The 57,671-nt window shown below is 47.1% G+C and carries 54 protein-coding genes, 7 tRNA genes and 2 pseudogenes (2 of these 63 running past the window's edge); 42 read left to right on the top strand and 21 right to left on the bottom strand.

Translation table 11 applies throughout. From position 1 onward, the window contains the following. A protein-coding gene (locus tag ELR70_RS20040) for a Zn-dependent hydrolase (protein WP_054015465.1) crosses the window boundary here: on the bottom strand, positions 1–498 show its 5' end (the start). 1,191 nt of this gene lie to the left of the window's left edge; the window shows 498 of its 1,689 coding nt (coding positions 1–498); it begins with the start codon at positions 496–498; its stop codon lies beyond the left edge, outside the window. 325 nt (positions 499–823) lie between these two features. Here ELR70_RS20040 and ELR70_RS20035 point away from each other — a divergent pair, with 325 nt between their 5' ends. Continuing rightward, the gene (locus tag ELR70_RS20035) at positions 824–1,663 is read left to right on the top strand and encodes an HDOD domain-containing protein (RefSeq protein ID WP_054015464.1); all 840 of its coding nucleotides are present in this window, start codon (positions 824–826) and stop codon (positions 1,661–1,663) included. Positions 1,664–1,708: 45 nt separating this feature from the next. Here ELR70_RS20035 and rdgC read toward each other — a convergent pair whose 3' ends face one another. Together rdgC and ELR70_RS20025 are read right to left on the bottom strand one after the other, a co-directional pair. Next, entirely contained in the window at positions 1,709–2,617 is a 909-nt protein-coding gene (gene rdgC, locus ELR70_RS20030) for a recombination-associated protein RdgC (RefSeq protein WP_054015463.1), read from the bottom strand. 104 nt (positions 2,618–2,721) lie between these two features. Continuing rightward, complete coding sequence (locus ELR70_RS20025; protein WP_054015462.1) at positions 2,722–4,482, bottom strand: HAMP domain-containing sensor histidine kinase; 1,761 nt, start codon at positions 4,480–4,482, stop codon at positions 2,722–2,724. Between the two features lie 217 nt (positions 4,483–4,699). Here ELR70_RS20025 and ELR70_RS20020 point away from each other — a divergent pair, with 217 nt between their 5' ends. The 16 genes and pseudogenes from ELR70_RS20020 (at position 4,700) to ELR70_RS19945 (ending at position 23,105) form a co-directional block, all read left to right on the top strand. Beyond that, the gene (locus ELR70_RS20020) at positions 4,700–5,065 is read left to right on the top strand and encodes a response regulator (protein ID WP_054015556.1); all 366 of its coding nucleotides are present in this window, start codon (positions 4,700–4,702) and stop codon (positions 5,063–5,065) included. A 336-nt stretch (positions 5,066–5,401) separates the two neighbouring features. Next, positions 5,402–7,819: a bifunctional aspartate kinase/homoserine dehydrogenase I gene (gene thrA, locus ELR70_RS20015; protein WP_054015461.1), complete on the top strand. Its 2,418-nt coding sequence runs from the start codon at positions 5,402–5,404 to the stop codon at positions 7,817–7,819. Positions 7,820–7,828: 9 nt separating this feature from the next. Further along, positions 7,829–8,767 carry a homoserine kinase gene (thrB, locus tag ELR70_RS20010; RefSeq protein ID WP_054015460.1) on the top strand — a complete coding sequence of 313 codons (939 nt, stop codon included), beginning with the start codon at positions 7,829–7,831 and terminating at the stop codon, positions 8,765–8,767. 1 nt (position 8,768) lies between these two features. After that, positions 8,769–10,055 (top strand): threonine synthase, encoded by a 1,287-nt coding sequence (gene thrC, locus ELR70_RS20005; RefSeq protein ID WP_054015459.1) that lies wholly within the window; start codon positions 8,769–8,771, stop codon positions 10,053–10,055. A 256-nt stretch (positions 10,056–10,311) separates the two neighbouring features. After that, a complete protein-coding gene (gene glyA / locus ELR70_RS20000) occupies positions 10,312–11,568 on the top strand; it encodes a serine hydroxymethyltransferase (protein WP_054015458.1) in 1,257 nt (418 codons plus the stop codon). Positions 11,569–11,735: 167 nt separating this feature from the next. Beyond that, the gene (gene nrdR / locus ELR70_RS19995; RefSeq protein WP_010382799.1) at positions 11,736–12,188 is read left to right on the top strand and encodes a transcriptional regulator NrdR; all 453 of its coding nucleotides are present in this window, start codon (positions 11,736–11,738) and stop codon (positions 12,186–12,188) included. Continuing rightward, the gene (gene ribD / locus ELR70_RS19990) at positions 12,185–13,300 is read left to right on the top strand and encodes a bifunctional diaminohydroxyphosphoribosylaminopyrimidine deaminase/5-amino-6-(5-phosphoribosylamino)uracil reductase RibD (protein WP_054015457.1); all 1,116 of its coding nucleotides are present in this window, start codon (positions 12,185–12,187) and stop codon (positions 13,298–13,300) included. The genes nrdR and ribD overlap by 4 nt, the downstream gene beginning before the upstream one ends. Positions 13,301–13,306: 6 nt before the next feature. Then, positions 13,307–13,963 carry a riboflavin synthase gene (locus ELR70_RS19985; protein WP_054015456.1) on the top strand — a complete coding sequence of 219 codons (657 nt, stop codon included), beginning with the start codon at positions 13,307–13,309 and terminating at the stop codon, positions 13,961–13,963. A 33-nt stretch (positions 13,964–13,996) separates the two neighbouring features. Beyond that, the gene (ribBA, locus tag ELR70_RS19980) at positions 13,997–15,109 is read left to right on the top strand and encodes a bifunctional 3,4-dihydroxy-2-butanone-4-phosphate synthase/GTP cyclohydrolase II (protein WP_054015455.1); all 1,113 of its coding nucleotides are present in this window, start codon (positions 13,997–13,999) and stop codon (positions 15,107–15,109) included. 116 nt (positions 15,110–15,225) lie between these two features. After that, positions 15,226–15,690, top strand: coding sequence for a 6,7-dimethyl-8-ribityllumazine synthase (gene ribE / locus ELR70_RS19975; RefSeq protein WP_054015454.1), 465 nt, complete (start codon positions 15,226–15,228; stop codon positions 15,688–15,690). 11 nt (positions 15,691–15,701) lie between these two features. Next, complete coding sequence (nusB, locus tag ELR70_RS19970) at positions 15,702–16,112, top strand: transcription antitermination factor NusB (RefSeq protein ID WP_010382792.1); 411 nt, start codon at positions 15,702–15,704, stop codon at positions 16,110–16,112. Between the two features lie 44 nt (positions 16,113–16,156). After that, positions 16,157–17,116 carry a thiamine-phosphate kinase gene (gene thiL / locus ELR70_RS19965; RefSeq protein ID WP_054015453.1) on the top strand — a complete coding sequence of 320 codons (960 nt, stop codon included), beginning with the start codon at positions 16,157–16,159 and terminating at the stop codon, positions 17,114–17,116. Positions 17,117–17,128: 12 nt separating this feature from the next. Beyond that, positions 17,129–17,613: pseudogene (locus ELR70_RS19960) on the top strand (phosphatidylglycerophosphatase A). A gap of 28 nt (positions 17,614–17,641) precedes the next feature. Continuing rightward, entirely contained in the window at positions 17,642–20,719 is a 3,078-nt protein-coding gene (locus tag ELR70_RS19955; protein ID WP_054015451.1) for a ligand-binding sensor domain-containing diguanylate cyclase, read from the top strand. A 200-nt stretch (positions 20,720–20,919) separates the two neighbouring features. Continuing rightward, positions 20,920–21,225, top strand: coding sequence for an H-NS histone family protein (locus tag ELR70_RS19950; protein WP_054015450.1), 306 nt, complete (start codon positions 20,920–20,922; stop codon positions 21,223–21,225). Positions 21,226–21,369: 144 nt separating this feature from the next. Beyond that, positions 21,370–23,105: pseudogene (locus ELR70_RS19945) on the top strand (DEAD/DEAH box helicase). A 42-nt stretch (positions 23,106–23,147) separates the two neighbouring features. Here ELR70_RS19945 and ELR70_RS19940 read toward each other — a convergent pair. Beyond that, the gene (locus ELR70_RS19940) at positions 23,148–23,474 is read right to left on the bottom strand and encodes a ribonuclease E inhibitor RraB (protein WP_054015448.1); all 327 of its coding nucleotides are present in this window, start codon (positions 23,472–23,474) and stop codon (positions 23,148–23,150) included. A 182-nt stretch (positions 23,475–23,656) separates the two neighbouring features. Here ELR70_RS19940 and ELR70_RS19935 point away from each other — a divergent pair, with 182 nt between their 5' ends. From ELR70_RS19935 to ELR70_RS25540, 6 genes are read left to right on the top strand one after another with little or no spacing between them, the layout of a single operon-like run. Further along, the gene (locus tag ELR70_RS19935; RefSeq protein ID WP_128064690.1) at positions 23,657–24,679 is read left to right on the top strand and encodes a POTRA domain-containing protein; all 1,023 of its coding nucleotides are present in this window, start codon (positions 23,657–23,659) and stop codon (positions 24,677–24,679) included. A gap of 35 nt (positions 24,680–24,714) precedes the next feature. Beyond that, entirely contained in the window at positions 24,715–25,392 is a 678-nt protein-coding gene (locus ELR70_RS19930) for a BamA/TamA family outer membrane protein (protein WP_128064689.1), read from the top strand. Further along, entirely contained in the window at positions 25,392–29,108 is a 3,717-nt protein-coding gene (locus tag ELR70_RS19925) for a translocation/assembly module TamB domain-containing protein (protein WP_054015446.1), read from the top strand. The genes ELR70_RS19930 and ELR70_RS19925 overlap by 1 nt, the downstream gene beginning before the upstream one ends. Beyond that, positions 29,108–30,046 carry a hypothetical protein gene (locus ELR70_RS19920; RefSeq protein WP_054015445.1) on the top strand — a complete coding sequence of 313 codons (939 nt, stop codon included), beginning with the start codon at positions 29,108–29,110 and terminating at the stop codon, positions 30,044–30,046. Before ELR70_RS19925 ends, ELR70_RS19920 begins: the two co-directional genes overlap by 1 nt. Next, entirely contained in the window at positions 29,997–30,431 is a 435-nt protein-coding gene (locus ELR70_RS25545; RefSeq protein ID WP_241566332.1) for a peptidylprolyl isomerase, read from the top strand. Before ELR70_RS19920 ends, ELR70_RS25545 begins: the two co-directional genes overlap by 50 nt. A gap of 11 nt (positions 30,432–30,442) precedes the next feature. Beyond that, entirely contained in the window at positions 30,443–30,862 is a 420-nt protein-coding gene (locus tag ELR70_RS25540) for a peptidylprolyl isomerase (RefSeq protein WP_241566331.1), read from the top strand. Here the strand turns inward: ELR70_RS25540 and queF are convergent. Further along, complete coding sequence (queF, locus tag ELR70_RS19910) at positions 30,849–31,694, bottom strand: NADPH-dependent 7-cyano-7-deazaguanine reductase QueF (protein WP_054015443.1); 846 nt, start codon at positions 31,692–31,694, stop codon at positions 30,849–30,851. The genes ELR70_RS25540 and queF overlap by 14 nt on opposite strands. Before the next feature lie 61 nt (positions 31,695–31,755). Here queF and syd point away from each other — a divergent pair, with 61 nt between their 5' ends. Then, positions 31,756–32,301, top strand: coding sequence for a SecY-interacting protein (syd, locus tag ELR70_RS19905; RefSeq protein WP_054015442.1), 546 nt, complete (start codon positions 31,756–31,758; stop codon positions 32,299–32,301). A gap of 49 nt (positions 32,302–32,350) precedes the next feature. Here syd and ELR70_RS19900 read toward each other — a convergent pair whose 3' ends face one another. The 3 genes from ELR70_RS19900 to ELR70_RS19890 form a co-directional block, all read right to left on the bottom strand. Then, the gene (locus ELR70_RS19900; RefSeq protein ID WP_054015441.1) at positions 32,351–33,124 is read right to left on the bottom strand and encodes a Zn-ribbon-containing protein; all 774 of its coding nucleotides are present in this window, start codon (positions 33,122–33,124) and stop codon (positions 32,351–32,353) included. A 1-nt stretch (position 33,125) separates the two neighbouring features. After that, positions 33,126–33,398: a hypothetical protein gene (locus ELR70_RS19895; protein ID WP_054015440.1), complete on the bottom strand. Its 273-nt coding sequence runs from the start codon at positions 33,396–33,398 to the stop codon at positions 33,126–33,128. A gap of 185 nt (positions 33,399–33,583) precedes the next feature. Next, on the bottom strand, positions 33,584–33,811 hold the full coding sequence (locus ELR70_RS19890) for a DUF2789 domain-containing protein (protein ID WP_054015439.1): 228 nt from the start codon (positions 33,809–33,811) through the stop codon (positions 33,584–33,586). 105 nt (positions 33,812–33,916) lie between these two features. On the opposite strand from ELR70_RS19890, the gene ELR70_RS19885 reads away from it, so the two are divergent. Continuing rightward, on the top strand, positions 33,917–34,573 hold the full coding sequence (locus ELR70_RS19885) for a GNAT family N-acetyltransferase (RefSeq protein WP_054015438.1): 657 nt from the start codon (positions 33,917–33,919) through the stop codon (positions 34,571–34,573). A 1,280-nt stretch (positions 34,574–35,853) separates the two neighbouring features. Here ELR70_RS19885 and ELR70_RS19880 read toward each other — a convergent pair. Both ELR70_RS19880 and ELR70_RS19875 read right to left on the bottom strand, forming a co-directional pair. Then, on the bottom strand, positions 35,854–36,156 hold the full coding sequence (locus tag ELR70_RS19880) for a DUF3301 domain-containing protein (RefSeq protein ID WP_054015437.1): 303 nt from the start codon (positions 36,154–36,156) through the stop codon (positions 35,854–35,856). Beyond that, entirely contained in the window at positions 36,153–37,184 is a 1,032-nt protein-coding gene (locus tag ELR70_RS19875) for a DUF3549 family protein (RefSeq protein WP_054015436.1), read from the bottom strand. The genes ELR70_RS19880 and ELR70_RS19875 overlap by 4 nt, the downstream gene beginning before the upstream one ends. A gap of 134 nt (positions 37,185–37,318) precedes the next feature. On the opposite strand from ELR70_RS19875, the gene ELR70_RS19870 reads away from it, so the two are divergent. Genes ELR70_RS19870 through ELR70_RS19860 form a run of 3 tightly spaced genes read left to right on the top strand, consistent with a single transcriptional unit; the run spans position 37,319 to position 38,815 of the window. Further along, on the top strand, positions 37,319–37,630 hold the full coding sequence (locus tag ELR70_RS19870; protein ID WP_054015435.1) for a YqcC family protein: 312 nt from the start codon (positions 37,319–37,321) through the stop codon (positions 37,628–37,630). A gap of 7 nt (positions 37,631–37,637) precedes the next feature. Next, positions 37,638–38,372, top strand: a complete 735-nt coding sequence (gene truC / locus ELR70_RS19865; protein WP_054015434.1) for a tRNA pseudouridine(65) synthase TruC — start codon at positions 37,638–37,640, stop codon at positions 38,370–38,372. Then, positions 38,372–38,815 (top strand): flavodoxin domain-containing protein, encoded by a 444-nt coding sequence (locus ELR70_RS19860; protein WP_054015433.1) that lies wholly within the window; start codon positions 38,372–38,374, stop codon positions 38,813–38,815. The genes truC and ELR70_RS19860 overlap by 1 nt, the downstream gene beginning before the upstream one ends. A gap of 57 nt (positions 38,816–38,872) precedes the next feature. On the opposite strand, the gene ELR70_RS19855 is transcribed toward ELR70_RS19860, so the two are convergent. Then, positions 38,873–40,435 carry a LysM peptidoglycan-binding domain-containing protein gene (locus ELR70_RS19855; protein WP_054015432.1) on the bottom strand — a complete coding sequence of 521 codons (1,563 nt, stop codon included), beginning with the start codon at positions 40,433–40,435 and terminating at the stop codon, positions 38,873–38,875. 103 nt (positions 40,436–40,538) lie between these two features. Next, a complete protein-coding gene (gene gloB / locus ELR70_RS19850; protein WP_054015431.1) occupies positions 40,539–41,318 on the bottom strand; it encodes a hydroxyacylglutathione hydrolase in 780 nt (259 codons plus the stop codon). Between the two features lie 51 nt (positions 41,319–41,369). On the opposite strand from gloB, the gene ELR70_RS19845 reads away from it, so the two are divergent. Then, positions 41,370–42,122 (top strand): methyltransferase domain-containing protein, encoded by a 753-nt coding sequence (locus ELR70_RS19845; RefSeq protein ID WP_054015430.1) that lies wholly within the window; start codon positions 41,370–41,372, stop codon positions 42,120–42,122. A 4-nt stretch (positions 42,123–42,126) separates the two neighbouring features. Here the strand turns inward: ELR70_RS19845 and rnhA are convergent, their stop codons facing one another. Further along, entirely contained in the window at positions 42,127–42,594 is a 468-nt protein-coding gene (gene rnhA / locus ELR70_RS19840; protein WP_054015429.1) for a ribonuclease HI, read from the bottom strand. Between the two features lie 69 nt (positions 42,595–42,663). Here rnhA and dnaQ point away from each other — a divergent pair, with 69 nt between their 5' ends. The 11 genes from dnaQ (at position 42,664) to ELR70_RS19785 (ending at position 47,593) form a co-directional block, all read left to right on the top strand. Next, entirely contained in the window at positions 42,664–43,374 is a 711-nt protein-coding gene (gene dnaQ / locus ELR70_RS19835) for a DNA polymerase III subunit epsilon (protein WP_054015428.1), read from the top strand. 87 nt (positions 43,375–43,461) lie between these two features. Further along, entirely contained in the window at positions 43,462–44,808 is a 1,347-nt protein-coding gene (locus ELR70_RS19830) for a TIGR03503 family protein (RefSeq protein WP_235577092.1), read from the top strand. A gap of 107 nt (positions 44,809–44,915) precedes the next feature. Further along, positions 44,916–44,992 (top strand) — tRNA-Asp (locus ELR70_RS19825). A gap of 28 nt (positions 44,993–45,020) precedes the next feature. Next, positions 45,021–45,097: transfer RNA gene (locus ELR70_RS19820), tRNA-Asp, on the top strand. Between the two features lie 27 nt (positions 45,098–45,124). After that, positions 45,125–45,201: transfer RNA gene (locus ELR70_RS19815), tRNA-Asp, on the top strand. 35 nt (positions 45,202–45,236) lie between these two features. Beyond that, a tRNA-Asp gene (locus ELR70_RS19810) sits at positions 45,237–45,313 on the top strand. A gap of 87 nt (positions 45,314–45,400) precedes the next feature. Further along, positions 45,401–45,477 (top strand) — tRNA-Asp (locus ELR70_RS19805). Positions 45,478–45,515: 38 nt separating this feature from the next. Continuing rightward, a tRNA-Asp gene (locus tag ELR70_RS19800) sits at positions 45,516–45,592 on the top strand. A 32-nt stretch (positions 45,593–45,624) separates the two neighbouring features. Then, positions 45,625–45,701 (top strand) — tRNA-Asp (locus tag ELR70_RS19795). Between the two features lie 285 nt (positions 45,702–45,986). Then, positions 45,987–46,673: a hypothetical protein gene (locus ELR70_RS19790; protein WP_235577091.1), complete on the top strand. Its 687-nt coding sequence runs from the start codon at positions 45,987–45,989 to the stop codon at positions 46,671–46,673. Next, a complete protein-coding gene (locus ELR70_RS19785) occupies positions 46,670–47,593 on the top strand; it encodes a hypothetical protein (RefSeq protein WP_128064687.1) in 924 nt (307 codons plus the stop codon). The genes ELR70_RS19790 and ELR70_RS19785 overlap by 4 nt, the downstream gene beginning before the upstream one ends. Positions 47,594–47,833: 240 nt before the next feature. Here ELR70_RS19785 and ELR70_RS19780 read toward each other — a convergent pair whose 3' ends face one another. From ELR70_RS19780 to ELR70_RS19770, 3 genes are all read right to left on the bottom strand, one after another. After that, positions 47,834–48,148 (bottom strand): hypothetical protein, encoded by a 315-nt coding sequence (locus ELR70_RS19780; protein ID WP_054015425.1) that lies wholly within the window; start codon positions 48,146–48,148, stop codon positions 47,834–47,836. A 302-nt stretch (positions 48,149–48,450) separates the two neighbouring features. After that, positions 48,451–49,005, bottom strand: coding sequence for a helix-turn-helix transcriptional regulator (locus ELR70_RS19775; protein WP_054015424.1), 555 nt, complete (start codon positions 49,003–49,005; stop codon positions 48,451–48,453). 384 nt (positions 49,006–49,389) lie between these two features. Continuing rightward, positions 49,390–49,725: a DUF3703 domain-containing protein gene (locus tag ELR70_RS19770; RefSeq protein WP_054015423.1), complete on the bottom strand. Its 336-nt coding sequence runs from the start codon at positions 49,723–49,725 to the stop codon at positions 49,390–49,392. A gap of 405 nt (positions 49,726–50,130) precedes the next feature. Between ELR70_RS19770 and ELR70_RS19765 the strand changes: the two genes are divergently transcribed. Further along, complete coding sequence (locus ELR70_RS19765) at positions 50,131–51,708, top strand: serine hydrolase domain-containing protein (RefSeq protein ID WP_054015422.1); 1,578 nt, start codon at positions 50,131–50,133, stop codon at positions 51,706–51,708. A 202-nt stretch (positions 51,709–51,910) separates the two neighbouring features. Here the strand turns inward: ELR70_RS19765 and ELR70_RS19760 are convergent, their stop codons facing one another. After that, the gene (locus ELR70_RS19760) at positions 51,911–52,225 is read right to left on the bottom strand and encodes a DUF6172 family protein (protein ID WP_054015421.1); all 315 of its coding nucleotides are present in this window, start codon (positions 52,223–52,225) and stop codon (positions 51,911–51,913) included. Between the two features lie 351 nt (positions 52,226–52,576). Between ELR70_RS19760 and ELR70_RS19755 the strand changes: the two genes are divergently transcribed. Next, a complete protein-coding gene (locus ELR70_RS19755) occupies positions 52,577–54,016 on the top strand; it encodes an FAD-binding oxidoreductase (protein WP_235577090.1) in 1,440 nt (479 codons plus the stop codon). 274 nt (positions 54,017–54,290) lie between these two features. Here ELR70_RS19755 and ELR70_RS19750 read toward each other — a convergent pair whose 3' ends face one another. The 4 genes from ELR70_RS19750 to ELR70_RS19735 form a co-directional block, all read right to left on the bottom strand. Then, positions 54,291–54,794: an RNA methyltransferase gene (locus ELR70_RS19750; protein ID WP_054015420.1), complete on the bottom strand. Its 504-nt coding sequence runs from the start codon at positions 54,792–54,794 to the stop codon at positions 54,291–54,293. A gap of 673 nt (positions 54,795–55,467) precedes the next feature. After that, positions 55,468–55,776 carry a hypothetical protein gene (locus tag ELR70_RS19745; RefSeq protein WP_054015418.1) on the bottom strand — a complete coding sequence of 103 codons (309 nt, stop codon included), beginning with the start codon at positions 55,774–55,776 and terminating at the stop codon, positions 55,468–55,470. 166 nt (positions 55,777–55,942) lie between these two features. Then, positions 55,943–56,683: a hypothetical protein gene (locus tag ELR70_RS19740; RefSeq protein ID WP_128064686.1), complete on the bottom strand. Its 741-nt coding sequence runs from the start codon at positions 56,681–56,683 to the stop codon at positions 55,943–55,945. A gap of 388 nt (positions 56,684–57,071) precedes the next feature. Then, positions 57,072–57,671, bottom strand: the 3' portion of a protein-coding gene (locus ELR70_RS19735; protein ID WP_054015416.1) for an ion transporter. 201 nt of this gene lie beyond the right edge of the window; only the last 600 of its 801 coding nucleotides appear in the window; its start codon lies beyond the right edge, outside the window; the stop codon is at positions 57,072–57,074.

Below are 57,671 nucleotides of genomic sequence, written 5' to 3'. Positions count from 1 at the left end.
GTACAAGCCGGCCTTATCTTTCACATCAGCCTGATTAAGCTCGTCTTTACTAATATCGCTTGGGTAAAATTGGGCACCTGGCGCTTTATCTTCAAAACCCTTCAGGAAGACTTTGTCGCCATTGAGGCGATCCCAGGGACCATAGTTAATGTCGGCAAACTGGCGTACTTTCGGGTCTTTGATGTTTGCCAGAAACTCGGCTTTGTTCATACCGAAGGCTTGCTGCCAGAATAAGTCGTCCATGATTTTAGAGGCTTCGATCAGCAGGCCCAGCATTTTTTTCTGGTTGTCATTGAGGTGTGAAAGATCGCTATTGAGCGTTACTTCGGTATAAATATCCAGTCGTGAAGGCGACAAGTCTTTCAGCTGATATCCGGTATTTGAGTTATTTGCCTGTGGCTGAGCCTCGTTATTTGACGGTTTTTGTGGCTCAGAACAAGCACTGAGCATAACGCCACAAGCCAGCATAATGGCTGTGGATAACATTGCGCGTTTCATCATTTTTCCTTCATTGAGGGTATATTTCGGACTATACGGCACCACAACATAAGAGCATAAGTGGCGCATAGATTGTCCGTATTATTATGTCAGGCGTATACATTACATGAATTCAGCACAACTTGCTGCCCTCAAAATACAAACAGAGGGAATATTTTATCTCAGGTGAATCGTTGGATATGTGCCGCATGTCACGAATAATTTTTATACTTTCCTTAACTTACTCTTTAAGTTAGACAATACTAATAACATGAACAGCACATTGCCCGGCGCAAAAGGCAGATGCTGCGCACCAGAGGCCAATAAATTCGAGGATTGAACCAATATGTCTACTGAAAATGCCTTGTTGACGATTCTGATTGATAAAATAAATAACGATACCCTGGTTTTGCCTACCCTGCCCGAAATTGCCGTTCGGGTCCGTCAGGCTGCGGATGACCCGGAAGTTAATCTTATGCAAATGGCAGAGGTGATCTCTCATGATCCGGCGCTGGCTGCACGTATGATTAAAGTTGCGAACAGTGCATTTTTGGGTCGTACCGTGAAAGTGAATACGCTCAATCAGGCGGTCACTCGCATCGGTCTGCGTCAGGTAAAAAATGTGGCAACGGCTATGGCGATGGAGCAGTTGTTTGTTTCGCAGAACAAACTGATCAAAACCTATATGGATAAAGCCTGGCAAAAAACCCTAAAAGTGGCCTGTCAGGCGATCACCACAATGGATTTTTATCTGCGGGTTAATAAACATACATCACTTAACAAAGACACCATCACGCTGGCTTCTTTAGTCTTTAACATTGGGGTATTACCTATCCTGACAGAAGCAGAGCATCACCCGGAAGTCTTTGCGAATCCAAGCTTTCTGGCTCATGCAATTCAAAAGCTCGGTGGCCGAATTGGTGGCGCCATTATGCGTGAGTGGGGCTTCACAGAAGAGTTTGTCGAAGTGGCAGAAAGTTGGGCGAATCCAAACTATAAACCAGGGCATGTATGCTATGTGGACTTTATTCGAGTTGGCGCGATTGTTGAGGGGATACTGCAGGTATCTGATAAAGCGGCGGCACTACATGTGTATGAGGAAAAAGGGGTGCTGGGCTCAGTCGACATGTTTTATGATGATGAATATCAGGACATGCTGAATGACATTAAAGCGGCGTTTTCATAGCCGCTTTAGTGAGCAGAGCAGGAGGCTGTCGCATCCTGCCTTCATTTACAGGTCTTCCTGATCACCCAGGCCCTGGGATAACTCTTCCAGCAGCTCTTTGATTTCTTCAGACACCAAAATAAAGTCGGCGTCTAATTTGACCGCCATATCTTCTTTGGGGATATCCGCATTTTGCTCTTTTAATGTATCGCTGAAGCTTAAGCGCTTGAGAGAGCCATCATTTTGCAAGGTAAATTGCACACGCTCGCGCCAGTCCAATCCCAGCTTTGTCACGCGCTTACCGTGTTCAAGGTGCAGCTTAATTTCATCACTTGCCAGGTCATGTTGTTTCAGTTTGACTTGTGCGCCATTGTCATCGGCTTCTTGCAACTCAGCGTCAGAACCAATAGCAAAGCCCTCAGGTACTTCAAACTGAGTCAGCCAGTCAGTCAGGAACAGATCCAGATCGTAATTGGCGAACGCCGGAACAATGGGCAGAGTACCCAGAGATTTACGTAGCAGAGCCGTCAGCTCTTCCGCCTTGTTAAAGCTGCCACTGTTGACGATTAACCAACCGTTTTTCTGGTCGATAAAGGCAAACTGCAAACTGGATTTTTTGAATGCCTGAGGTAACAGTGTTGCAGTGATGTTTTCTTTTATTTCGTCTTTCTCTTTTTTCTTGACCGGGCGATTCTCTTCTTGCTCGATCGACTCGATTTTCTCAGCGACCATTTCATTGATGACGGAAGCTGGCAGAACTTTTTCTTCTCGCTTTGCACAAACTAAAATACAGTGCTCAGAGAAATGGCTTAATGTCTGGCCATGTTTGCCCAGTGCTTTAGTCCAGCCAAAAGTGCTCATGTCCTGGCTACCGCACGGACGAAATACGTCGTGCTCCAGTGCCGCTTCAAAGTCTTCCTGAGCATAGGAGACGTCTTGTTTAAATCGGTAACAGATAAGATTGCTAAACCACATAGAACAGGTTCCGAAGAGTAAAATCGAACCGCATCATAGCAAACCGACACGCCCTCGGGCAAAGGCTCTTAACAGATAATTTGCCGCGTCGGGTTGCGTGGGTATTAACTGAACATCGCGACGCTCTTTTGTAGCTCTTTCGGGAAACGAATATAGTAGGTCAGGCCGCTGCCTTCTTCAGAATTGACCTCTATGTCTCCATTGAGCGTTTGCTTAACGAGGTTAAAGGTGATGTGAGTGCCTAAACCACTGCCGCCTTGTTCTCGCTTAGTAGTAAAGAAGGGGTCGAACAGTTTCTCCAGCTGTGCTTTGCTGACCCCTTTGCCATTGTCTTTGTAAACAATAAACACATCGTTGTTTTCTTCTCTGATCTCGATATCTATGGTGCCCTGAGCGATCCCTTCAAAGCCATGGATGAGTGAATTCATGATCAGATTAGTAAAAATCTGGCTGATTGCACCGGCCGGGAGGTGCAGAGTAAGCTCTTCCGGGCAATCAACGTTAACGATATGGGCGGTTTTCTTTAGTTTGGGGTGCAATGAGCGGATCACTTCACCCAGATACTGTTTGAAATTAATGGTTCGCACGGCTTCACTGGCCTGATCAACGGCGATTTGTTTAAAGCTGGCCACCAGCTCTGAGGCTCTGTCGAGGTTAGTCGTGAGCAGACTGGTACTTTGTTTAGCTTCATTAATAAACTCTTCGAGTGCTTTAGGAGACAAGGTTTTATCCCGGTAGGCAGACTCCAGGCGCTCTAATCGCTCCTGTAAGAATGACGTTGCGGTAACCCCAATGCCCACAGGCGTATTTATGTCGTGGGTAATACCAGCCACGAGACCACCGAGCGCAGCCATTTTTTCTGAGCCGACCAGTCGCTCTTGTGCCATATTGAGCTCATCAACGTACTTTTCTAATTCTTTTTGCTTGGTGAGTAACTCTTCTTCGGTTTGGCGCCTCAGATCAATTTCTTCTGTGAGTGTGAGCTTTTGCTTTTCCAGCTCGTACTTTTGTTGCTGTAGATCCATCATTGCCTGAGACAAGTTTGAGGTTTTGCGCGCCACTTCTTGCTCCAGCTGGATATTGTGTTGGTCCAGCTTTTCGTTACTGATCAAAAGCTCTTTCTGGGCTTGGTCTAATTTTTTTCGGTAATCAGCAATTCGGTCAATGAGTTTGTTAAAGGCCTCTTCCATGACCTTGAGTTCATTACGCTCTGTGGTATCTATATCTATTTTATGGCCATCGACATTGTCGATTTCAAAATCATCAATTTGCTCAGTCAGATCGGTCAGGGGTTCAGTGAGTAGCTTTCTGAATGCGAGTAAAAACAATATGATCAAAAAGGTGGTCTTGACCATGGCATTGCCGATCAGAAAATAAATGGAAATCATGATACGGCTGAATACCACTTCCCGGCTAGAAAACAAGGTAACGTCACCTACCTGTGTAGCACGTCCTGAGAACTCGAAAATCAGAGGAAAGGTGTAACCAAATAAACCCGAAGGAGTGTCTTCAATCAGTGCTTCCTCTTGCACCAATTGCTGACTGTACAATTCATGAATATTCAGCGAGCGGCCAAGTTGGGAAATAATTTCGCCACTGTCATCACGCACTATGATCCCCTCGATCATCGGGATCGCTAATAAGCCTTCTGCGGTCGTGACGGTTTGCTTGGTGTTGAGTTCCCATATAGCCCGTGTCAGACTGCGACTAAAGGTTTTTTGCAGCATGGTTAACTCGTTGCGAATATAGTCCTTGGTATTGACGTACTCAGCAACCACCTGTCCACAGGTAACGACGAAGGTAAGCAAAAAGTAAACCGACAATACGTTCGTGAGCAGCTTCTTTGACAGACTTTTTTGCAGCATGAAGTGTTCTTTGCTCCTAACAACGGGTTTGTGCGCGTTTAATACACTTAAAGTTAGCCAATAAAGTGCTAAAAATAAATATTAATCTCAATCTGATATCGCAAGGAATTTGTTCCTCTGCCACTTACTGGACGAGGATTATTATGTTATAAGTTTAATCACAACAATAACCTTTATCCCAGAACAGAACAATAAAGATTATTTGACAATTCACCCTATGAGCTACTCTGTATTAGTTTGTGACGATTCAGTCGTTGCCCGCAAACAAGTGATCCGCTGTCTAAGCGGTATGCTTGATGCCGATATTTGTCAGGCCACTAACGGACGCGAAGCACTCGATGTGCTGGCGACACGCCACATCGATTTAGTCTGTCTTGACCTGACCATGCCGGAAATGGATGGTATTGCGGTGCTGGAAGCCATTAAGCGGCAGGTGATAGAAACCTATGTGGTGGTTATTTCTGCTGATATTCAAGGTGAAATGAAGGCTCGGGTGGCTAAACTGGGTGCCCTGGAGTTCTTGGAAAAACCGGTTAAGCCAGACGCCTTACAGGCTACTCTTAGTCGGTTCGGGATCCGCTAATCCCTGCTCATTTGTAAACGAGTAACGTATTTGTTTACACCCACCTGTTCGCTTACTACATCAGTGAATGACCTGTTCCAACATAGATTTTGCATATATCTGCTCACAACTTGAGTTTTTTGCATAGTTTTTTACCCTGCAAATTAGATTTTTGTGCTTGACAGTTTGTTGGCTATTCAGGCAGTCTAAAGTCTATGAAAAAGATTATTAACACCACGACCATTATTACCACCACCATCCTTACGGGATAGTGGCATAGGTCGGTGCGTTTTAAAAAAGGCCTGTGCTCACTTCGAGCACAGGCCTTTTTTGTTTTTGGAATGAGGAAAAATAAACATGCAAGTATTGAAGTTTGGAGGGTCATCGCTGGCCGACTACGCCTGTCTGCAACGAGTACGGGAGCTGATCCTGAGTCAGGGTAAAAACGAGGCTTTAGTGGTTTTATCTGCGCCAGGCGGTGTGACTGACAAGTTGGTTGAGTTATGTGATTTGGCGCGTCAGGGGCAAGATTACGACGCACAGTGGCTTGCTCTGACAGAGCGTCTGGATGGACTGAAAGAGCAGGTAGAAGCTGAGTTTAATCCGGTGAGTCAGTGGCCGGACTTTGCTGCGCTGGCTGATAAACTGGCTGGTGTTAAACTGCTCAAGCAATGCCCGGATGCAGTTGAAGCATATGTGATTAGCTTTGGTGAGCGGGTCAGTGTTGCTTTGATGGTGGCCATGTTAGGCACAGACCAGGCCTGTTATCTTGAGGCAACAGATTGCATTGTAACCAATGAGGTCTACCTGGATGCTGAAGCCGTGCTGGATGATAGCCGAGCACGTTTTGCGGCGCAGCTCAAAGCGCGTCCTGCAAACTTCTATATTATGCCCGGTTTTACAGGCAGTAACAGTTCAGGAGAACTGACGACATTAGGGCGCAACGGTTCCGACTATTCAGCCGCAATTGCTGCCGCCTGTATTCAGGCGAGTGTCTGCCAAATCTGGACTGATGTAGATGGGGTATATAGTGCAGATCCGCGACTGATTAAAAAAGCCACCAAGGTAGATCGTTTGTCTTACAAAGAAGCCATGGAACTGTCTTATTTTGGTGCCAAAGTCCTGCATCCGAAAACGATTTTACCTTGTGCTAAGGCGGGCGTACCTTGTGAGATTAAAAATACTCATGCCCCCGAGTTACCTGGCTCAGTAATAGCGGCGCAAGGTGACGGTGATGAACCCGTTAAAGCTCTGTCCAGCTTAGATAGACTGGCTATGCTGACTGTCTCTGGTCCGGGCATGAAAGGTAAGGTGGGGATGGCGGCCAGAGTATTTTCGGCACTGGCCAAAGACAATGTCTCGATAGTGTTGATCACTCAGTCTTCCTGTGAGTTTAGCATCAGTTTTTGTGTGCATGAGCAGGATCTGTCATTGGCGTTACAGGCACTACAAAGTGCCTTTGAACTGGAGATGCAGGCGCAGCTGATTGAGCCTATTGAAGTACGACGCTCGTTGGCTATTGTTACCCTGGTGGGTGACAACATGAAGTCGCACAAAGGTCTGGCAGCGAAGTTCTTTGCCTCGCTGGCACAGGCTCAGGTGAATATTGTGGCGATTGCTCAGGATTCTACCGAAAGTGCTATTTCAGCCGTGATCCAGGGGGAGTTGTGTCAGGATGCAGTCAAAGTATGCCATGAGAACTTCTTTACTCACGTTCCGTCCATTGATGTGTTTCTGCTGGGTTGCGGCCTGGTGGGTAGTGAACTCATTGCACAACTGCAGCGTCAGCAAACCTGGCTTGCCGAGCGCAACATAAAACTGAACCTCTACGGCGTGGCCAATTCAAAGCACTGCTATCTGAACGAGCAGGGGGTGCCGTTTGATAGCTGGCAACAAGCTCTGGCAGGTGCTAAGCAAGGATTTGATCTGGGCAGTCTGGAAGCGTTTGTGCGCCGCAATCACTTGATCAACCCTGTGATAGTTGATTGCAGTTCTTCTCAGCAGCTGGCCGATCAATATCATGATTTTTTGGCGGCCGGGTTCCATGTTGTAGCGGCGAACAAAAAGGCTAACACCAGCGATTATGGTTACTATCAGGCATTGCAGCAGGTGGCACAGCAAAAGGGCCGACGCTTTTTATACGAGACGAATGTAGGGGCCGGTCTGCCGGTACTGGACAACCTGCAATTACTTTTTGGCGCGGGCGATGAGTTGCTGTCTTTCAGTGGCATTCTGTCGGGTTCATTGTCCTATATTTTCGGTGAACTGGAGGACGGTCTGAGTCTGTCCGAAGCCACAGCCAAAGCAAAACAAAGCGGTTTTACTGAGCCGGACCCACGAGATGACTTGTCAGGCACGGATGTGGCGCGCAAGCTTCTCATTATCGCTCGTGAGTCAGGGCTTGCACTGGAACTGTCAGACATCGATGTCGAGCCCGTGGTGCCTGTCGACTTCGCAGCAGGTAGCTCGGTTGATGAATTTATGACGAGATTACACGAGCTGGATGGTGCATTTGCGGATCGTATTGACAGTGCTGCCAGTGAAGGAAAAGTACTGCGTTATGTTGGCACGATTGAGGGGGGATGCTGTCGGGTTGGCATTGAGGCGGTCGATAAAGCACACGCTTTGTCAGATATTCGTGACGGAGAAAACGCCCTTGCAATACTGAGCCAGTATTATCAGCCAAAACCTTTTGTGATCCGGGGTTATGGTGCCGGGGCTGAAGTCACAGCAGCTGGCGTGTTTGCCGATATTTTAAAAACTCTGACGCGCTAGGAGGGAGTTATGAAACGATTTTTTGCACCAGCATCCATTGGTAACTTTTGTATCGGCTTCGACTCTTTGGGCGCTGCGATCGCACCGCTTGATGGGACTTTGCTGGGAGATGTGGTTAGCGCAGAAGCTGCTGAGCAAGACAGTTTCGAATGTGTCGGGCGCTATGCCGCCAAGCTCCCGGCGGCCGCTGAGGAAAATCTGGCTTATCAGTGCCTGGTGCACTTTAGAGCGCATGTAGCAGCAAATATGCCCGGTGTTAAATTGACATTAGAAAAGCGCTTACCGATAGGGTCAGGCCTGGGTTCCAGTGCCTGCTCTGTAGTAGCTACATTTGCAGCCCTTGATGCGTTTGCCCAGACTCGCTTGTCTCAAACCCAGATGATTGAGTTGATGGCCGATTTCGAGGGCAAGGTCAGCGGGGCACGTCACTACGATAATATTACCCCTTGTTATCTGGGTGGATTACAGTTAACTGCCGAGCTGGTACCTGACAGAGCTATGAGTTTGCCTTTTGATGAGCGCTGGCGACTGGTCGTGGCTTACCCGGGGTTTGCTTTAAACACGGCAGCGGCCAGAGCCGTTTTACCGCCGCAGCTGGCAACTCACAATGCGGTGGAGTTTGCTCAGCGTTTGAGTACCTTTACTCTGCTGATGGCACAGCACCGCTTTAATGACGCGCTCGCTTTGATGCGTGATGATATTGCCGAGCCACACCGGGCACCTTTAATTAAAGGGTATGCCGAAGCGAAATTGAGTTTGCCAGAGTTGGGTGCACTCACCGTGAGCATTTCAGGTGCCGGGCCAACCTTGTTTGCTTTGTGCGCAAATGAGCAGGATGCAAAGCGTTGTCAGTTATGGCTACAACAACATTATTTGAATGAACATGGCTTCAGCCATATTTGCCGATTGGACCCACAAGGTACTAGAGAAATAAAGGAAGGAGAGTAGGATGAAACTGGTTAACTTAAAAGACGATACTCAGGTAGTGTCCTTTGTCGAAGCGGTTAAAACCGGTCTGGGTCGAAATCAGGGGGTATTCTTCCCTACTGAACTTAAGCCCCTGGGTGACATCGATGGTTTACTGACGCAGCCATTTGCACAACGCAGCGCGGCCCTTCTGAAACACCTGATAGGGGATGAGTTACCCCTGGATTCATTGCAAAACATGTGCGAGCAGGCATTTGATTTTCCAGCTCGCTTAGTACAAGTTGAAGAAAATAAATATTGCCTGGAACTCTTTCACGGTCCAACGCTGGCGTTTAAGGATTTTGGTGGCCGGTTTATGGCACAGTGCATAGGTGCCTTCAGCCAGGGGGAGCGAGTGACTATTTTGACTGCAACCAGTGGTGATACCGGTGCAGCGGTGGCCCATGCTTTTTACCAAATGCCCAATGTTGACGTGGTGATCCTCTATCCACAGGGCAAAATTTCTCTGGCACAGCAAAAGCTATTCACTACGCTGGGTGATAATATTCATTGTTATGCCGTGGAGGGCAGCTTTGATGATTGTCAGGCATTGGTAAAACAAGCTTTTCTGGATGATGAATTTAAGCGGACTTTAGGTTTGAACTCAGCAAATTCAATCAATATTAGCCGTTTATTGGCGCAGGTTTGCTACTACTTTGAGGCATTTGCTCAGCTTACACCGACCCTGCGAGACAAGGTTCATGTCTCAGTGCCGAGCGGTAATTTCGGTAACGTGTGTGCTGCAATGATAGCCGCAGCTCTGGGTTTGCCTGTTAAGCGTCTGAGCGCAACGACCAATCAAAATGATACCGTACCCCGATATATTGCGTCTGGTCAGTGGCAGCCTAACGCGACTTTGGAGTCTATCTCCAACGCTATGGATGTGAGTAAACCTAATAATTGGCCTCGTGTTGAGTCCATGTTAGATCAGGGGTACTTTCCTAAATATGAGTTTTATTCACGTTCGGTGTCTGAGGAAAGAACACAGGAAGTGATGTGCCAGGTAGCAAAGGCGGGATATGTGACGGAACCTCATACAGCTATTGCTTATGAAGGACTCACGCTTGATGGCCAGCCCGATGAGACGGGAATTTTTCTTGCGACAGCACACCCTGCGAAATTTAGGGAGACAGTGGAAGCTGTGCTAGGTCAGGCGATTGAAATGCCAGAGGCGCTGGCGAGTGCCCTTGAGAAGCCTTGTCTTGCAGAGCCCCTGCAAGCCGATTACGGCGCTTTAAAAGATGCTGTGCTGGCGCGCCTCAAACAATAACCTATACTCAGTTCCCCAGTTTGGTGAGCTGGTATAGCCACCAAAGGGGAACTTTTATAGATTTCAATTTAAAATGTATCTATAGATTTTCATAAAAAATATAAATGTTTAAATAAGAAAATATCATCCCCTAAACACTGTGAAATAAATTCAATCCTTGATTAAATAGGCTCACGCCGAATTCATAGGCAAATGGCCGCAATTTGCGTACAATCAAGCCTTCAAAAACCAATCTTACGTGTACCTAGGAGACACCATGTTAGAACGTAACATGAATATTGCAGATTTTGACCCTGAACTATTTCAAGCGATCCAGTCGGAAACGACCCGTCAGGAAGAGCACATTGAGCTTATCGCGTCTGAAAACTACTGTAGCCCGCGCGTACTAGAGGCTCAGGGATCGCAGTTAACAAACAAATATGCTGAAGGTTATCCGGGTAAGCGTTATTACGGTGGCTGTGAACACGTTGATGTGGTTGAGCAACTGGCGATTGACCGTGCATGTGAACTGTTCGGCTGTGATTATGCAAACGTTCAGCCGCACGCTGGTTCTCAGGCAAATGCTGCTGTTTTCCAGGCGTTACTTCAGCCACATGACACCGTTCTGGGCATGAGCCTGGCGCACGGTGGTCACCTGACACACGGTTCACATGTGAACTTCTCTGGTAAAACTTACAATGCGGTTCAGTATGGTCTGAACGAAGAGACTGGCGAAATCGACTACGCACAGGTTGAAGCTTTGGCGCTGGAGCATAAGCCAAAAATGATCATCGGTGGTTTCTCTGCCTACTCAGGTATTGTTGACTGGGCTAAATTCCGTGAAATCGCTGATAAAGTGGGCGCTTACCTGTTAGTTGATATGGCACACGTAGCGGGTTTGGTTGCGGCAGGTATCTACCCAAGCCCAATCCCACATGCGCATGTTGTTACAACAACAACACACAAAACGCTGGCGGGTCCTCGTGGTGGTTTGATCCTGTCGGCATGTGGTGATGCAGACATCTATAAAAAGCTCAACAGCGCAGTATTCCCTGGTGGCCAGGGTGGTCCTCTGTGTCACGTGATTGCTGCTAAAGCTGTTGCGTTCAAAGAAGCTTTACAAGATGACTTCAAAGCATATCAGACACAAGTGGTTAAAAATGCACAGGCAATGGTTGCAGTGCTTCAGGAGCGTGGCTATAAAGTCGTGTCTGGTAAGACAGACAACCACTTGTTCCTGCTTGATCTGATCGACAAAGACATCACGGGTAAAGATGCAGATGCGGCGCTTGGCCGTGCCAACATTACTGTGAATAAAAACTCTGTTCCAAACGACCCGCGTTCTCCGTTTGTGACGTCTGGTTTACGTATTGGTTCACCGGCTATCACACGTCGTGGCTTTAAAGAAGCTGAAGCGGGCGAGCTGGCTGGCTGGATCTGTGATGTACTGGACAACATCGAAGACGAAGCGGTTCAGGCGCAGGTCAAAGAAAAAGTAAAAGCGATTTGCGCTAAACTGCCTGTATACGCCTAAGCGATACAGAACACGACGTTGTATACAAAAGGGCTGCCATTTGGGCAGCCTTTTTTTATGTGCATCAATGGCCACTATCTTGATATACTGGCAACAATTGACCCAAACCATGATGCAACCTTAGCAACGAGGATTGGGCGTTTGTCAGTTTTTCATAGTGAGTGTTTATGCACTGTCCTTTTTGTACGGCAAAAGAAACCAAAGTGATAGATTCACGGTTAGTAGGCTCGGGCCATCAGGTGCGCAGGAGGCGTGAGTGTATTTTATGTCACGAACGTTTTACCACGTTTGAAGGTGCCGAATTGGTGATGCCCAGAGTGATCAAACAAGATGGCTCCAGAGAACCCTTTAATGAAGATAAATTGCAAAATGGTTTGCATCGAGCGCTTGAAAAGCGCCCTGTAAGCACTGAGCAGATAGAAGAAGTGGTTCATCAGATTAAATCTCAATTGCGTGCTACCGGTGAACGAGAAGTGCCCAGTCAACTAGTGGGTGAATGCATCATGGAAGCACTTAAAAAGCTCGATAAAGTGGCCTATGTGCGTTTCGCTTCGGTATATCGTTGCTTTGAAGATGTGAAAGAATTTGGCGAAGAAATAGCCCGGTTGGGGGACGAATGAGTTTTACACAAGCCGATCGTACTTTTATGGCGCGCGCCATTGAGCTGGCTAAACAGGGCCGTTTTACGACCACACCTAACCCCAATGTCGGCTGTGTGATAGTTAATAACGGCGAAATTGTCGGTGAGGGGTTTCACTTACGCGCTGGTGAGCCTCATGCGGAAGTGCACGCTCTGCGGGAGGCTGCTGAGCAGGCTCAGGGCGCGACGGCCTATGTAACACTTGAACCATGTAGTCACTACGGTCGTACACCACCTTGCGCAAAAGGTCTGATCGAAGCGGGCGTCAGTAAAGTCATTGCTGCGATGGTGGATCCTAACCCCGAGGTTGCAGGGCGAGGACTTACTATGCTCAATGATGCGGGTATAGAAACTGCTTCCGGATTGCTTGAAGAACAGGCACGAGCACTCAACAAAGGTTTCTTAAAACGGATGGAGCTAGGCCTGCCGTATGTTATCTGTAAGTTGGCTGCGAGTCTGGATGGCAAAACGGCACTGGGCAATGGTGAGAGTAAATGGATCACAGGGCCAGCGGCACGGCGAGATGTACAGCTGGGACGGGCGCAAAGTTGTGCAATTTTGACGGGTGCTGATACGGTACTGGTGGATGATGCTCGGCTCAATGTTCGCGCTGAAGAACTGACCGATATCGAGCGACCCGTGGAGCAATGGCGGCAACCCGTTCGGGTGATTATTGACTCACAAAACCGTCTTCATCCGGAACTGGCCCTGTTTAAAATAGCCGCGCCAGTCGTTATTTTGCGTTCAGACCTTGATAATCAGCACAACTGGCCACATTTCGTAGAGCAAATTAAGATTAAGATCCGTGCAGGCAAAATTGATCTGCACGCGGCGCTGGCGGCGCTGGCCGAGCGGAACATTAATCAGGTCTGGCTTGAGGGCGGCGCGACCTTAGCGGGGGCCATGCATCAGCAGGGCCTCATTGATGAATATTTGATTTATCTGGCACCTAAAATTATCGGCACAGACGGCAAAGATTTGTTTAATAGTGCACCTTTACAGGCAATGAGCCAGGTCACAGAGTTAACGCTCACAGAGATGACACCGATAGGTACGGATATCCGCATAACGGCACATAAAAAAGGTAACTAAGGCATTATGTTTACAGGTATCATTGAAGCAACAGGCACACTAACAGAGCTCGTGCTCAAACAGGGGGACCTGAGTGCTCGGGTTACCAGCACCACCTTGAATATGGATGATGTGCAGCTGGGTGACAGTATCGCCACCAATGGTGTTTGCCTGACTGTTATTGAGAAATTCGCTGATGGCTTTCGTGCCGACGTTTCAAATGAAACGCTCAAGCTGACGCGCTTCGGTGAGTACCAGGTTGGCCAGAGAGTTAACCTGGAAAAAGCACTCCAGCCGATTTCTCGGCTCGGTGGCCACTTGGTATCTGGCCATGTGGACGGTGTTGCAGAAGTGGTTGCCGTTAAACCGAACGCGCGTGCCACAGAATACTGGCTCAAAGCACCAGCACACCTAATGAAATACATTCCGTATAAAGGCTCAGTGGCTATTGATGGGATCAGTCTGACGGTCAATGAGCTGGACGAAGACAAGTTCAAGCTGACGATAGTGCCACACACTGCACAAGAGACTACCATTGCAGACTTTAAAGTGGGTACATTACTCAACCTGGAAGTAGACCAGATAGCGCGCTACCTGGAAAGACTGGTCCACGGAGTACCGACCGAAACTGAGCAATCAACTCTCACAACCAGCTTGTTGGCCAAAGCTGGCTTTATTAAATAACTTGCCAATAACGCACTTACTAACGGGAAGATTATGAGCTTAAACAGCGCACAAGAAATCATCGATGACATTAAAGCCGGTAAAATGGTGATTCTGATGGACGATGAAGACCGGGAAAATGAAGGCGATCTGATCATTGCGGCAGAGCATATCACGCCAGAAGCTATTAACTTTATGGCGACCTATGGCCGCGGCCTGATCTGTTTGACTATGACGCAAGAGCGTTGTCAACAGCTAGACCTGCCCTTGATGGTAAAAAATAACGGCGCCCAGTTCTCAACCAATTTCACTATGTCGATTGAGGCTGCGAAAGGCGTGACCACAGGTATCTCGGCAGCAGACCGTGCCCGTACAGTGCAGGCGGCTGTTGCTAAAGGTGCCGTACCAGAAGATATTGTGCAGCCAGGTCATATTTTCCCGATCATGGCGCAGCCTGGTGGCGTGTTAACCCGTGCGGGCCATACGGAGGCAGGCTGTGACTTAGCGCGTCTGGCGGGCCTTGAGCCATCCTCAGTGATTGTCGAGATCCTCAATCCTGATGGCACAATGGCGAGACGTCCGGAACTTGAAGTGTTTGCTAAAGAGCACGACATCAAAATTGGCACTATCGCCGATTTAATCGAATATCGTAACCTTAATGAAACGACGATTGAAAAAGTTGCAGAGTGTAAGTTGCCCACAGAATATGGTGAGTTTAATTTGGTGACTTACAAAGACACCATAGATAATCAGCTGCATTATGCGTTATTGAAAGGTGAAGTAAGTACTGATGACGCCACTTTAGTGCGAGTTCACCTGCAAAGCACGTTTAACGATACCTTGTTATCTGACCGCAGTGCAGACCGTAGCTGGACACTGCATGGGGCAATGAAATACATTGCTGAAAACAATGGTGTCCTGGTTATTCTGGGCAAACAAGAGAAAACAGAAGACCTGGAGCAATTAGTTAAGGCGTTTGCAGCAGAAGATGCCGGTGAAAAGCCTAATTATCGTAAGTTTCAGGGCACCTCCAGAACTGTGGGGGTAGGCTCACAAATTCTTGCTGATCTGGGGATCAGCAAGATGCGCCTGATGAGCTTGCCGAAAAAATATCATGCTCTGTCAGGTTTCCACTTAGAAGTGGTCGATTACGTCGAACCTCAATAATTTACTGATAGCAGTACGGGCGCCTGACGGGGATTTCCCTGTAGGCGTTTCGTCTTTTTCTATGCTATTATGCGCCTCAATTTGGCAATTGCTTATACTAGATTAGGAATCATCTAATGAAAATCATCGAAGGTAATAAATACGCACCGGGCAAGAAATTTGCCATTGTCATCTCTCGTTTTAATGACTTTATCGGTAGCAGCCTGTTAGAAGGTGCTGTTGATGAGTTGAAACGCACAGGTGGCGTAAAAGACGAGGACATCACTGTCGTGTATGTACCGGGTGCTGTGGAATTACCTTTGGCGGCAAAGCGTGTTGCAATGAAAAAAGAGCACGATGCCATTATTGCATTAGGTGTGATCATTCGTGGTGGTACCCCTCATTTTGACCTGGTTGCAAATGAGTCGAACAAGGGTCTGGCGAGCGTATCTATGGACTACGACATCCCAGTGGCCTTTGGTGTGTTAACCACGGAAAGTATTGAGCAAGCCATCGAACGCGCGGGAACCAAAATGGGCAACAAGGGTGGCGAAGCTGCACTTGGTGCACTAGAAATGGTGAACGTGTTAGAGCAAATTTAAGAGGAATCTCAGTGAAACCAGCAGCTAGACGTAAGGCGCGTGTTCTTGCCCTTCAGGCAGTATATTCTTGGCAGCTAAGTGGCAACCCCATTGCTGATATCGAGCAGCAAATGCTGATCGAAAACGACGTTTCAAAGGTTGATGTAGAGTACTTCAAGGATCTGGCACGTGGTGTTGCAGTAAACTGCAAACAGCTAGATGAGTTGATGACTCCACATTTGTCTCGTCCATTTGATGACCTGGATATGGTTGAAAAAGCCGTATTACGCGTCAGCATCTACGAGTTAAAGTTCCGCGAAGACGTCCCTTACAAAGTCGCCATTAACGAAGGGATTGAGCTGGCGAAAATGTTTGGTGCCGAAGACAGTCACAAATTTGTCAACGGCGTACTGGACAAAGCGGTTAAGATAATCCGCAAGTAATCGAGACCGTGAGGAGAGCCGGCATGGGCCGGCTTTTTTAATGTATGAAGGAATTTGAGTTAATCAACCATTACTTCAAGGGGCGTGGCATTGCGCGTCGTGATGTAAAGGTTGGCATTGGTGATGATTGTGCCATAGTGACGGTTCCTGACAAGCACCAACTTGCCATTACCACAGACACCCTGGTTGCCGGTGTACACTTTTTCGAAGACATTCCACCCAGAGCATTAGGTCATAGAGCCTTAGCTGTTAATCTCAGCGATCTTGCTGCGATGGGCGCAGAGCCGACTTGGATTTCCATAGGCTTAACGCTGCCCAAGGTCGATATGGATTGGCTGGAAGCATTCACCGAAGGCATGCATGAAATTGCTGAGTATTACAATGTTCAGCTGATAGGCGGGGATACCACCCAGGGGCCGCTGACCATCACCATTTGTGCCAAAGGGATCATTCCAAACGACAAAGCACTGACACGCTCAGGTGCTAAAGTGGGCGACTGGATCTATGTCACCGGCGAGCTGGGCGATGCGGCTTTGGCGATTGAAGCGCGTAAACGTCAGCTACCGATAGAGGCTACTCAGCTAAAGCGTCTCGAAGAAAAGTTACATTTTCCAACTCCAAGAGTGGCGGCTGGACAAGTGTTACGAGGTATGGCAACTGCCTGCATCGATATTTCGGATGGCTTACTGGCCGACTTGCAGCACATCTTGAACAAATCAGGTGTGGGCGCCTTGGTTAATGTTGAAGATGTACCGATGTCACACACTCTGCAGCAATTAGAGCCTGAATCTTTGCGCCATGAGTTGGGGTTAGCGTATGGCGATGACTATGAATTGTTATTTACGGTGAACGACAGTAACAAAGGTGCCGTAGAGGCACGTCTTCGTCAGTATGGTGTAGACCCTGTATGTATCGGTCAAATTACCGCGTCAGTCGGCAAACTTGAATTGCTGCAAGCGGGAGAAAAATGCCCATTACCGCGTAGCGGTTATCAACACTTTTAATTAGGAGCAGGTTTGAATAAGCCGTTATCATTCAACCTTAAACGCCCGCATCATTTTTTAGCGCTGGGGTTTGGTTTAGGATTAGCACCTAAAGCCCCCGGTACTTTTGGTACTTTGGCAGCGCTACCATTTATTCTGCTGACAATGGGCAGCCGTTGTGGATGCAGATCTCTTTAGCCGTTTTGATAAGCCTGGCGGGATTTTGGATTTGTGGCAAAACCGCTCGTGATGTTGGTGTACATGATCACCCTGCAATCGTGTGGGACGAAGTCGCCGGGTTTTATATCACTATGATAGGGGCTGCAATTAGCTGGCAGTCACTGCTGGTCGGTTTTTTATTATTTCGCTTTTTTGATATTGCCAAGCCCGGCCCAATTCGGATACTGGATAGAAAGCTGCATGGTGGTTTGGGGATTATGGCTGATGACCTGCTTGCCGGGATATTTTCATTGATTTGTTTGCAAGCTTTGTTTAAAACAGGTGTCCTGGGCGGCTAATTTAATTACGGGTACGAAGAGGGAGCCTATGCGATTTATACTTCTACTGTTGCTATGCATATTCACCACAGGTGTGAATGCGGCAATTAATGATTATGTTGTTAAACAGTGGAGTATGCAAAATGGCCTGCCATCGCAAAGTATCAAGAGTGTGGTTCAGGACCAACAAGGCTATATCTGGCTTGGTACACAATTCGGGCTAAGCCGATTCGACGGTTTGCAGTTCAGCAATTACACAACGCAAAATAGTGAGTTTCTGGACAGTAATGCGGTTAATAAACTCTTCGTTGACCGCTTTGGTATGCTTTGGATTGGCACCCGCAGAGGGGTAACCCGGTTAAATCCACAAACCCTTAAAACAGAGCGTTTTGAAGTCCAGGGTGAAGTCAGAGATATTCTTGAAGATCATCATGGTAATATCTGGGTCGCGGCGAACGGCTTATATTATGTATCTGCAAAACGCCTGACTCTTGCACAAAACAACATCGATAATAAGAAGCTCTCCCTTACACATATTAGCCAAATCGTCGGTTCAGTAACAAAAATGACCTCGTCTCCGCAAGGTATTTGGTTGGTTAACGAGCGTCACTTATTACGGATTAGTGAGTCCCAGTCTATGGGCTCCAATGACATGCGGCTGGAGCTCTCCAGCAAAATATCATTGCCACGTCAGCTGGCGCAAACCAATATTCATGATCTGGCTTGGATTGACGGTAAGCTTTTCCTCGCTTCGCAGTTGGGTGCGTATTTTCTCGACTTTGATGAGGTGCTCAGGCGATACGATGAGATTGGTAATAACGCCACCTATAAGTTTTTGAGTGATCAGCAAGGTGGCATGTGGGTATCTACCTATGGCCGGCTGTTGTACAAAGAAAGTGGTGGCCAGTGGCAATATGTTGAGTTGGCGCAATTGGATCAGGGGATCTGGTTTACCGACATTTTTATTGATGACGATGGTAATGTGTGGATGGCCAGTATTAACGAGGGCCTGTGGCTGGCACATGCCGGACGGGTAGAGCGTTTCTCTGTCGGCACGCAGCGGGAACAGGCTATTTCTGCGATCACACAAGACTTGCAAGGTAACGTATGGATTGCTACCCGAGAGGGAGTAGGCCGGCTTGATAGCAATGATAATTACGAACCTGTGATCAGTGCGTCTCAGCTAAACGGGGTGGAAATTCATGACATGGAGTTCATCGGAGAGCGGTTGTTCCTCGGTACTGGTCGTGGCGTAGTCATTTATGAAGATGACAAACTGCTTGCTATCCCAAATCGTGAGTTTCGTCAGACTCAGGTCTTCACTCTGACTCCTTCTAATCAGGGCGGGCTTTGGCTGGGTACCGGGCGCGGTCTGTATCGGCTCGACTACAGTGGTTTGACGCCATTTACTTACAATGCTTTTTTAGGCAGCCAGTTTATTACCTATGTTGTAGACTTTCCGCGATTTGGCTTTATTGGCACGGACAAGGGAGCCTATAAATACAATGAGCGGGGCATAGAAAAAATCGGTGGGCAGACATCGCTTGAGTCAGCCTATGTCACCAGTATTTTGCACGTTGAAGGCAGCGCAACTCTGGTCGGCACTTTCTACGATGGATTATATTATCGTAGCCAGGATGGCGACTGGCATCAGCTTGATGCATCTCACGGATTGCCCTATGGGCCGATCTTATCGCTACACTTTGACAAGTCGCAGGAGCTGGTTTGGGTCAGCACCATGAAAGGCGTGTACCGCATGCCGATTGCACAATTCAGTGAACCTGTGCAAAACCTGCAGGTAGAGCAGGTAATTAATCCTTTTGACCGACAGCTGGATGGTGTACCGAGTCAGTGTTGCACGGGGTTGGGTCATGATGCCGTTGTTGAGCAGGACGATTACCTCTTATATCCCAGCTTGCAGGGGGTCGTGCGTATCCCTAAAAAAGTACAGTTATTCAGCGCCGCAGAATTGGCTCCTAAATTTGAAAGTATCGTTACTGCAACACGTAATCTAACACCAGACAGGCTGGAAGGCCCGGTTGAGTTGGACACCAGTGAGCGTGACCTGACCATTCGCTATACGGCCATTGATTTCTATGCGCCACAGAGTATTGAATTTCGCTATAAGCTGGACGGTCATGATGCCCAGTGGCGTGATGCTCAATCTCGTCGCGAAGCCATTTATACCAACTTGCCGCCAGGCGATTTTACCTTTTTGCTACAGGTAAAACGACGTGGTCAGGATTGGCAGCAGGCACACAATTTGTCGCTTAACCTGCAATTACCACAGCGCTTTGATGAAACTGTTTTCTTCAGATTGATCATCACCTGTGGCTTTATGTTTTTGTTCTATCTGGTGTTCTGGGTCTTTCGTACTCAGGAGCGACGCAAGCAGGCCGCGCTGGAAGCGCTGGTCGCTGAACGCACAACAGAGCTCCGAAAAGCCAATGACAAACTCAATCAGGTCAACACTCAGTTAAAATTGGTTAGCCACTCAGATGAACTGACTGGACTGCGAAGTCGGCGCTTCTTGTTTGATCAGCTCCCGAAAGATATTGAGCATTATCAGCGTAATGCGCAATCTTTGCGGCAGCAAGATAAGAGCCTGGTACTGATGATCCTGAATATTGATAGTTTTAGTAAGATCAATGATGCCTATGGTCCCATTGGTGGAGACAGCTGTTTACAGCAATTGGCAACTTTGCTCAATACTCGCACTCAGGGGTCCGATTATGTCGCGCGCTGGAGTGGTGATGAGTTTTTACTACTGCTGAGGGACTTTAAATGTTCCGAAGTTGAACGGTATGTAAGCGAATTATGTAAAGCGATTGCTCAGTTTGAGTTTAAGTTGCCCAATGGGAAGTCACTGAACCTGAGCGTGTCTGTGGGCTGGTCTTTTTATCCCCTGCCATTACTTGGAGGCCAGGTCATTGGCTGGGAAGCGTCAGTTAACCTTGCTGATATCGCACTACATGAAGTGAAGCAACGCGGTGGGGATGGTGCTGCCACCATTACTTTTGATGAACAACTCGATGCGTTTGAATTTGAGCAAAGCCAAAATGTTGAATCACAGTTACAACTGTTGCAGTCCAATGGTTTGGCAGAGGTGAAAGTCTGGATGCGTTAGTCACAGTGCCTGTTAAGGCCGGTGTTAGGTACTGAGTCTGAAATTGAGTTTAAATGATGGCTAATATTGTGTAATTATCAACGGATATTATAAATTTAACTACTTTTAATTTGAAAAGAGATAAATATAATATACTCTCTATATACCGAGCTTAATTAACTCATAAAATTCTAAATTCAACAATCTACGAGAGTAATCCAATGCGTGAAATAAGATCTTTTATTAAGACTGCAAGTTACAGTGATTTGAATAAAGCGCTGGAGCTTATCCAAGCCGCCATTGATGAGCAGGCAAAACAGGAAGAAGCCAAAAAAGAAGTTTTGGCACTGATTAAAGAAAAAGGATTGTCTTTAGAAGATTTTGCTTCCGAATCAGCAACTGATAAGCGCAGCAAGGTACGTCCAAAATACCGTATTGAAAAAGACGGTGAAGTATTTGAGTGGACTGGTCGCGGTAAAACACCAAAAGCATTCGTTGGTGTTAACTTAGAAGATTACAAAATCTAATTACTGCTCAGCGTAAGCCAGCCATATTATATAAAATGGCTGGCTTGTGAGGTTTTAGATACCTTTTCTGGGTTCATATTCCATATCCCGCTAGCACACATCTTAATCAAAAATTCTCTGCCGTTAATATAGTCAGGTGTCCCTATTTACACACTAAGACCCTATCAAGAAGAAGCCGTTGCAAACACCATAGCCCACTTTAAAAAGTCAGACGACAGTGCGGTAATTGTTCTGCCAACAGGCTCTGGTAAAAGTCTGGTTATTGCACAGCTTGCTCGATTAGCAAGACATAAAATATTGGTCATGACACATGTCAAAGAGTTAGTTGAGCAAAATGCACAGAAATATCAGAGTTATGGTTTATCTGCGAGTATTTATTCCGCAGGCTTAAAGCAAAAAGAGCTGGTTCACCAGGTGACATTTGCCAGTGTGCAGTCATTGGCCCGAAATTTAGAAGCCATTGATACCTTTTATTCCCTGCTGATTATTGATGAGTGTCATCGGGTTAGTGGTGAAGACGACAGCCAGTATATGGCGGTGATTGCGCGCTTGCGGCAGTTTAATCCGGCGCTAAAGATACTTGGTCTGACGGCAACCCCATACCGGCTTGGCACTGGATGGGTGTATCACAGCCACTATCACGGCTTTGTCCGGGGAGTGACAATAGCCCTTTTCGACGCTGTATTTACGAATTACCACTGCGCTATATGATTAAAAACGGATATCTGACACCCCCTAAGCAGCTTGACCCCGCGGTTGAGAATTATGATTTTTCAGCGTTGGATAGTAATGCGTTTGGCCGATATAGCGAAGCGGATATGAACCAGCTGCTGCAAAGCAACACCCGGGCAACCAAGAGCATCATTGAACACGTAATGTCGCTCAGTGAACAGCGTCATGGTGTCATGATATTTGCTGCAACTGTATTGCACGCCAAAGAAATTAAGGGGTATTTACCAGACGGCCAAACAGCACTGGTGCTGGGTGATACAGATAACCGCGAACGAGATGAGATCATCGCTGCCTTTAAGCGCCGAGAGATCAAATACCTGGTTAATGTATCGGTATTAACCACAGGCTTCGACGCGCCGCATGTGGATGTCATCGCAATTTTAAGGCCCACAGAGTCAGTGAGTCTGTACCAGCAAATAGTGGGACGAGGATTGCGTTTGAGCGAGGGCAAAAAAGATTGCCTGGTGATTGATTATGCCGCCAATGAGTTTGACCTGTTTCACCCTGAGGTGGGCAGTAAGAAGCCAGCTTCGGACAATGAACCTGTTCAAGTGCTGTGTCCGGGTTGCGGGTTTGGCAATGTCTTCTGGGGCAAATACGACGAACAAGGGCGCGTTATCGAGCACTTTGGACGGCGTTGTCAGGGACTGTTGCAGGACGATGACGGCAATGAACAGCAATGTGATTATCGTTTCAAATTCAAAGAGTGTGATAATTGTGGCGCAGAAAATGATATCGCTGCACGTCAATGTCACAGTTGTGCAGTGATGTTGACCGATCCGGACGACAAACTGAGGGCTGCATTGAACCTGAAAAACGCGATGGTACTGCGATGCAGTGGTCTGAGTGGGGAAGTGGTTAAAGCCCAATTGCTGAAAATTACGTATTTCGATGAAGATGGTGCCAGTGTGAGCGAAGTGTTTGACTTTGCTAAGCCTGCGAGTCGAGGTTATTTCGTTCGCCAATTTGAAAAGCATTGTCGCACAGGTGTGCGTGTGAGTACCTGGACTGATGTTGAACAGGTGGATGCCACTTTATTGTCGGCACCAGATTTTGTGATTGCCCGGCAACATAAGAAATATGGCTGGCAGGTCACAGAAAAGATTTTTGATTATCAGGGGAGTTATCGCACCGCTGATAAAAGCTAATGCAGAGCATTCCGGGCTCTGCATCATTCAGATGTAAGAGTGTTACTCAGCGAGTATTCCCCACCCGTCACCATAACCTTCGTGGCTGTTTGCGATAGACTCAAGGTATTGCTCGGTCTGACTTAACAGCTGGTGCTCGGGCACCATGGTCACAGACGTGACAACTTCCCATACACCGGTATCCGGACAGGTATCCAATTTGGTCTTTGGTGCCAACTCATCTTCTGCAATGGTGCTCATAAAGCGCTCTGCGTCGGCTTTTTGTTCGAACAAAATAAAAAAATCGATGCTGTGCATCTGGGTGAGATCTACACCGGCTGCAGCAATTTCAGCAAGTAGCTGGCCGTTGTCATCATCAGGGAATTGCATAATCATACTCAAGTTAATATAGCTACCGATATTGTCCGCTATCCCACACAAAATAAAAAGCACTGACCGCAAAAATTTGCATGTAAGCGAGCAAAAATAACACTGTGATATGAACATCCACGCCATGTCAGCATCATCTTGCTGTGGTATTATAATATCACTGTGAATTTTAGGGTTATTTAGTGCGTCTATCTGCGTTTACTGCCATTTTAGTTGTTCTTCTATTGTCGTTTCAGGCACTGGCCAGTGATTCATCAGGTATTACAGAATTTACTGTGAGCCAGATGTCTGATGGCGCTGAGCTATCAGATGAAGCATATGACAATGTTATGCGCTTTATGAGCACATATCTAGGCAAGCCGTTTACACCACGCAGAAAGAAGCTGATAGGTAAAGATGTTACTAAGGCATTGCAAGCGCTGGGGTATTATCATCACTCGCTCACCATGTCGTTTGACCTGAAGACTAGGCGTGTCACCCTGATTCTGGACCCTGGTATAGCATTGCGCTGGCACAAAGTTGAGATTGTGCTGCAGGGGATTGAAGAAGTGGCATTGCGCTCACGGTTACTAGAAGGAGCTATTAAAGTAGGTGAGCAGGCAAGACATGACCGTTATGAAGCGACTAAAGCGAATATAGAAAGTGTGTTGCTGGAGCTGGGATATTTTGATTTTCAGTGGTTGAAAAAACAGCTGAGTGTGGATCGCGTACAACAGCAGGTTTCTGCAACCTTATTACTATCGGCGGGGCCAAGGTATCGTTTTGGAGAATTGCGTCTGTCGACGCAGTCGAAGGCGGTTGCGTTTGCCAAAGCGTTAAGTCCATTTAGCTCGGGTGAGTTTTATGCTGCCCAGAAACTCTCTCAGTATAACCTTACCTTGAATGAAACGCCTTATTTTCAGAGTGTTCGGGTTTACCCTTTGCTCAAACTCAGGCACCAAGGCACTGTCCCAATTCGTGTCGAGCTGGTCGATAAACCCGCCAACAGCTATGAAGTAGGCGGAGGCTATAGTACCGACTTAGGTGCGAAAGCCCGTTTCAAATGGAGCAAACCCTGGATAACGAGCGGGGGGCACTCTATGACATCAGATCTCAATATTTCTCAGCGTCAGCAGGATATCAGTGGTGCCTACACAATCCCGGTGGATGATCCGAACAACGATGTATTTCGCATTCTGGGGGATATCAGTTACAGGACGACCTGACTGAAGGGGTTGATACCAAGACCTGGAATATTCAGGTGCAACGGCAGTGGTTGACATCCGGAAATTGGGTACGTACCGCATTTTTAAAGCGTGAACATGAAACCAGTGAACAGGACGGCGAAACCCTGAAAACGGAAATGCTGATCCCCGGTGTGAGTTATGCAAAAAAACAAAGCCTGGGAGGTATGTTGCCGTACTGGGGCAATGAACGGCTGATCTCTGTTGAGCTGGCCAGTGAATCTTTGGTCTCGTCGACTTCCCTGATCAAAGTGCGTTGGAAAAATGCCTGGTTGCGCAACATAGCACAACAACACTTCTTTGTGACCCGTTTGGAGGCGGGAGCCATTGTGACCGATGATATTGAAGCCGTGCCCTTCAATATGCGCTTTTTTGCCGGTGGCGATCAGAGCATCCGTGGATTTGCTTATCAGTCTGTGGCACCGCGCGACGATGAGGGTAAGCTGCTAGGCGGTAAATATCTTGCTACAGCGAGTGCAGAATATAACTACCAGTTTATGCCCAACTGGCGTGTTGCGCTGTTTGTCGACACGGGCACGGCAACGGATGACTTTAAGGATAAATGGGCATTGGGTACCGGATTTGGCTTTCGCTATCTGACGCCGGTCGGACCGATCCGTCTGGATCACGCCTGGGGGCTGAGCAAAGACAGTAAGAGCACCCGTTTAAGTATTGTGATTGGACCGGAGATGTAATGGGATTTAAAGTCTGGCTACGCCGTATTAGCTATATCGTCATTGGGATCTGTGTGGCGGTATTTTGCTTGTTGTTTACCTTGCCTGGTCACAAACTATTAGTCTGGGGAGCTAATCATAGTGTAACTGGTTTGCAAATCAGCGCACCTCAGGCGCGTCTGCTGTCTAATGCTGTGCTGGACGTGCAATTTCAGGATGAACAGGTGACCTTTCATGCTCGTCAGTTAAGCCTGTCGCTTGATTGGTTTAGCTGTGCTACCTTGTGTCTGTCAGGCAGTGCTGACAAGGTAACCTTATACCTGGCTAAGCCTGTCGGCGAGCCCGAGGTGTCAGCTGAGCCTGAGCAAGCGATTAAAACTGCGCCATTATCCTTACCATTTTCCTTTGCTATCAAGCAATTTCGGTTAGGGACTGCAGAGTTGAAGGTAGCAGGACACGAGGTCAGCCTCAGTAAGCTGACAGTGGCAGCCAGAGCCGATGAACAGGGTCTGCAAATCAACAAGCTTGCGCTGAGTCGTGCACGGATCAGGCAAACTGAAGCGCCAGCTCCTACAGCTCCTTTTGTTATGCCGACAGAGATCCCCGGATTATCATTGCCTGTCATACAACTTCCCATGGCTGTCAGCGTAGAGAAGTTAACAGTAGCTGAGCTGAGCTACCACCCTTATGAGGGCGAGTTACAGGCCCTGAAGCAGCTTAGGCTCAGTGCTGCTGCTGAGCACTCTGAGTTGTCGATTCAACATTTGTCACTGACTTACCTCTCACACCAATTGGCTCTGACAGCGCAAGCAGACTTAAGTAACTGGGCGTTGTCGGGAGCGCTGGAGCATGAGCATTCTGATTATCAGAGTAGCCTCACATTTAAAGGCAACCTTAATCAATTGGATCTGGCCGCTACGCTTTCTGGTAATAGGCAGGGTAAAATCGCCTTGAGTCTAAGTCCGGCTGTGCCAAACTGGCCTTTCTCACTGACAGTAAACGCCGAACAACTTGCTTTAGGCTCAGGTAATACGTTGCAACAGCTGGCACTCGACGTGCAAGGCACTGCGGTTGAATATTTGGTCAATGCACATGCAGGCGTGCAACTGAGTGAGCAACTTGATTTATCTGACCCTGAACTGGATATACACCTGGCAGCTGCCGGCGGACTCACTGCTTTGACGTTGCAAAAGGCCGAAGTCACAATGGGTGAAGCGCATACTCAGCTCAGTGCCCAGGTGAGCTGGCAAGATGGGATCCGTAGCCGGTTAGAAGGAGAGCTACATGCCTTGCCTTTAGGCGCCTGGCTGAAGCTGGATGAGACCCAATTGTCTGGCTCATACCAACTTGATTTTTCTCAACATGGCCAGCAGTGGCTGGCGCAGGTAAATGAGTTGACACTTAGCGGGCAGCTGGCTGCTTTACCATTGCAGCTGGTTGCCCGAGGTAACTTAAATAGTGATTTACATGGCGAGATCCAAACCGCTCAGCTCAGTTATGGAGACAGTCAGCTCACCCTGTCGGGCACAGCCGATCAGCAACTGGATGTGCGTGGTGAGTTGTCACTGGCGCATCAAAAAAACGCAGTGTTGCCTGCGGATGTGCAACTGTCGGGACAATTCACCGCCACTGGGCCGGTTAATTTACCGAAACTTACGCTACACAGCCAGCTGGATAAACTTGTGTATCAGGATACGTCGGTAGGTAGTGGCACATTGGCACTCTCTTTTGATTTGGCCAGAGACTGGTTGACTGACCTGAATGTGTCTCTGTCCGAAGTAACTCAGGGGGATTTACCTGCTACGTCTCTCAGCTTGGCGGGACAGGGAGATCAGGATCACCACCAGCTGACAATACAGGTTGAGAACTCAAGCAGCAGTGTTGACCTGACATTGAGTGGGCAGTATGCGCAGCAGGTCTGGGATGGTCAGTTAGATGCCGGTATGTTGCGCTCTAACAACAGTGAGTTGGCGTTGATGTCGCCAGCACAATTGACGGTAAAAACGGACCAGATAGTCGTGGCGCGTCAATGCTGGACACTCTCACCCGGGCAGATCTGCTTCGCGGCACAGCATGGGGCACAGGGTCAGGCGAGCATAGAGTTGCAGCAGCTGAACTTGACGCATTTTAACCCGTTGCTGAGTAACCTGGCTGAACTAAAAGGGATTCTCTCTGGGAGTGTCGGGGCAAAATGGTCGCAGGGCCAGTTAGAGACGCTGGATGGGCAACTGGCTATGGCCGACGCTAAGGTCACATTATATGGTGCAGCCTCAGAGCAACTTGATGATAGCGAGGGGGGAACAGCACCAACCTTACCACTTGAAATAGAACGCTTTTCCCTGGCACTTAACAGTGATACCCAAGAGGCCAAAGCCAATTGGCAGCTGGCGCTCAGGAAGCTGGGCCATTTTAATGGTGAGCTGCTGATGCCACTGCAGGTTGAGCCTCTAAAAGTGCGCGGGTTTGTAAATATAGCAGGCATAGAGTTGGGTAAATTTCGGCCTTTACTACGTCGGTTATTATGGCCAGATTTGGAGCTGGCGGGGGTCATTGCGGGCCAGGTCAACATCGATGGTCCGCTGACACTGCCGCAGTTAAGTGGTCAGCTTAGCGGTCAAGATATTCAGCTAAGAGCCAGTGAAATTCCCCTAGCTATCAGTGACTTGGATCTTGATGTGCAATTGAATGGTCAACAGGCTGAGCTAGTTGGACAACTTACCACGGCGCCACGGGGTCAGGTTGCGTTCAGTGGTGAAGTCGATTGGCACAGTGCTATAAGGGCCCAGTTAAATCTCAGCGGTGAGCAGTTAACTCTGACACCTCAACTCGGTGTCACCCTGGATGTGACTCCAGACTTGTCATTGCGATACAACGGTGAGTATGCAGAAGTAACCGGGGCGATTACAGTGCCTTATGGTCGTATAGAGATTGAAGAATTACCTCAGGGGGTGGTTGCTGTAAGCGACGATCAGGTCATCGTTGACAGAGCCAGCTCCAGAGCGCCAGCTCAGATGATGGATTATAAGCTCGATTTGGATGTACGCTTGTTGGATGATGTCAGGGTTAAGGCCATGGGTCTGGACGCTTATCTGACGGGGGAATTGTCTTTAGAAAAGCAGCTTGCTTCGGCCTTACTGGCCAGTGGTGAGATCAATTTGCGAGAAGGGCGGTACAAAGCATTTGGGCAGGACCTGAGCATAGAAACAGGTCAGATGGGGTTTAACGGTCCGCTGGACAAGCCCTATATTAATGTGCGTGCAATCCGTAATCCTGAGACAACAGCCAATGGTGTTGTTGCCGGAGTTGAAGTTAAAGGTAGTATCCGAAGCCCTGAATTGGTGATTTATTCACAGCCAGCAATGGATCAGGCTCAGGCATTGGCTTACCTGCTCAATGGTCAGCCTTTAGGTGATGGCCAGAGTAATAACAATACTATGCTGGCGCAGTTTCTATTGTCTCAGAGTATAGATCGCAGTAAGGGGTATTTTGCCAAAGCGGGCGAAACCATAGGGATACAGGATGTAAACCTGTCGGCCAAGGGTAGTGGTGATGATACCCAAGTTGAAGTGTCGGGTTATCTAACCCCCAGTGTACAGGTCAGTTATCGGGTGGGTGTCTTCGCGTCGCTGAGTGAGGTCGCGGTACGCTACCGGATTTTTTCGAAATTTTATATTGAAGCGACCAGTGGTTTGTATAAAAGTATTGACCTGCTGTACAAATTTGACTGGGACGAATAATGCACCGCTTTTTGTTAGCACTGATACTTAGCATCTCCTTTTCGAGCGCAGCGTATACTGTCCGTGCACCGCTAGAAATTAGAGTGACATCAGGTGCTAATCCTTATGTTCTTCAGTTGATTGAATTGGCGTTGTCCTATCAGCCGCGACCAGTTAGCTTAAAGACTGTTGCAGGTATCCCAACGCAAACTCGAGCTGTACGCCTGCTTGGTAAGCAATCGGGCATTGATGTATTTTGGTCCGTGACCAGTGAAGAAAGAGAGCAACAAGCACTGCCAATACGTATTCCCCTGGTAAAAGGGTTATTGGGGTACCGCATTTTGTTTATTGATGCCAACCGCTCTGCTGAGTTCACGCATATAAAGCATTGGGGGCAGTTAAAGCCGCTGCTGTTTGGGCTCCGTCACGACTGGCCTGACAGAGCGGTGTTTGAGCGCAATGGACTTCAGGTGGTGGCATTTCACGACACACAAAAAGCGATGACTATGCTGAGTAACAGGCGGCTGGACGTGGTGCCGCTGGATATACTGGCAGCCGAAGATTTTTCGGCACGAACTGACGTCATGGTGCAACCACATCTGTTGATAACCTATCCTTCTGCCGTCTATCTGTTTGTCGATAAAAACAATATCCAGTTACATACTTTGTTAGAGTCCGGTCTGGAGCAGGCCATTGCTGATGGCTGCTTCGAGTGGTTGTTTCGCAGCCACTTTGCAAAAAAGCTGGAGCAACTGGAGTTAGCCGCACGCATGAGGCTAACCTTGCCCAACCCGACCTTGTCTGCCGAGACACCTTTGTCACGCAGCGAATTGTGGTATCAACCAGGAAAATACAATGACAATAATAACACGCAACACAAATCAAGCGGTGGGCCTGGCAGCCTTGTTAATGCTCACGCTCGCTGCTTGCCAGTCGACAGACAGGCAAGTACAGACTGACGGCATCACGATAACACAAGAGCAGCGCTCACCTGCCAGCATCATTGCTCAGGCGGATAAAGATGACTGGCGATTAGTCGCAGCAGATAACATGCTTAAGATCACCCTACCAACAGGCCCGGTTTACGTTGAGCTGAACCCTCTGCTGGCACCGGGACATGTTGATAATATTAAGGCGCTGGCCCGGGAGGGCTTCTACCAGGGCCTCAATATGTATCGTTTTGTCGAAGGCTTTGTTGCACAAGGTGGCGATCAAGACGGCAAGCGAGAGCCTGTTAATGGCAAAAAAAGCATCGCCGCGGAGTTTTTCCACACCAGTGACGAGGCCCTTACCATCACAGAGCTGGGCTTAAATGATGGCTATGCCCCCGCACAGGCTTTTTAAATGGGTTTGCGGTGGCACAGAGTGAAGATGGCAAGCGTACCTGGCAAACACATTGCCCCGGCACGTTTGCAATGGCGCGTCAGAACAGTGCAGACAGTGGTGGCAGTGAATTCTATTTTACGTTAACTGCACAGCGTTATCTGGATTTAAACACTACTGTGTTTGGCCGCGTATTAGCGGGAATGGAGCACGTTCAGCGGCTACACAGAACGCCAACCGTTGGGCAGGTTTTTAATCCTATTGTGGCTGTTGAGGTGCTGGCAGACACACAAGACAAGCAACGCTTTATGGTATTTAACACACAGAGTGAGGCATTTCGGGCGCTGATCGCCGCGCGGCAGAACCGCCCGGAAGCCTGGTTTTTACACCAGGCCAATCATACCGATGTGTGCGCGGTCACCGTGCCGGTTAAGGCATTTATTGACGATTGATCCGGACGTTAAAGGTCGTCTTATTTTGCTCGCTGGAGCGGAATGGATTTATGTCCAGGCCGCCCCGACGGGTGTATCGTGCATAAACTTCGAGCTTGTTGGGCTCAAATGCACGTAATAAATCGCAATAAATACGTTCAACACACTGTTCGTGAAACTCATTGTGATCCCGAAATGAGATTAAATAACGCAGCAGAGACTCTCGGCAAATCTTCTTCCCTTCATAACGGATCACAATACTCGCCCAGTCAGGCTGTGAGGTGATCAGACAGTTAGACTTAAGCAGGTGGCTGTGCAAGGTTTCAGTGACCTGAGAGTCGCTTTCTTGAGCCAGTAAGCCGTCGCGGGGACTATAATCATCCACCGAAATATCCAGCTCATCAATACATTCTCCCGGTAGGGCTGAAAAGGGCAAGCAGTCGTGGTCGTCCGGGCCATACAGAGTAACGTCGACATCGCATTGGGCTGCTGCGGACAAGTCTTGCTGCAATGCTTTTTGCACCGCATCAAAGCTGGCAAACTTGCTCTGATTGAAACTATTCAGATACAGCTTAAATGATTTAGATTCGATAATATGGCTGCTCTGACAGGGGAATACAAATCGGGCAATGGCAACCTGTGGCTTGCCTTTGTGATTAAGCCAGGACAGTTCATAGCCATGCCAGATGTCTTCACCAAAAAATGGTAACGCCTGCTCGTCTACGGCTATCTGGTCACGATTGAGCTTACGCGCAATAGGGTGAAGCAGACTTGGGTCGTAGTGACTGGCGTATTCCGTGGTCTTACCCAGTACGGAAGCTTTTAACTCAGGGGCGTTATTGTAGTCTGTCATGTTGATCCATTAGTAGTTACAATGGCCCCGATTATAGCGAATAATGAGCGAGAATAGCAGTATGAGCGTGAGCACTTTGATCCTCGAACTTCATGATAAATTTGCCAACTCGGTGCAGCAATCACAGGGCCACTGGCCATTGATCCAACATGACGCACAATGGCCCAGTCCGTGTGAAACTGGAGAACCCAGAGGTGATGGTCTGATAGCGTGGCAGGCGGTGCCCAGAACGCCATGTGGTGACTTCAATGCGCTGGCCAGTGCACTGGAAACCCAGTTTAGTTCTGAGCTGAATGAATTTTATGGCACGGCTTACGCTGGCAATATATTGGTCGTGCTGGACGGTGAAGAAGTAGAGTTGCTGCAAGCCTGGAATGAAGAGGACTTTGAGCGTTTGCAACAAAATATCACGGGTCATGTCTTGATGAAGCGACGTCTCAAGCAAGAAGATACTGTCTTTATTGGCCTGACCGCACAGGAAGATGTATTGATCACGGTGCAGCTGAGCACAGGAGAAGTCTGTCTAGAGCGGGTAGGCAAAGCGCCGCACAAAGTACTTGCGCCCAATCTGACAGTCTTTTTAAATCAACTATCGACACAGTTTTAATCGTACTATGTTGGCATGTGAGGTGACGCGCAAGGACGTCACCGTTTTGCTACTGAAAATCCCAGGATATATTAGACACCAGTTCGCAGGCATCACATTTAAAATCAAAAATACCAAACCAGGGCGCTTCTAATGCCCAGTCAGCGCCACAGCCAGGACAGGTGCGCGCTTTTTCCTGGGCGAGACTTTCTCCGCCAACTCGATACAAATAATAATACACCGGCTTTTTGGTGAGGTAACGAATACGTTTACTCAGGTCCAGTCCACGTCGGGTAAGATCGCTGTCGAGGCTTGTTAGTTCATTGAGTGCGGCAAATTCGCACCGGGTTGCCCCGTTTATCTGGATCTGATCACAGGCCTGCCAGTCTTCTTGCCATTTAATCAACGCCTTATAATCACCATTCGCAATAGCCGGAATGGTATACAAAGGAATTGGCTGGAAGTCATCCCCACAATATAACGGACTACATGTGTGCACATAGGTGGTATAGAGGATATAGCTTGAGGGAGATTGGCACTGATCGGCACCATTAGCATGGATATCCTGGCCTATTACTTTGACTTTAGGTGCCAATAACCCCGCTTGCTGGAGCTGTTCAATGGCATGTTTCACAAACGGGCTGTGGTGGAGCGGATGCAGTGAATCTTCGAGCGGACACATTACCCGCGTGATAAAAAAACCTTCTTTTAATACTGTAGGAAATTCATCTCCGATGATCTGGCCATTAAAACGCAATGCATTGACGAGCCTGTTTATTGCCTGCTCTGCCTTTTCAAGAGTGGTGTCCTGATAACAGTCAAACGTAAGATCAACCACAAACATATTAACGAGACTCCAGCAGGGCAATCAGCTTATCCAGCTTGGCTTCGATACGATCAAGTTGTGTTTCAGAACTGGGTTGTTCAGAATCATCGCGCTGGCTGGGGTTGTCATCGCATGTCGACAGTATTTCCGGGTTATTCTTGTATGTCGTCAGTCCCGCTATGATCAATGGCATAGCCACAGGCTCCGCTAATTTGGCTTTGGTAGTAGCAACTGTGGGGGTTTTACCTTGTGCAACGAGTGTGGCAATGGCGTTTAAAACGGCGGGATGCATAGTGTGCCCTCTGGAAACAAAAACTGAGTGCATTGTACCATCTTAGCCTGCGGAACATCACCCGTAAAACAGTTTGTATTGAGCCTGATTTGAGGAGCCATCAAAAAGCGCCGGAACAGCATGCGAGCTCAAATAAGGCCGCGCGTAAAGTGCTATTTAACTGCTTGCAAATAGTCCAGTCATGCTCAACGCAATCGCGTATCCAGTTCGTCTATTACTTCACTCCAGTCGGCATCTTCTTGAAGTGACTCTTCAATAAAATGCCTTTGCCCTTCATTCCAAAATGGGGCTTCGGCTAACAGCATATCACTAGGTAGACTGTGTTGACTAAAAAAGGCCTCAATTTTGGCATCGCTGTTATCCAACCCAAGTTGTGCAAATAAGTTTTTCAGGTTATGTACACTAGTATCCATACGCCCCTCTTTTTGTTTAAAAAGTACGCTATAACTATAGTAGATTTACGACACCGACCAAGTAAATTATTGTCGGATAATCAAAACAAAAAACAAGGACACTCCATGACTAATCCAGCATCCGTTACACAATTGACGATTAAACACTTACACCCGGAAGACAGTACCGTTGCGGCTAGCCTGTTATATCGAGCCTACCATGATGACAAGTTGTTTAAAGATGTTCTGGGCGGATCCGATGAGCAAAGCTATGAATCGCGTTTACGTGCATTGATCCGCGAAGAATTGTCTTGTTTTGGCCAATCAGCCCAGCCACTGATTGGGCTATATCAGGGAGAATCTTTGCTTGCGATTGCCTGCGTGTTTGAAGCGCAAACCGAGTTGCAAGCGTCACGACGCTGGGACTGGCGGTTGCGACTCATGATGAGTGCTGGCTATCTTCAAACGCAGCAGCTGATTGATAAAGAGAAAACCATTCGTGAAGCACTGTCTGAGCAGGGGCATTACTATTTTCTGTCTTTTATTGCGGTAGAGCCGCAATATCAGGGGCAAGGTCTGGGGCACCATTTGCTTAGCGCATTGGACGAATTGGTAAAAGAGAACCCACTTGCCACGGGCCTTGGAGTGTTTGTCTCAGAACCTAACCAACAAGCGTTTTTTCAAGAGCATGGGTATGAAAAGCATCAGGTTTTAACTTTCAAATCAGTACAAGGTGAATTGCTGTTTAAAACCCGAGCGGCCATTATGGAAAAAACGCTGTGAGACTTTTCTCACATGGATGTAGGTCAAGGCGTTTTAGACCTGTTGATTTAACCCCTTATTTAAGTCTAAGTCATTTATTTATATTGATTTTTATTTTATTTCAACTTGATGACTTAAAAAACTATCAGAAAAAGCGCCTTTTCTGACAGCCAGGATTGCGTAAACTTAATCATGTTCAAGGACGGAAGGACACCAGCGCCAGGAAGAGGTGAAGTGGACAGGGTCAGGATGACTCAGGAAGCATCAGGACGGTGTTGAACAAAGGACGTTAGGAGCGCTTAGGAGAAGCGAAGTGGACAGAGTCAGGATGACTCAGAAAACATCAGGACGATGTTGAATCAGGGATGTTAGGAGCGCTTAGGAGAAGCGAAGAGGACAGAGTCAGGATGACTCAGGAAACATCAGGATGATGTTGAATCAGGGATGTTAGGAGCGCTTAGGAGAAGCGAAGTGGACAGAGTCAGGATGACTCAGGACACATCAGGACGATGTTGAATCAGGGATGTTAGGAGCGCTTAGGAGAAGCGAAGTGGACAGAGTCAGGATGACTCAGGAAGCATCAGGACGGTGTTGAACAAAGGACGTTAGGAGCGCTTAGGAGAAGCGAAGTGGATAGGGTCTGGATGACTCAGGACACATCAGGACGATGTTGAACCAGGGATGTTAGGAGCGCTTAGGAGAAGCGAAGTGGACAGAGTCAGGATGACTCAGAAAACATCAGGACGATGTTGAATCAGGGATGTTAGGAGCGCTTAGGAGAAGCGAAGTGGACAGAGTCAGGATGACTCAGGAAGCATCAGCACGGTGTTGAACAAAGGACGTTAGGAGCGCTTAGGAGAAGCGAAGTGGATAGAGTCAGGATGGCTCAGGACACAACAGGATGTTGTTTATAAAAGGAATAGGGAAGAAAAGTCGAACGGTGTGAAGTTCATACTGCAAGACAAAGGATGTGCTTGGATGCGGTAAGGATATCTACAGGACGTAACCTATCGGATGAAGTCAGGGAAGAAGATCGGGTGTGTCAGGATGTATACCCGTTCAGGGGATGATGAAGCTTGGCGGCTTGCTAGTTTGTTGTAAGCAGAGGTATTGGATACCTCCCAGGAAATTCGTCAGATTGGGGCGTAGCGCAAGGGTTACGCCTTGGTTTTTTATATTTGTCTGTTAGCCTGAGTGTGTAGTTAGCTAATACACTCACCTGATACCTGATTGAACAGGTACGTTTTCCCCAAATCGAAAGATCTATTTAATTAACTACTCACCAGTCTACAGAGCATCTACTACATCATGCGATGAGGTGGAATATCCATCTTCTTCAGACGCAGGTTTTCCAGATACATAGTACCTGTGTAGGCACTTTGCTGATCTGAGCTGAACTCAAAAGCAAATTGGCTCTTTATTCCAAGTTTTCCATTGCTTAGCACAGCGAGCCTGCGTTTAACACAGGCAACACTGAGCAGCTGCACGTTTAGTTTTTCAGCCTGGCCAATTGCATGCTGCTGCGCCGCTTCTGCTATCTGGCGACCAAACCAAAAGAACGCAATGATTGCGCCGATAAGAATAAAAAGCCAAAGAGTGATCATCGTTTAAATAGCCTGCCTATCGCTTTTGACAGTGTTTCACTGCGATTTTCTGTTCTAAGTAGAGCTAAGACATGTGGGCGCAAAACCGGAATTGCAACCAAGTCGGCGAAAATGCTTTCAAACAGACCTTCTACATCGGTATTGTGGGCTGCCTTGTCCATCAGTTTGATTAACCTTTGTGCCTCGGTCAGTGTTTCCCAGCAACGTCCGGTTATGGTCAATTGCAGGTCGGCATGTGCTGCCAAAGGGGAATCCAGAATGGTGTCTACAGCCTCCGCAATCAGCCCCAGACTATGGCTGCCGGACAAAGCTCTAAGATGGTTAACACAGGCTGTCAGATCATTTTTCTCCACTGCTGTTTTCAGGCCACTGAGTAAGTGTTCGGTCAACTCAACACCAATGGCTACATGCTCTAACATCGCTGCTAAAGGTGATTGAACCTCCAGAGGAAGCTGTGACCAGCTAGTTTTTAAGTTGTCTCGGTTACTGCCGTGATCCAGACGCATCGCAAAGTCAGCAAGACCCTGTACCGCCAGGTTTTGCCACTGATCTAATCCCAGCTTCTGAGCAAAGTAGAGCTCAGCGTACTCATAGTACTGCGAAGCGGGCCGCTTTAATTCAGTTTTCAATAAAGCATTAAATGCGGCGAGCTTATTTGCGTTGGGTGCATAGACATAAGGATTATTATCCAGTTTACCCTGCGCATCTTCACCGGTCAGTTGAGTACCTATTGCTTCAATCACCATAGAGGCAAAGTGATCTCGGCTGGCGGCAACCAGCTTACTTTGTTCATCCAAAGGAAGTTTTAAAAACCACACATAAGGGTCCTGGGTCGCCTGGTTATCCCAAAACTGGATTGCCAGTAATGCATGACCTGCAAGCGGATAGGGGTAAGGAACCTGAGTTGTCTCGATCTGCGCAAACTGCTTTTTATCGATTTTGGTTATGCGACGGCCAATATCATAGGCGCGCCATTGCGTGCCGGCTGAAGTCAGTAGTTCACCTAAAGTCGTAATTTGCGCTGTCATTATCATCTCACTTAATTGCGTTGAAGCGCGATTATAGCTTTATTCTCAGTGGCTGATAAGAGTAGCTATAAAGATACAAACGTTCGGGTTTGATCGGGTATAATATCGCTTTTGTATTTGTGTGAGGAAGCACTATGGATCACCCTGTATGGCGCCTGCTGGACGAACTGGAGCATACACTGCGTCAGGCTGAACTTTGGCAGGCAACGCCGGTTCCGGTTGAGGCGTTACGCTCTACTCAACCATTTTGCTGCGATACGCTGCGTTTCGAACAATGGTTGCAGTTTGTCTTTGTCGTCAAGATGCGTGCGCTATTGCAAAGTGGATCAGCACTACCTGCCAATATGGCCATTGCGCCTATGGCAGAAATCAGCCTCGCACAGCACCCTCAATTGGCGGTGTTATTGAATGTATTGCAACGACTAGATTTGGCCGTTTCGGAGTAGTAGCAGTATGCTAGAAATCATTTATCAGGATGAGCACTATGTGGCTATCAACAAGCCTTCGGGATTGCTGGTTCACCGCTCGTTTCTCGACAAACGTGAAACCCAATTTGCTATGCAGATGCTGCGCGATCAGCTAGGGCAGCATGTGTTTCCGGTTCATCGACTCGACCGGCCAACCTCAGGCGTTCTGTTGTTTGCGCTGAGCTCTGAAGCGGCACGGGATATGAATCAGGTCTTTATTGATGGCACTGTGCAAAAGCGCTATCTCGCTCTGGTGCGCGGCTTTGCTCCTGAAGATGTGTATGTTGATAAACCGCTGAAAGAGCAGTTAGATAAGATTGCTGACAAGTTTGCCGATCAGGATAAAGCGCCCCAGGAAGCACAGACCCAGTTCAACTGCTTACATCAGGCAACGCTGGATATTCCGCTGGGTAAATACCCCAGTATTCGCTACTCTTTGGTTGAGTGTTTTCCTAAAACGGGCCGCAAACATCAGATCCGTCGCCATCTCAATCATCTCAATCACCCCATTATTGGCGATGTAAATCACGGGGATAACAAGCAGAACCACTTTTTTCAGGATCATTTTGGTATCCGCCGCCTGATGTTATTTGCAACTGAACTGAAGTTTTTGCATCCTTATAGTCAACAACCCATCATTATTCGCGCCAGCCTGGGAGAGGAAATGTTGAGCTTATGCAAGCAACTGGGCTGGCCAAGTACAGAAAAGGACTACCTATAATGGCATCCATTACACTTATTGTCGGTTCAGTATTTGGCAATGCAGAAAACCTGGCGGTCGAGGTTAAAAACGACATAGAACAGCAAGGTCATACTGCCATGATCGCTGAAACGCCTACCCTGGAGCAAGTTCAGTCTGCTGAAAACCTATTGTTTATCTCTTCGACAACTGGGCAAGGTGATATCCCGGATAATCTGCTCCCTTTAATACTGCAAATGCAAAGTCAGTTTCCTATGCTAACGGGCAAAACAGTCGGGGTTATTGCCTTGGGTGACAGTAGTTACGGGGACACCTTTTGTGGTGCCGGACGTCAGATCGATGCCTTAATTCAGGAGCTGAATGCGACTGTGGCTGAGCCGCGTCTGGATGTCGATGCGTGCGAGCATTTTGAGCCTTATGAAGCTGTTGCACCTTGGCTACAGAAGTGGCTACAACATTTTTGATTCGAGTGTCCTGGTGTAAGTCGACAAAAAAGCCGCTGTTGTCAGCGGCTTTAAATGCTATGAGCTTTTAACATCAACGGTCAGTTTCAGCTTTTGACCTGGGTAGAGGTATTTCTGACCCGCAAGCTTATTCCACTTCACGATTTCGCTGACAGTCAGGTTAAACTTAGCCGCGATCCGTGCCAGAGAATCTCCTTTACGAACCTTATAGGTAATGGTTCGCTCAGTGGTGTTCGCGACAGGCTGAGTGGCTGTTTGTGCCTGATAAATGGTAAGCTTTTGCCCAAGCTTGAGGACTGCATTGGCCTTTAGTTTATTCCACTTAGCAAGCTGCGCCACAGTAACGTCATACTCGCGGCTGATATCCCATAAGGTATCGCCACTGGTGACCGTGTGGGTTTTCTTATTACGCGTTGCCTTATTTGCAGCGCTGCGTACAGCATCTGGTAAATGCTCACTTTGTAACTCGCCGTCGCTCAGCGGAACCAGCAGTTTCTGACCAACCCGGATCATATGTGAATCCAGCTTGTTCAGGGAACGAATGGCACTGGTACTGGTAGAAAACTTCTTGGCTATGACTGACAGGCTATCACCTCGGGCGACCGTATAATATTGCCAGCGCAAGCGATCTTTGATTGGGGTATTGGCCAGACGAGTCTGGAAAGCTTCGATTTTATCTGCCGGCAGCAACAAGGTATGTGGCCCGTTCGGATCGGTTGCCCAGCGGTTAAACCCCGGGTTCAAACGATACAGTTCAGTGAGTGACATATCGGCCATTTCGGCAGCGAGCGCCAAATCAATTTGCGAACCCACTTCGACGGTATCAACAACCTGTGCGTTAATGATCTTGTTCCATTTAACATTGAACTCGTCCTGGCGTTTTAACAAGTCAGAAAGAGCAAGTAACTTAGGTACATAGGCTGTGGTTTCACGTGGTAAGTCCAAAGACCAGAAATCGGTCGGCAGGTGCTTCTTGCGATTCTTGCGAATGGCTTTTAGTAAGCGGCCCTCTCCAGAGTTGTAGGCGGCAATGGCATTGAGCCAGTCGCCTTCCAGAGTTTTGTGCAAGTAGGTCAGATAGTCCAGTGCAGCACGGGTAGATTGAACAATGTCACGACGACCGTCATACCACCAGTTTTGTTTAAGGTCGAACCGTTCGCCGGTTTGTGGCATAAACTGCCAAATTCCGGATGCACTGCGATGAGAATACCCAAACGGGTCGAAGGCACTTTCTACGATTGGCAGCAGCGCGATTTCAATCGGCATTTCGCGTTTTTCCACTTCCTCAACAATATAGTAAAGGTAAGGTTCGGCACGTTTTGAAATACGATCCAGATAAGCCTGGTGACGCTGATAATAATTACGCTCTGCGACCACGGGGCGATTTTGTGGCACATCAATAGACAACTGATAGCGGATCCGCTCCCAGACGTCGTCGAACACCGGTGGTGGCTCATCGGCTTCCACGGGTTCCTGAATGGCACTCATCAGAGTGTCGCTGATCTCGGCCGGACTGGCATGATCCAGTTGTTCGGCTTGTTCAATTGTCGGGCTGTCGAACGTAGTTTGACAACCGCTCAGCAGTGCTGATACTACCAGCAGCAAGAGAGGCTTTTTCATAAAACTCGGTCATTGATCCATTGTCAGGGTACGGCGCCGCAGAAAAATCCACAGCTAAAACCCGTCAATGTTAACTGTTTAGTTGAAAAAATTAAAGCAGTGCCTAAAAATTATCCTTCCACTTTCTGAGCGCGGCAAACCTTTGCCAGGCTTCACTGCACTCTGTCAGCATGTCAGTGGGCAAAGTATTTAGCATGTGAGGCAGATTGGCCCGAATAAAGGGGTTGATGCTTAACTCACGCGCGATTGTAGTAGGCAATGTTGGTTGCGCTTGTGCGCGCTGTTGCTCACCCCATTGTTGCCACTGAGTAATGTCTTCATTCTCTGGTTCGACTGCTGCGGCAAACGCCAGATTGGCCTGAGTGTATTCATGAGTGCAGTAAATCTTACACTGTGGTGGAAGTTGTGCCAGGGTTTGCAAAGAGTGCCACATTTGCTGCGCGCTGCCCTCAAATAATCGTCCGCAGCCTGCGCTGAACAGAGTATCGCCAGTAAACGCCAGCTCTGGTGTCAGGTAGCAGATATGGTCCAGAGTGTGTCCGGGGGTGTGAACGATAGTAAAGTCCAGCCCGGCGATGGCAACCCTATCACCGTCATTCAAAGGATGTGTGATGCCTTTAAAAGGTGTATTTTGTGGACCATATACCGGCAGCTCGCCATAGTGCGCGCGCAACGGAGCAATCCCATCTGTGTGATCCCAGTGATGGTGTGTCACTAATATACCTGCCAGCTGTTTTTGTTGTGTCGTTGCAAACTCAATGACGGGTTCGCTTTGCCCTGGGTCAACAACCCACATGAGATTGCTATCAGACGGACATATTGCCCAGATATAATTATCGTTAAAGGCCTTGATGGGGTGGATCTGCACCGCTACTTGCGCCATAACTCATTGCTCTATAAAGTGAAGGTGTAACTAGTATAGCGAGTGCGAATAATGAAACCAGCTCTAAGTTTTCAGCAGGGGCCTAAACCCTACCAGTGGCAGGATTTTCCGCATGGGGATTATGTACGTGCGGGGATCGAGCGGCGGATGGCGCACTGGTTACCTCGCATGTTTGGCTATCATATGCTCAAGCTAGGTTGCCTGAGTGGTCAGCTGGATACATCACAAAGTCCGATCAGTCATCAAATCTGTGTTGCGCCTGAAGGAGAGCACGTGGGAGTTTTTGCTGAGATTGATGAGCTGCCTTTTTATGAACACAGTGTCGATTCGTGTATTCTGAGTCAGTGTCTGGAATATCATTCCGATCCGCATCATATTTTGCGAGAGGCGCATCGAACGCTGATCCCGGGCGGATATATCGTGATCAGTGGCTTTAATCCATTTAGCTTGTGTGGCTTGGCGCACTTGTTGCCCTTTAGCAAAGAAAAACTGCCCTGGTCCGGGCGCTTTTTTACCCCGTCCCGGGTTAAAGACTGGCTGGATCTGCTGGGGTTTGAAATCCTTGCTGATGAGCGCTTTGTCCATGCCTCGTTGGCAAGGGGCTCACGTTTATCGCGTTTTGCGCCCTGGCGCCGCTTTTGCCGACATTATATGAAGCCGATGGGCAGTGTCTATTTGCTGGTGGCCCGCAAGCGGGTTGCTCCCTTAACGCCGATTAAACCTAAATGGCATGCCCGGCCCAAATGGACGCCAGCAGTGAAAGGTGCGCGGCTGAAACACAGCCGCAATCAGGAACAAGGGTAGACGACTACTCGCTCTGGTAGCCGGTATCTTCCAAAAGGTCACTCCCGCCGGCGGCGTCGCGGGCCAGATCATCTACCAGTTCGTTATATTTATTGCCGGCATGGCCCTTTACCCAGCGCCACTCAATGGTATGGCGCTGCACGGCGGCATCCAGTCGTTGCCATAAGTCGACATTTTTAACGGGTTTCTTTGCGGCTGTTTTCCAATTGCGTTTTTTCCAGTTTGCCAGCCAGGATTCAATGCCTTGTTTCACATACTGGCTATCTGTATACAAAATTATCTGGCAGGGACGCTTTAGCGTTTCAAGTGCAACAATGGCTGCCAGCATCTCCATACGGTTATTTGTGGTGAGCCGGTACCCAGCGTTAAGGGTTTTTTCATGGCCCTGGTAACTGAGGTACACGCCATAGCCACCAGGCCCGGGATTACCCAAGCAGGAACCGTCGGTATAGATCTCTACGGATTTTTGCACGAATTCGCCTGTTTTTATGTAAAATACTCCAATAGACGCTAACCATAGCAAAGTTAGGCAATCGACGATATGCATAAAAGACAAATAGTACTGGATACAGAAACCACGGGCATTGACCCCAAAGAAGGTCACAGGATCATTGAGATCGGCTGTGTGGAGTTAGTGAATCGTCGTCTGACCGGCAATAATTTCCACGTTTATATCAACCCACAACGTGGTATTGAAGAAGAAGCCATAGATGTTCACGGTATCACCAATGAGTTCTTGCGAGACAAACCATTTTTCCACCAGGTTGCTCAGGAGTTTTACGACTATATTCAGGGCGCTGAGCTGGTGATCCACAATGCCCCGTTCGACGTCGGCTTTATGGACCATGAGTTTGCGATGCTCAATCAGGGCTTTGCAAAAACCCACGAAGTGTGCGAAGTACTCGATACTCTGGTGATGGCGCGGGATTTGCATCCAGGTCAGAAGAATAGCCTTGATGCTTTGTGTCGTCGTTATGATATAGATAACTCAAAACGAACACTGCACGGCGCATTGCTGGATTCCGAGATTTTGTCGGATGTCTATCTGGCTATGACTGGAGGACAGAAGAAACTGAATCTGGCTCAGCACAACGAACAGACACAGCAAGGTAGCGGGGGCGGAATTCGTCGCTTGAGTACCGACAGGGCCCCATTAACAGTGGTGCTGGCGACAGCAGAGGAACTAGACGCCCATGAAGCGCGTATGGAACTGGTCAATAAAGCCTGTGGCCAGAGTTTGTGGCAGCAATAGTTGCTGCCAGGAATGACATCGATAGTCAAAGAGAACGATTAACTTATTATGGGGTAAATTAGCATGCGGATCGGCTTAGCAGGATTGATGTTATTATATAGCGCGTTATTCAGCGCGATGACGATGGCCGACACACCGCAGATAACATTGCTTGAGCGAGACGGTACAATCAATGAAATCCCGCTGCTGGATAACCGCTTTCGCATTGATCACAATGTAAAGAAAATCACCTTGCTGTTCTTTCGTGCGCCCGGCACGCCGGCTGTGGTGTTGGTTAAACCCGACGGCAGTAAATATTACGCCACACATGCCATTGGAGACGAAAAGCTCGAATGGTATGACGAGATCAGCTATGACCTGGTGATAGTCACAGATCCCATGCCGGGACCCTGGCAGGTGTTAGGTCAGATCCGTCAGGATAGTCGAGTGATGGTGCTAGGTGACATTGAATTGCAAGTCGAACCCTTACCGCCACTGATCTTTCGTGGAGAAATGCTTAAAATCCAGGGGCAAGTCACCAATGATGGTCAGCCTGTCGACATTGGTTATTTCCGCGATGTGGTTACCCTCTATGTGGAGTTTGTCAGTACCAATAACGATCAGTACGCTAACTTTGGCGCGGGCACTCAAAGTGTGGCCGAGTTTAAAGATGATGGCCGTGAATTCGATGAGCGTCCGCTCGATGGCATTTTTACCGGCGAATTTCGATTGAACTTTCCAGCTGGTGAGTGGCAACCTGAGTTTTTTATAGAGACCCCCATTCTTAAACGTCGCGTCGTTAAAGATCCTATCATAATTGCAGAACCGCCATTTTCCTTTGATTTAATGCTGGCCGGGCCTGAAGAGTTTGAACATCAACTGACAGTTCGGCTCGCCTCTGAGGTGGTTAAGCCCGAGACCGTCATTTTTCAGGGCAAGATCTTATACCCCAATGGGGAAGAGCAAATGTTTACTCTCAATGGGGAAGAACGCCTATATCGACAGCTGGCCATCAAGAATTATGATTGGGGTCGATATAGTGTGGAATTGTCTGCCTTTGGCGAAAACATCAATGGCCGTGAATTTATGGCTCGCCTGCCGGATTACAACTTTGAGATAGAACGTCCGATAGAAAAAGTCCCTGAATTGCCTGAGTCTGAGCGGCCAACGCAGCGCGTTGTTACCCCACCTGAGCCTGAGCCCGGACTGAATACTGGCGTAATCGTTGCCATTGTCGTCGTGGGAAATGTGTTGATTTTACTTCTGGGCTGGCTGGCAGTGCGCATTTTTGTACAGAAAAAGCCCATCAAACTCAAAATAAGCCTGCCGTTTTTGGGAAAGAAAAAGCAGTTAGATTTAGAAGAGTTAGAGCAAGATAAAGAAAACTCGGGCAAACAGAGTTCAAAAAATGATAAATCAGCTGATATTTTGAACCTTTCGATGTCGGATGACTAAAAATCCCCGATTTTTTCAAAAAAGGTGTTGACTCTTAAGGGGGGCATTCGTATTATTCACGCCGCTGTCAGGGAGCACACCTGAACAGCGAGAGAACAAGATGCTGCGGAGTGGTAGTTCAGTTGGTTAGAATACCGGCCTGTCACGCCGGGGGTCGCGGGTTCGAGTCCCGTCCACTCCGCCACTTACTTTTTCTCTTATAAGCGCACGCTGGAGTGGTAGTTCAGTTGGTTAGAATACCGGCCTGTCACGCCGGGGGTCGCGGGTTCGAGTCCCGTCCACTCCGCCAATCGCTTATTCTGTGTAGTACTTCTTTGGAGTGGTAGTTCAGTTGGTTAGAATACCGGCCTGTCACGCCGGGGGTCGCGGGTTCGAGTCCCGTCCACTCCGCCAACATCTTTAAGAAGTGCACCGAGCTAAACCACCGTGGAGTGGTAGTTCAGTTGGTTAGAATACCGGCCTGTCACGCCGGGGGTCGCGGGTTCGAGTCCCGTCCACTCCGCCATCTAGCCAGGGTTTAGTTTGGATTTTCAGATTTAATGTAATCTGAGTTTATGACAAAACGACGTCACTAACATCGTTATTTACTCGTGGAGTGGTAGTTCAGTTGGTTAGAATACCGGCCTGTCACGCCGGGGGTCGCGGGTTCGAGTCCCGTCCACTCCGCCAACATTTTAACGAGTAAAAAAATTGCATTATATCTCTGCGGAGTGGTAGTTCAGTTGGTTAGAATACCGGCCTGTCACGCCGGGGGTCGCGGGTTCGAGTCCCGTCCACTCCGCCATTTGATATAAGCATAAAAAGTCATACCACTGCGGAGTGGTAGTTCAGTTGGTTAGAATACCGGCCTGTCACGCCGGGGGTCGCGGGTTCGAGTCCCGTCCACTCCGCCATTTAATGTAAAGATTAATTCTTCCTCACATATAAAAAACGCTATCAATGTTCTTTCTTAAAGCTTTTTATAATCTCTCATTTAACACATCTTCATTTAGTCTAAATATCTGAATCTCATAATTCTAATTGCGAACTTTTGCTAAATGCCTGAATAATTTGAGCTTCTTAGTTCATTGTAATGTAAGAATGTGTATATGAAATTATACATATTTTTACAATTTCGGTTGAATCTTAGTCTTCAAACTCGTATATTGCCGCTTCTCTAAATTATGGGTTTGAAATTAATGAAACAGCTTTCCATTTTAATTGTACTCCTGACAGTATTTTTAGCAGGGTGTAAATCTACTCCTCAACCTGCAGTTAGACTTAAACCTGAGCTTCTTAATGAAAATATTCGCGTTGGTATATATATCAACGAGATTGCGCCGGCTACGACCAGTATCCAAGGTGCAGACTGCTTGCTTTGTTACGGCGTTGCAGTAGCTGCGAATTCTTCTTTGAGCAGCCACCTAGAAAGCCTGCCGACAACTGATATCGAGTCTGCAAAGCAGGTTGTTTATGATGGTTATAAGTCAAAGACGCAACATGTTGAGTTTGTTAACCTTTCCAAGGATAAACTGAGCAAACTGAAAAAGTTCAAAGGTGAGCTTGGTTTTGCGAAAAAAGACTACCGCTCACTTAAAAGTGAACTCAATATTGACGTTCTAGTGATGCTTAATATCCATGCACATGGTGCACACAGAATGTACTCCGCTTATGTGCCTGTGACAGATCCTCAGGGCTATGTTTCGGGTGTTATCTACTCTGTTGACCTTGAAACGAACCAATATCTTCAGTTTCAGCGATTTAATCGAAAGGTCCTCGTTGAAGGCGAATGGGACGAACCTAAGCAGCAGTTTCCTGGTGTGACAAACGCATACTATCAAGCTGTTGAAAAGGTAAAATTAAGCCTTGGTAATATCTTCTTATGATGAAAAATAGTGCGAAACTTTGTATCGTTTTAGCGCTAGGACTTACAGCCCTTAGTGGCTGTAAGTCAGCAAAGCGAGACGACTATGTAGCGGCGGTAGAACTCAACAAAAGCAATTATATAGCTAAGCATGATGTGAGATTGCTGCTAAACCCTGAAATGAGCGCGGACATTCGAGGACGTTATTCAAATAACCGTTCTATTGAGCAAGGGTCGATGCTATACGCAGCGGGGACTCCCGCCTCTGCTTTAGCACAGGTTTTTGCGCATGCAGCAATTAACAGTTCATTGCAAGAAAATAAACTTTCACAGCAGCAAACTGCCGCCAATAAAGAAATACAGCCCTTCAAGGACACAATAGGCGAAGTCAGTATTGGCAATTTACTTAGCACTGATTATTTGGAGAAAGTTGTCAGCAGTGACGTTGGTGATTTGAATTCAGTGAATGTTAAACCTATATTCTTTGTCAGTGGCGACTTGTCGCACGTTTCACTTAAGCTGGTGTCGTGGATTGATGCCCCAGGTAATACCAAAAAAGGCGCCAAGCGGTATCAGAACATCATCGAAGTTCACGCTGAACCGTTTAGCGATGAGGTGATCCGACAAATTCGTCAGGGAGCCAACCAACAGCAACTAAAATCAAAGTTGTCTGCCATGTTAAATCGTGCAATTAAGAGTCTGCATGATGATCTTGTTGGTGCCCATGCAAATATGTCTGTTCAACAAACAATTAAAATAAAATCGGGAAACAGAACTCGGTTTATTCGTGGTAATGTCATAGCACGTAGTTGTGATTACACTATTTTGAAGAACTTAAGAAAGTGGATTATACACTATCCTTCAAGTGTTGTTGCGAATGAGACTAATAGCCTGCAGGCGTGTCACAATGTTCATTCTGAGGGGACTACAGAGCGCTCATGACTCGCAGGGTAAACAGCGATAGGGGCGGATCTTGGTGTTGAATACGGCTCCTAAGTATTCAAGCGGTGCCCCAGCCTTTTATTACATCAACAGAAATCTCGTTACAGTTGAGTTTTCTAGCCCGATGAAGTTATTCCAGATAAATTTTACATGCCTATATTCATTCAAATATTGCGAGCAGAGTGCTGATGCCTACTTAAACACAGGGTACCTCCCCGAACTACCCTGATATTTCTCGCTTTAATGCACACTAATAGGGTGATCATTGACTACTAATGATTGACCATTTTTCTGAGCGCGAAGAAAGCTAGATATTAAAACATCGTTAGACAAAGTGTTAATATCATCGACCTCTTCAACCATGCAAAACATGATAGATTCCCAGCCTAAATCTTTAATGAAGCGCTTAAGCTGGCTGATGTTATCTTGATAATTTTCATCCGTTGTTAGCAGACCGATAGAGTGCTTATTGCCAAGTTTGTATTTGCCCTGGTGAGTGGTTGAGCATTTGGCGTACCCGCTCAATACGTAAACTGTACTAGTGCTTTTATTCATAGTGATGACGTTCTTAAATTTGCAGTTAATTCTCTGATGCATTTTTCGAACCAAATTTATGAGTCGTTATGTCTTTAGTTAAGCTTTTGATTTTTAGGGGTTCTCATTTGCCAGGGAGGCCATCAACAAGAGTGTCAATTTTTTACCGGCAACTGAAGGGGCGTACTTAACATTGCTTGGGTTTGATATGAAGGGCCCTCAGCGCTTTTGGCCCCTGTTATGACGGACTTGTAAGGTTTGGCTGGGGCGAGAAAATGTTCAAACAGGCGTTACAGCCGAAATATTCAACAGATTTTCAGAGGTCACTTAAGTAAATTTTTTGCTTGCATGATATTCATACCAAATGTGCTGCGAAAAGTACGGCTAAGGTGGGCGCTATCTGCGAATCCTGCAAGATATGCCGCTTCCGTTGCTGACCTTCCAATAATGAGTGTTTGTAGTGCACAGAGCAACCTTCGCCATAACAAAAAAGGGCGCCACGCTATGCCAACCTGCTCTTTAAACAGGTGAAGAAATCGACTTTTTGACAGATTGAGTGTTTGGGCCACGTCGGCTGCACGCCAGTGCGCTGGTTTAATACAATCAGCAATAAAACACGCATCCAGATCTTTGAGTAAGCCCTGAATACGCTCATCAGTGACAGAGCTTTGATTCAAATTCAACAATGCTTGCGCAATAGACATCGATTCGAACAGGGGGGTAAGGCGTTTAAATGCGCTTTTTTTGTCAACGGGGCCGTGCGCTTTATCGTCAGCACTAAGCTCAAAAGAAACAATGGGCTGACCCTGTAATTTTGCTTCCAGCTGCTCTCCCAGCTGGCTAGTTGGTTCGACCAATAATACCCAACCTTTGGACATCTTAAGGCAATGCCTTTGTCTGGAAGCGATCACTGTTAAACTTTGGACAGACTCTCCATTTAATTCACAGACAGAATCCCTGGATGGCCAAATCACCTGAATCGCAACATGTTCATGATGGTCGGCATCTAATTGTGAGCCGTAAATGAGCACAAGGCCTGTGTGTATCCATATATTGGGGGTTATCACTGAAATGGTCCTGAGGTTGTCTTAACCGCTTTTATCTCTAGGCGCACGGCTTAAAGCACCTGACAATTTGTTTTGCCCCAAACGGCAAATATGAGGCAACATACTTGCTCTATCTTGCCATATTTCCAACAGACTGAATGAGTTTTCTTATCAAATTTTCATTACGAATCGTATCTGTTGGTCATCTCAATCTCTCTATTTCAAGTACTTTGCCAGGTCTTCTGGTATGGGCATTGGCTTAACGGGGCTTACATTGGTACCGCCCGTATTACCTTTTGGCACCCAAACTCGGGAGAAGATAATGGAGGCTAAGATCCGGGCAATTTGCCCTAATACTTCCCTGATGCTACTTCTTTTGTAGCCTAATTTGAGCATCCACCAGTGCGACTGCGTGTGAGGGATCGTAAAAGATTGTCCCAGTATGTGTGCTCTTTCGAGGTGATAAAAGCTCTTGCTGTAGTTGGCTTGTTGATAAAGCTTTTTAGCGGCAGCCATTTCGTATTGAAACGCCAGCTTAAGTTCTGATTTCATGGAAAGCTCCTGTTTGATTACATGGTTAGGCCGTTACCAGCATAAATGTATTGCTCATAATTTTAAGCGCTGAGGATTAGAATGAATTGAATAAACTGGCTACCGTGATGTAGTTTTTTTAGCGTTGGATGGGTCAGTTTTTTCTTTCAGATTTTGGTCGCTCTCAATGAGTTCTTGTGATGTTGTTAGTGACGGTGTGCGTGCAGTTGATACAGCAACATTGAATATCTCAACCTGAGCAGACTGCCTGTAATCCAGCTGTAATTGCCCCTCTATGCAACCAATAATATCCTTATAAAATAAGTGTGAAGGCGCTTACAGGCAGCGTCGTGAGCTGTGATTATCATTCATTTTGTTAGTAGTTGAGAGGTTGGCAAATTATCTAAACATCTTTAAGGAAATAAAATGTACCAGCGTTATCAACCTCGATTAAGAGTCATACTGTTGTGTTGCTCATGTGTGTTTCTGAGTGCGTGTTTTAAAGAAAGCGTTGCTCAGGACCACACAATTGGGCCAAAAAAAGTGGGTTTGTTTAAGCAAATACTGGCAGATTACTGTGATACGTCGTTTTTTGGCACTGTCTATGTTACCTCGGGTGATGATGTTGTGTACGAGGCGAATTGTGGGCCAAGAAATCTTTCAAGCTATACGCATTTTATGAGGATTGCGAAGCAGCATAAATTTGATCCAGACACCTTAGATCCAGAGTATCAAGTTGGCTTAAATACGTCAGACTCCAAATACCGGATTGGCTCAAATACCAAAGAGTTTGCAGCGGCGCTTTTGCAAAAAGCGCTTCGACAGGAAGAGATTGAAACAAAGACCATCGGTGATTATTTATCTTGGTTTCCCAACAATGAATGCAAGGATATAACGCTTCACAATTTGTTGACTATGTCGTCAGGCATAGATAACTATAGCAATAACCCTGAAGTCTATTTGAACTGGGGGTGGCGGCCATTCCTAGATGAACCTGGCCTAAATTTGAATGGACCTGAGGCGTTCAGCTATCGTTTTTGTACCTGCCAAAAACAAGGGGGTGCCCCCAGCTTTACACCAGGCTCGAAGTTTGAATATAGCAACTGCAATTATTATCTCATTGGTAATATTATTGAGCAGCTCAACGCGGGAAAGCAAGGTGACATTCCCTCCGAGTTTTACTTTGGCAACATCTTGAAACAGGACATACTAAGTGAGTTAAAAATGCATGACAGCGGCACATTTAATGCGATTGGTGTCTATGAAAACATGACGACTGGCTATGTTGATAAAGATAATCTGCTCTTGTCTGACACTACAGGTCGTTTACCGGAAACGGGCGTGTCTGATTGCCAAGCTATCACGGGTTTGCCTGATTGCGCAGATATCTTAGAAAGCCCTTATAGCAACCCAATGGTGCTGTATTCTGCGGGCAACATGTATTCCACTGTCAAGGATATGCATCTTTGGGATAAGGGCTTGTATGGCGATTCGATTCTTAATGATGAACAGAAAAAAAGGGCGTTTACGCCTTACCAAAAGGCGGGCAATGAAGCTCAGGATGACAAGGAGTGTCAGGCAGAAAAAACTCACAATAAGGTTCAGCGTGGCAAAAAACCTCGGGGCAAAAAAAATGATCGTGCATTCCAGTGCGAGTATTTTGGCTATGGCTGGTTCGTCAATTACGTTCCTAAACATCACAGAAAGAAAATTCACTGCCCAGACAAACCTAGCTCATCTAACATTATGAATAAGAAAAAATATGAGAAGTTTGTAAGCTACTCAGGTAATTACCCTTATTCCTGGGTGACGAGTTTTTCAAGATTGCTGGAACGCAATCAAGCCGTGATGGTATTTAGTAATTATAATAAAGCAGGCTATGAGACAGATTGTATAGCTCAGGAGATCCGTAACGTTATTTTTTATAACAAGGCGTATCGCTCAAAGCATTGTAAAGACGTTTTGATTGGTGCTGAGCAAAAACAACTCTTTGAATGGTACTAAGCAATTTGCGTGCTTCTCAGTGCTTTTGGGCTGGATCCGGCTTTTATATGCGACGCCTTGTCGATGCCAGTGAAAGGCCGGGTATATAGCACAATCACAATCGTTGTCTTTGATTGTGCAAAGGCTTAATGCTGAAATGCCTTGCTGAACCTGGTTCTGCAAGGCATTAGCTAAATCAGGACAGATAAACCAGAGATTTAGCTTAGTAATCCTCTGACTCATCGTCAGACGAATTATGCGCCTGTCTGACGGCTGGTTTTGCCAGAATTTCCACATAGAAAGAAGTGAGGTTTTCTTCTTGTGTCTTGTCAATCAACTTGTTCAGTTGTGATACGTGTACAGGCTCAGCCTCGGCTTCTGTGTTGCCAAATTGACAGTCAAAGTCCCAATAATCCGCGCCAGCTGGCAACGTTTTGTTGCGCTCGCGCTTGAGATATTTTTTAAGCTCATGCTTTACGGCGTCAACGCGTCGTGCAAGTTTGATTTTTGGGTGAGTTAGTTCAAATGTTTTCTTCATAATTGCCTTCAAGCAGGAATTACTCAATCGGCAAAAAGCATGCCTGAGTAGGGAGTGTGTACTTATCAAGCAAAAAGCTTATATCCGGATAAATACACAAATGTAATACGCTATTTTACGTTATATTCTGCGAGCTGGCGAGTGAGTAGATGTATGTAATTCTCAGATCCTGATACTTATAGGGATCTTAGTACAAAGGATGAGTTTAACGCGTTGATTTTTTTGTGTCTTTTGTATTGTTTATATAATCGGTGCCTGCATTTTGCTTTTGAACGCTGTTTGTCAAAATGGTAACCTGCCTGTCGAAATAATCATAAAAGGGAACCCATGCAAGTCTCAGGAAAGCACATATTGAAATACGGTGTAGTCATATTCTCTACGCTTTTTATCACCATTTTATTATTCGTAGCCTATTGTCTGCTGGACTTTTCTGCAGAACAAAAAAGTATTCCCGAGCGCGTCAATATAATAAACGACATAACTCAGCTTAACCCAATTGAAGTGTCGGAAGTCGTTGTGCCCACCTCAATTGAGGATATTCAAAAAGCGATAAGTACGACAAAAGGCAAAATATCCATTGGTGGGGGGCGGTACAGTCAGGGTGGTCAGGTCGCGCTTGATGACCATTTGCACCTTGATATGAGACAGTTTAACCAGGTTGTTTCATTTAGTCCTGAACAAAAAGAAATTACGGTTCAAAGTGGTATACGTTGGCGTGATATTCAAGACATTATTGACCCTGAAGATCTCTCGATAAAAATCATGCAATCATACTCAAATTTTACTGTGGGGGGCTCGCTGAGTGTGAATGTACATGGCCGTTATATGGGAGAAGGTCCCATTATACGGTCGGTTAAGTCACTCAAATTAGTGCTGGCTGACGGGCGAGTTGAGACTGCTTCTCCTGCACAAAATTCGGAGCTCTTTTACTCAGTGATAGGTGGTTATGGTGGATTAGGTGTGATTGTGGAGGCGACGTTGGAGCTTGTGCCAAACACTAAAGTCGCTCGGGAAACGGCTTATATGCATATCGACGAGTACAGAGCGTTTTTTCAAAACACAGTCAGAGATGACTCACATATCGTTTTTCATAACGCGGATATTTATCCACCAGATTACACCCACGTAAATAGCGTGAGCTGGGTCAAAACTGATAAGCCACTTACCGTGACAGATAGGCTCATTCCCAGAGATACAGAGTACTGGTGGCAACCGAAAGCGACTCAGTTTGTCGCAGATTCAAACTTTGGTAAATGGGTGAGACAGCATGTGTTTGAACCTATTTTGTATTCATCTGAGGCTGTGCAGTGGCGAAATTATGAAGCCAGCTATAGCGTAAGAGAATTAGAACCTAAAAGCAGAACCGAGTCTACGTACGTGCTACGTGAGTATTTTGTACCTGTTGAACGATTTGATCATTTTTCCAAGAAAATGGCAGATATATTTAAAAAGCATAAAGTAAATGTGCTCAATGTCTCCATTCGTCATGCACTGCCAGATACCGGCTCTTTATTAGCATGGGCCAACGAGGAAGTATTTGCATTTGTTGTGTATTACTGTCAGGGAACGTCGGAACAAGACAAGCAAGCAGTAAGGGCGTGGAGCCGAGAAATGATTGACGCGGTTGTTTCTGAAGGTGGCACTTATTATTTGCCATATCAATTACATGCAACCAGTGAGCAATTTCATGCTGCTTATCCAAAAGCAAACGCATTTTTTGCTTTGAAAAAGAAAATAGACCCAGACAATCGCTTCAGCAATAAACTGTGGGAGCAGCACTATACTGATTAGTTATTCAGCTCTGGCTTTCACAAAGATTAGCGGTGCGCATAAAGGAACCTCAAGAGCGGGCACACAGCAACAACGTGCCCGGCCTGCCACAGCAAGTAAAGTCGCAGCCTGAGCGGCTTTAGTACTCACATTCACCACTCTCGCAGCAAAATAGAAAGCGCCTGCTATATTTTCTGCCCATAATTGCGACACCAAGCGTACTCGCATGTGTCAAGTTCGTCAGAGTTATAATATCCATGCAGACCGCTTACATCACATCTGTCAGCCGGTAAATTTATCCCACTACCAGGCGATTATTGGTGTCCCGACTGGATAGGATCTGGCCTGCATCAAATTCAGTGGCGCGTTTTGCCATACGGTCATAAAGCAGTACATTAACCGTCGCGGCGAGATTCATGCAGCCGGTCGTTGGCACATACACCACGGCATCAGCGGCATCCACAATCTCTTGTGGCAGGCTACCATCTTCGGGTCCAAAAACGTAAATTGCATTATCGGGGTGAACAAATTGCGGCAGTGGTGTCGCGCCTTCGACCAGCTCGATACAGATAAGCGCGCGGCCTGGTACTTTTAAGCTCGTGAGATCATCAACCTGTTGAATGGGAATATTATCAGCGATATTTTTGGTGTCAGTATGGTACTTAGCAGCCTTCGCGTAGCGATTACCATTAAAATAAACTGCTTGTGCGTTATAGCAACCCGCAGCTCTTAACACGCCCCCCACGTTGGTTGGCGACTTAGGGTTGACCAGGCCAATCGCGGCAAACGATTCACTCATACTTTTCACTCTCAATATACGGCAGCGAGGCTACCGGGGACGCTTAACACAGGCAGCGTAGCTACCAAAATATCTGGCAGGCGATTGTACCATGTAGATGATTTTGTGCCAGCCAGTGTGAGTGGTCAGCGTTTAGTTTGTGCACTCAGTGATTTAAGTCATTCAAATTTAGTTGGTACTGAGCAAATAGCCTATCAATCACACCAGTTTGTATGGCCTTATTGAGTGACGCTTGCATCTTTTCAAAAAAGTTGGAAGTCGCATTAACAGACTCCAACAGAACACCATTCTTTGAGTTTAGGCCGGTTTGATGATTGGTGCATTTGGGGATTGAAAATACATTGCTTTGTCTGTATTCTGGAAACTGGTTTTATAAAAGGAAATTAAAAAAATGAAGCTCAATTTAAGCAAAAAAAACATCAAAATGCTGAGTGCGGACAATAAAAAATTGCCAACTCAGGCAACCCCGGCAGTGGCTGGTGGTTATAACAGTACTGTATGCACAAGAGATTGCATAACAGATGATCCACAGTGTAGAACATATAATCCAACACGCCTGACTGGTTGCTGCAGAACAACTATTTGCTAGTTATAAAGCTAAATACACTGTATTACTGAAAGGCAAGTTTTACTTGCCTTTTTTGGTTCTGCTTGTCTTTTATTGCTCTCTGATTCAGTCTTCTGGTCCGTCTAAAGTAAAGGTTAAGTGCTTACGCATATCTTTGAGGATCACCCCTTTTTTTAGCATTGCGGCGCTCAGGCGTTTTTGCCACTTTAATAAGTCTGGTTTAGCAGCGTCCAGTGCGGCTTGCTCTTCAAACTGAAAGCACAGCAGCAGTGAACCCGGAAACAAGTGATATTCCACATCAAACCAGCATTGAACCATACCGGGGATTTGCGCGCGAGCTTGTTCTTCGATTGCATCGGCAACGCTGAGCACCAGCGCTTGCTGTTTTTGCTGGACTTTAGAGAGCTTTTTCATGGAGTTTCCAAGTATTATGAATATAAGACAGTTACGTCGAATTATACCCAGTACCGTATAGAGATAGGAAGTGGAAGTAAGCTGAGGAAGCATAACAATTATATGAGCGCTGTGTAATAAACGTCCGATATTGGTGTGATTAATAACCGGAAGTGTTCGGAGTTCCTTAGCCTGTTTCAGCCAGTTTATACACTTCTGCTCTGGTAGGGGCCTGCGCTGTACTATAGCTTGTAAGTTCAACCCCTTCACCAAATACTTCGTGCAATAGGGCTTGATAGTCTTCAGGTGAGCGTTCAGGCGAGTACCTGAGTAGCTCTTTAAGTACTTCTCTTTCTATGGCTTTTGTATCCGCTACGTTTAGCAGGGGTTGGCCTGCGTCGACAAAGCCTTTTTCATCTCTGCTTGCCACAACCTGGCCATCAACGCTGAACACACTGGTTTGTGGCGTTTGTTCAAACATCAGCTTTCTGCGATAGTGTTCTTCGGCTGCAATTTGGTCGGTCAGGTATTGGTCACGATGGCTTTGCACCTGCTCACGCACAAAGTCTTCATAGTTTTCGCCATAGCGTAGCTCAAACACTTCGGCATTGGTTGGTCCTTTGCCCTCGGCGTAAAATTCGACGCGGGCATCGGGGAAGTGTTGGGCAACGAGTTGTTTTATTTTTTCTGGATCTTGACCGGCCTGTTTGAAAATATCGGCCATAGGACCCTGACCGTATATGGCGCCGTCATAGTTTTGTGACGCGACCGCTTTGCCTTCCACAAAGATAATGGTACCCACATCTCGTTGCAGGCCCTTTTGGGTATATTGCTGTTCTAGTTCTTCCGGGCTTCTTTGAGTGATATTAAAATCGGCCAGAAAATTGTGTTCATCTGAAAGCCTGGTAATGTCTTGCGGCTTGAGCAAGTAGACCAGATTGACTTTACCGCGTACATCAAAGCCATTTTGTGGCGTATTTATCTGCTCCGAGTACTGTTCGAATGATTGTTGTACATAATCTGTGTTTGTGTCGCTTTAGTGGGTTTCTGATATGCCTTGTTCACCGGATACGGGTTGGATGTAACTTGCATGTTCAGCTCCTTTGATAAAGTTTGAGTTAACGACAAGTGTTCCGGCACTTGTATTATCCGTATCAAGTAACGCAAGTTGCATACCATAAATTAAAGGTGACTATGAAGCCGCTGTCGCGCAGTAATAAGATTCTTAGGGGAGCGGATAGAGTTGGATGAGCGTGAAAAGTGGCAATGGTTTGCCGCTAAGGGGGTGTAACCAAAGCGGCAAACTGTCTAAATGGTTAGTCCTTTTGCCGTTTTAACAGCGCATCCAATTTGGCTTCAACTCGCTCTATATCTTCGCGAGTAGCCAACACTTGCTCTGGTTTACCTTCCTCGTCATGCATCACTTGCATTGCATCAACTATGATACCGATAAACAGGTTCAGTACTGCAAAGCTGGTAATAATGATAAAGGGCACGAAGAACAACCAGGATTGCGGAAACAGCTCCATCGTCGGGCGCACTATGCCCATAGACCAGCTCTCTAAAGTCATGACCTGGAACAGGGTATAAGCGGATGCGCCGATGCTGCCAAACCATTCCTGCATATTTGGATCCGGGTGCTGGCCAAACAGTTTCGTCGTTAGTACCGCAGAGACATAGAACACGATACCCAGTACGCCGATGACCGACGCCATACCCGGTAGCGAGTGGCCTAGTGCACCAATAACCCGGCGCATCTGCGGAACAATTGAAAATAACCGCAAAACCCGAAGAATACGAAAAGCACGCAATACCGATAGCGGACCACTGGAGGGAACCCAGGAAACGGCCACAATTATTAAGTCAAACCAGTTCCAGCCCGATTTGAAAAACTTAAGGCGGTATACCACCAGCTT

The organism is Pseudoalteromonas sp. R3 (genome assembly GCF_004014715.1).
Taxonomy (GTDB): Bacteria; Pseudomonadota; Gammaproteobacteria; order Enterobacterales; family Alteromonadaceae; genus Pseudoalteromonas.
This window is presented reverse-complemented; position numbering and strand designations above follow the sequence as displayed.

Excerpts from the sequence above, each read along its gene's own strand:
- ELR70_RS20035 (WP_054015464.1), top strand. The coding sequence starts at position 824 with ATGTCTACTGAAAATGCCTTGTTGACGATTCTGATTGATAAAATAAAT.
- rdgC (WP_054015463.1), bottom strand. The coding sequence starts at position 2,617 with ATGTGGTTTAGCAATCTTATCTGTTACCGATTTAAACAAGACGTCTCC.
- ELR70_RS20025 (WP_054015462.1), bottom strand. The coding sequence starts at position 4,482 with ATGCTGCAAAAAAGTCTGTCAAAGAAGCTGCTCACGAACGTATTGTCG.
- ELR70_RS20020 (WP_054015556.1), top strand. The coding sequence starts at position 4,700 with ATGAGCTACTCTGTATTAGTTTGTGACGATTCAGTCGTTGCCCGCAAA.
- thrA (WP_054015461.1), top strand. The coding sequence starts at position 5,402 with ATGCAAGTATTGAAGTTTGGAGGGTCATCGCTGGCCGACTACGCCTGT.
- thrB (WP_054015460.1), top strand. The coding sequence starts at position 7,829 with ATGAAACGATTTTTTGCACCAGCATCCATTGGTAACTTTTGTATCGGC.
- thrC (WP_054015459.1), top strand. The coding sequence starts at position 8,769 with ATGAAACTGGTTAACTTAAAAGACGATACTCAGGTAGTGTCCTTTGTC.
- glyA (WP_054015458.1), top strand. The coding sequence starts at position 10,312 with ATGTTAGAACGTAACATGAATATTGCAGATTTTGACCCTGAACTATTT.
- nrdR (WP_010382799.1), top strand. The coding sequence starts at position 11,736 with ATGCACTGTCCTTTTTGTACGGCAAAAGAAACCAAAGTGATAGATTCA.
- ribD (WP_054015457.1), top strand. The coding sequence starts at position 12,185 with ATGAGTTTTACACAAGCCGATCGTACTTTTATGGCGCGCGCCATTGAG.
- ELR70_RS19985 (WP_054015456.1), top strand. The coding sequence starts at position 13,307 with ATGTTTACAGGTATCATTGAAGCAACAGGCACACTAACAGAGCTCGTG.
- ribBA (WP_054015455.1), top strand. The coding sequence starts at position 13,997 with ATGAGCTTAAACAGCGCACAAGAAATCATCGATGACATTAAAGCCGGT.
- ribE (WP_054015454.1), top strand. The coding sequence starts at position 15,226 with ATGAAAATCATCGAAGGTAATAAATACGCACCGGGCAAGAAATTTGCC.
- thiL (WP_054015453.1), top strand. The coding sequence starts at position 16,157 with ATGAAGGAATTTGAGTTAATCAACCATTACTTCAAGGGGCGTGGCATT.
- ELR70_RS19955 (WP_054015451.1), top strand. The coding sequence starts at position 17,642 with ATGCGATTTATACTTCTACTGTTGCTATGCATATTCACCACAGGTGTG.
- ELR70_RS19950 (WP_054015450.1), top strand. The coding sequence starts at position 20,920 with ATGCGTGAAATAAGATCTTTTATTAAGACTGCAAGTTACAGTGATTTG.
- ELR70_RS19940 (WP_054015448.1), bottom strand. The coding sequence starts at position 23,474 with ATGCAATTCCCTGATGATGACAACGGCCAGCTACTTGCTGAAATTGCT.
- ELR70_RS19925 (WP_054015446.1), top strand. The coding sequence starts at position 25,392 with ATGGGATTTAAAGTCTGGCTACGCCGTATTAGCTATATCGTCATTGGG.
- ELR70_RS19920 (WP_054015445.1), top strand. The coding sequence starts at position 29,108 with ATGCACCGCTTTTTGTTAGCACTGATACTTAGCATCTCCTTTTCGAGC.
- ELR70_RS25545 (WP_241566332.1), top strand. The coding sequence starts at position 29,997 with ATGCTCACGCTCGCTGCTTGCCAGTCGACAGACAGGCAAGTACAGACT.
- queF (WP_054015443.1), bottom strand. The coding sequence starts at position 31,694 with ATGACAGACTACAATAACGCCCCTGAGTTAAAAGCTTCCGTACTGGGT.
- syd (WP_054015442.1), top strand. The coding sequence starts at position 31,756 with ATGAGCGTGAGCACTTTGATCCTCGAACTTCATGATAAATTTGCCAAC.
- ELR70_RS19900 (WP_054015441.1), bottom strand. The coding sequence starts at position 33,124 with ATGTTTGTGGTTGATCTTACGTTTGACTGTTATCAGGACACCACTCTT.
- ELR70_RS19895 (WP_054015440.1), bottom strand. The coding sequence starts at position 33,398 with ATGCATCCCGCCGTTTTAAACGCCATTGCCACACTCGTTGCACAAGGT.
- ELR70_RS19890 (WP_054015439.1), bottom strand. The coding sequence starts at position 33,811 with ATGGATACTAGTGTACATAACCTGAAAAACTTATTTGCACAACTTGGG.
- ELR70_RS19885 (WP_054015438.1), top strand. The coding sequence starts at position 33,917 with ATGACTAATCCAGCATCCGTTACACAATTGACGATTAAACACTTACAC.
- ELR70_RS19880 (WP_054015437.1), bottom strand. The coding sequence starts at position 36,156 with ATGATCACTCTTTGGCTTTTTATTCTTATCGGCGCAATCATTGCGTTC.
- ELR70_RS19875 (WP_054015436.1), bottom strand. The coding sequence starts at position 37,184 with ATGACAGCGCAAATTACGACTTTAGGTGAACTACTGACTTCAGCCGGC.
- ELR70_RS19870 (WP_054015435.1), top strand. The coding sequence starts at position 37,319 with ATGGATCACCCTGTATGGCGCCTGCTGGACGAACTGGAGCATACACTG.
- truC (WP_054015434.1), top strand. The coding sequence starts at position 37,638 with ATGCTAGAAATCATTTATCAGGATGAGCACTATGTGGCTATCAACAAG.
- ELR70_RS19860 (WP_054015433.1), top strand. The coding sequence starts at position 38,372 with ATGGCATCCATTACACTTATTGTCGGTTCAGTATTTGGCAATGCAGAA.
- ELR70_RS19855 (WP_054015432.1), bottom strand. The coding sequence starts at position 40,435 with ATGAAAAAGCCTCTCTTGCTGCTGGTAGTATCAGCACTGCTGAGCGGT.
- gloB (WP_054015431.1), bottom strand. The coding sequence starts at position 41,318 with ATGGCGCAAGTAGCGGTGCAGATCCACCCCATCAAGGCCTTTAACGAT.
- ELR70_RS19845 (WP_054015430.1), top strand. The coding sequence starts at position 41,370 with ATGAAACCAGCTCTAAGTTTTCAGCAGGGGCCTAAACCCTACCAGTGG.
- dnaQ (WP_054015428.1), top strand. The coding sequence starts at position 42,664 with ATGCATAAAAGACAAATAGTACTGGATACAGAAACCACGGGCATTGAC.
- ELR70_RS19830 (WP_235577092.1), top strand. The coding sequence starts at position 43,462 with ATGTTATTATATAGCGCGTTATTCAGCGCGATGACGATGGCCGACACA.
- ELR70_RS19790 (WP_235577091.1), top strand. The coding sequence starts at position 45,987 with ATGAAACAGCTTTCCATTTTAATTGTACTCCTGACAGTATTTTTAGCA.
- ELR70_RS19785 (WP_128064687.1), top strand. The coding sequence starts at position 46,670 with ATGATGAAAAATAGTGCGAAACTTTGTATCGTTTTAGCGCTAGGACTT.
- ELR70_RS19780 (WP_054015425.1), bottom strand. The coding sequence starts at position 48,148 with ATGAATAAAAGCACTAGTACAGTTTACGTATTGAGCGGGTACGCCAAA.
- ELR70_RS19775 (WP_054015424.1), bottom strand. The coding sequence starts at position 49,005 with ATGTCCAAAGGTTGGGTATTATTGGTCGAACCAACTAGCCAGCTGGGA.
- ELR70_RS19770 (WP_054015423.1), bottom strand. The coding sequence starts at position 49,725 with ATGAAATCAGAACTTAAGCTGGCGTTTCAATACGAAATGGCTGCCGCT.
- ELR70_RS19765 (WP_054015422.1), top strand. The coding sequence starts at position 50,131 with ATGTACCAGCGTTATCAACCTCGATTAAGAGTCATACTGTTGTGTTGC.
- ELR70_RS19760 (WP_054015421.1), bottom strand. The coding sequence starts at position 52,225 with ATGAAGAAAACATTTGAACTAACTCACCCAAAAATCAAACTTGCACGA.
- ELR70_RS19750 (WP_054015420.1), bottom strand. The coding sequence starts at position 54,794 with ATGAGTGAATCGTTTGCCGCGATTGGCCTGGTCAACCCTAAGTCGCCA.
- ELR70_RS19745 (WP_054015418.1), bottom strand. The coding sequence starts at position 55,776 with ATGAAAAAGCTCTCTAAAGTCCAGCAAAAACAGCAAGCGCTGGTGCTC.